Origin of the sequence: Pontibacter akesuensis, assembly GCF_001611675.1 — a bacterium.
Lineage (GTDB): Bacteria > Bacteroidota > Bacteroidia > Cytophagales > Hymenobacteraceae > Pontibacter > Pontibacter akesuensis.
On record NZ_CP014766.1, the window covers coordinates 115,343 to 173,013 of the forward strand.

Here is a 57,671-nt window from a genome sequence, read left to right on the forward strand (position 1 = left end):
TAAGCCTTTTTCCGAACAATTCGGCTATGGCAGTAACATGGGCTACTTTTCGAATGGATGGGACGACAAAAAAATTGCCACCGTTTTGAGTAATGCGGGCGTGAACACCGTACGGGCATCGTTGCCAGATTACTTTATTGAGCAATGGGGCACGCCGATCCGCCTGAAGGAATTCCAGTACTACACTAACGACTTGGGCATGAAGGGCATTACCGTGTTCATCGGCAATCCTTCTGATGCGCACCAGGATAAAACTGTTTACCCTGGCTGCACCCAGCCCTCCAAACTGTTCGCGAACCTTTACGAGCCCATCTGGAATTCAGATGGTTCTGTGAACAAGAACAACTATTACGCCGAGTACGTGAACAAGCTGGTGCAGACCTACGGCCCTTACGTGAAGGTATGGGAAGTTGTAAACGAGCCTGACCTGACACACGCCAATGCCACTGAATGGCTTACCCGCGCTCCCCTTCCTTCTGAACTTCCCAACACGCGGGCTCCATTCTACCACTACATCCGCATGCTGCGCATCTCTTATGAGGTGATCAAAAAGTATAACCCGGACAGCTACGTAACACCAGGCGGATTAGGATATCCTGAATACCTCGATGCCCTACTGCGCTACACTGATAACCCGAACGGCGGTGCCGTTACCAGCCAGTACCCGAATAAAGGAGGTGCTTATTTCGACCTGCTAAGCTACCACGTGTACCCTGCCTACTTCATGAGTGTCTGGAAAGACGGTGGCTTTGTGTATACCCGCAATTCAGACAATGCTGCAGCTCAGGCCATCGGCCACAAAAACAACTTTGAGAAGGTGCTGAACAAGTATGGCTACAACGGCTCTACTTATCCCAAAAAGGACCTCATCATCACCGAGACCAATGTTAGCCGCCGATCATCTGGCAACCACCATGGAAGCGACGAAATGCAGCGGAATTTTGGCATCAAAACATTGGTGTTGGCACAGAAAAACAACGTGAAGCAGGTGCATATCTATGCCGCTGCTGAAACCATCGATGCTCCCCCTGCAGACCAGACCGTAAGCCTTACGAACTCTTATGAACTGATGGGCTTGTATGAGAACCTGAAAAGAGATGCCCCAGGAAGTGAAAAAATAAACCAGGAGGGAATTGGCTACAAGACCACCTCACAGTTGCTGGAGGGCTATACCTACGATGCCGGGCGTACTTCGGCGTTAAACATGCCTGCAAGTATGGAAGGCGCCGCTTTCAAAAAAGACGGACAGTTTGTATACGTACTTTGGGCCAAGGCCTTGACTGATAAAAGCGAGACTGCCAGTGCTACGTACTCCTTCCCTTCCTCCTGGAACATAGGCACCGTGGAGCGCAAGGACTGGAACCACTCCTCCACCGGCTCTACCAAAACACAGGCTTCTACCGGCATTGTGCTTAATAGCGCACCAGCTTTCTTCACCGCGTCTGGCAGCTCCACAACAGAGCCAGCCCTAGCAAGCCAAACGATCACGTTTGCTCCGCTTGCTGCAAAGGTTTTGGGCGATGCGCCTTTCACTGTTAGCGCTACCGCTTCTTCAGGATTAGCGGTAAGCTTTAGAATTGTATCAGGACCAGCTACTATTTCAGGCAACACCATCACCCTTACTGCTACCGGAACGGTAACTGTGGAGGCAATGCAGGCCGGAAATGATGCTTATAGTGCCGCCAACCCGGTAAGACAGAGCTTTGCAGTGAACGCTGCGACTACCCCGGAGCCAACCCCAGAGCCTGAGCCTGCACCGGCGCCAGCGCCCGGGCAGACGGGCAGCATCACGCGCGACTTCTGGACCAGCGTGCGCGGCTCGAGCGTGGCCGACGTGCCAGTAGGCACCGCCCCGACAAAGACCACAGAGGAGACGCTCTTCGAGGCCCCCTCGGGACAGGGCTCCACCTACGGCCAGCGCATCCGCGGCTACGTGACGGCGCCGGTGACGGGCCAGTACACCTTCTGGATCGCCGCCGACGACAAGGCAGAGCTCTACCTGAGCTCCTCGGAGGACCCGGCCAGAAAGACGCGCATCGCCTACTCCGCCGGCTGGACCAGCGCCCGCCAGTGGGACAAGTACGACACGCAGCAGTCGGTGAAGGTGACCCTGGAGGCCGGAAAGCGCTACTACATCGAGGCCCTGCACCTGCAGAGCTGGGGAGGCGACAACCTGGCCGTGGGCTGGCAGCTGCCCAACGGGCAACTGCAGCGCCCCATCGCAGGGCAGCACCTCTCCCCATTCGGCTCAACTGCTGCAGCACCGGAGCCTACACCAGAACCAACCCCGGAGCCAACCCCAGAGCCCGAGCCTGCACCAGTGCCGGCACCGGCGCCCGGGCAGACGGGCAGCATCACGCGCGAGTTCTGGGCCAGCGTGCGCGGCTCGAGCGTGGCCGACGTGCCAGTAGGCACCGCCCCGACAAAGACCACAGAGGAGACGCTCTTCGAGGCCCCCTCGGGACAGGGCTCCACCTACGGCCAGCGCATCCGCGGCTACGTGACGGCGCCGGTGACGGGCCAGTACACCTTCTGGATCGCCGCCGACGACAAGGCAGAGCTCTACCTGAGCTCCTCGGAGGACCCGGCCAGAAAGACGCGCATCGCCTACTCCGCCGGCTGGACCAGCGCCCGCCAGTGGGACAAGTACGACACGCAGCAGTCGGTGAAGGTGACCCTGGAGGCCGGAAAGCGCTACTACATCGAGGCCCTGCACCTGCAGAGCTGGGGAGGCGACAACCTGGCCGTGGGCTGGCAGCTGCCCAACGGGCAACTGCAGCGCCCCATCGCAGGGCAGCACCTCTCCCCGTACGTGACTTTGAGTAGCAGCAGCACAAGTGCTTTGCTAGGCAATGGAGCAGATGCAAGTATGGGCGAGACACCAGCAGATTTAACGGCTTATCCGAACCCGTTCACGACAGATGCCACGGTTGCGTTTTCGCTGGCAGCTGCCACGGAAGTGTCACTGGAAGTGTATGACCTGCAAGGCAGGTTGGTTCGCCAACTTTACAAGGGCAGCGTGAACGCGGGAGAGTTGAATCGCTTTACCTTAAAGGCACAGGGCCTTGACCGTGGGGTATACATCATCCGGCTGGTAACAGGCTCAAAAGTGTTCACACAGAAAATTGTTCTTGAACTATAAAGCCATAGCGCTCCTGCATTAAATCTACCTTACACAAGCAGGCTTTGCACAAAGCATATTTGAAGACCTCCAGAGCTGTTGCTCTGGAGGTCTTTTATTTTATTATCTCCTTTTTATAAGCTAACATCTTATCGCTTCCGAATGAAGACTCTTGGTGCTGCAGTGTCGCTGTAGCCATGCATTCTCAACTCTACTGTTCCATGTGTAAGTCAATATTTCCTCCAGTACACTTTACCGTACGAAAGGCACACCTGGCTCCTTAACCAGCACACCTATCTTCACGCCTTTCTGAGCCCTACAAAAACAGAGCTGCGTTAAAATTCTGTTAATTTTAAATTTTGTTTATACTTATTCCCCACTCCTCCCCTGACCGACACACGGTTAATCAGTATACAACAAACCTCCTCAAATCCTCTTTCTGACGAACTAAAGCACCTTTAACAGTCAAGCTGAGCCAGCTCCCCGCATCTCGTGGCGTCTCATCATTCTTCAGGTTAAAGTTCAAGATTGTTTTGCCGTAACTATTGCAAATATATCCAAGTATACAAGTAAAAAATTCAATTTATGAGCTACAGTTTAGATTTACCGAAGTTTCATAGCCTAGAACTGATTTGGCTTCGTATTAACTGTTTCAGAGATTTTTAGCTAAGAAATTTCTCCTATACCTATTACATATATTGTCGGAAATACGGCAAGCAGTAAATCCTTATACTATGCGTGAGTCAACAATGGGGCAGTTGAAAGAGTGGTGGAAAGACAGGGTAAGCCCTGCCCGTGATGCGGCTCCTTTTTCTACCAATCCCTGCACAACTTCATCAAAGATCAACTTCACCCCAGCCACGAAGCCTGAAAAAGACTTTCCGCAGCCTACAGGTTACCAGGCCGGCACCAGTACGGGCAATGTGTTTGATGACAGCTTCTTATCTTTGTTAAAGAAGGTGGGCAAAGAAACATTTTACTTTGTTGTCCCTTCCAAAGCCCCGGCTCAAAAGGCATGGGTATCAGATTACACGGCACCGGCACAAGAAAAAAGTGCCGCCGCCGGGTCTGTCGCTGCCAACGGCTATGCCAATGACCTGTGGCTGGAAACTGAGAAACTGCTCAAAGCCGGTAGTTGGAAGTATGATGTAGAAGCCCAGTCTTTTATCTGCACGCCCAATACCTACACATTACTGCAGATACCCGCTCCGTCAGAGGCCCTGGACTTTAATGCGCTGCTTCCATACTTCACCGAAGCTGACCAAGGCAAGCTCGCTGACTGCTGGAACTGTGCCCTTCACCTGCGGCAGGAGTCGGAGTATACTTCAAAATTACACCGTGGTCCGGAAGAAGTTTGGTTGAAGCTGAAGTTTAAACCTCTCTGTGCGGGCGATAAATTGATAAGTGTTGTTGGCAGCATAGAGGATGTTTCAGAAAAAGTTGCCGAGGAAGGCAAGCTTATACTTGAAAAGAAAAAAGCGGAAGCAGTGACACAGGCTAAAAATGCGTTGATGTCGCTCTACAGCCATGAAATTAGAACGCCGCTTAACTCCATAATGGGCCTCACCTACTTAGCGTTGCAGGACCAGCACCTGGCACCCGATCACCGGCGGTATTTAAACTCTATCCATTTCTCGGCTAAGCACCTGCTTTCCCTGAGTGAGAACTCGCTCGACCATTCCAAAATTGAAGCGGGCAAACTGGAGCTAGAGGTGGAAGATTTCCGAATTAAGGATTTGCTGCACAACCTGCACCAATCTTTCTATGCAACGGCGCTGGAAAAGCAGGTAGATTTCAAACTTCACCTGGACAAGTCGGTTCCGGAGGAAGTGTCCGGTGACCCGATTCGGCTAACGCAAATACTGCACAACCTTATTGGCAATGCTCTTAAGTTCACGAAAGAAGGTTACGTCCGGCTCCTGGTTGATGTGGTGTACCAGTCGGATAGTGACTGTGTGCTCGAGTTTGCGGTGGAGGACACAGGCATCGGCATCCCTGAGGATTGCCAGCAGCTCATTTTCGAAAGCTATAAGCAGGCCAGGCCTTCTACCTACCGTCAGTTTGGCGGTACGGGACTTGGCCTGTCCATTACAAAAGAAATTATTGAGCTGCATAAAGGCGAAATAGAGCTGACCAGTGCTGAAGGTGTAGGATCAGTTTTTAAGGTAAGGCTGAAGTATGGCCGAGCCGCGGCACCGGCTGCTCCCCCGGTAGCGGAGCAGTACCAAAGCAACTGCAGCCTGGAGGGGCTACGTGTGCTTGTGATCGATGATGACGCCATGAATACCCTGGTGACAAGCGAACTCCTGCGTAAGTGGGGAGCACTTACCGACACCGCCGAGAATGGCTTACTGGCCCTCGAAAAGCTTAAACAAAACTCTTACGATCTGGTGCTGATGGACCTGTACATGCCCGACATGAATGGGTTTGAGACGATCACTCAGGTGCGGAACAGTGGATTGCAAGTGCCATTTGTGGCTTTAACAGGCACTGCAAACAAAGAGGAGATTTGCAGATTACTAACGTTGGGGGTAAACGATTACCTCGTAAAGCCGTTCCATCCACAACAGTTGTACAACAAGCTTGTACAGGTACACGCGTTAGCCAGTCAAACCCCAGATCAGCTATAGGGGATAACTCAATAAGTATAGCAACCATTTTGCCTGATCCCCTAGCAGGTACTGCTGCTCCTGCTTCGCCATAACAGGATAAAACAAATAAATGATTTAGTTTGACCTAACTAAGAAAGTCGCTGCCGCGTACAGTCTTTATCCTGTCACACACGGATAACAGACCCTGAAGGGTACTCTACGATTCTTTTACTTACACCCGGCGCACGATGGAACTAACAAAGCAGGTATTAGAGGCCAACCCCAACCCTATTTATATCAAAAACCGGCAGGGCAAAATTGTTATAGCCAATGCTGCATTCGCCAAAATGCACAAAGTGCCCCTTCCAACCCTGCTTGCAGAAGGAAAGCTACCTAATGACTATGCCTTTGAACGTGACCTGGAAGTGATGGAGAGCAATAGCCCGGCTAGCTTTGAGGAATCGTACAGAACGGACAGCGAATCTAAAACCTGGTACCATACTATCAAGAATGCGATTGTGCTGGAGAATGGGGAGCGATACCTGATTTCCGTTTCTTTTGATATCTCCAGCTGTAAAAACGCCCTGCAGGCTGCGGCCAGTCAACCCGAAGCGCAGGAAACTTATCTTAACGAGGTACGGCAGGAGCTTAGCGCCTCTGCACAGGCTATTTTAAGCATGGCCAACCACCTCCGCAAGCAAGGCCTCTCAAAAGACCAGGAAGCCCACCTCAACGCACTTCTTTCCATAGCCGGTAAGTTACCTGATATACCCCAGAACGCATTGCTGAAGGCGAAAGCACCCGATGAGCAACGAGTGCAACAGCAGCCTCTCCCGGAAGAACAGAATGGCCATGGCAACTTAAAAGGAGTACGCGTGCTTTTAGCCGAAGACGAACCTACAGACCTGCTCCTGGCGTCCAGATTGCTTCGCTCCTGGGGTGTGCTGCTGGATGTAGCTTCCAGCAGCGAACTAATTTTAAAGCAGGCGCGCGAAAAACCGTATGACCTCATTCTGATGGACGTTGGGCTGAAAGACGAGGAGGGCTATACTTCCTCTTACCATATAAAGCACCTGCCCTATCCAAACCAAAGTACTCCCATCGTAGCCTTCACTGCCCAAAATGTGCACATCGACAGCAAACGCTACAGGCAAGCAGGGTTTCAGGACTTGCTGTTCAAACCGTACGGTGAAAAAGACTTGTACCAGGTTATCTGCAGAAACACGGGCAGAAGCGGTAGTTCAGAAAATGGCGCAGCGCGTCCGGCACAGCAAGCTTTGTATGACTTCTCTGGCTTGGGAAGTTTAATGGACGACCCTATGTTTGTTCGAAAGATGCAGCTTCTGTTCGTGAACTCGGTACCTCAGCAGCTTACCAGCCTGGCCGACGCCATTTACTCCGAAAACTGGGGCAGTGTAGGCCATATTACACACCGTCTACGATCCATCTTCTCAAATATAAGAGTCCATAAAGCCACGGACGTGTTGAAGGAAATTGAGCAGAACGCTGCCTCAGCCTTGAACATTGCTGCCAACCATACATTGCTTTCCACCCTCTACAGCATCACAAATGCTATTGTGGCAGATTTTGAAGAGCAGCTTCAGGCAAACCCCTGTGCTACTACTTAGCAGGATGTAACTGGATTTACCCGCTATGCCATCACCTTCTCCTTCTAACATAATCTACAGGCATTTTCAGTTCTCTTTTTCCTGCTTTGGGAATAAGAGAGTGACATTTATAGACCGCTCTGAAGTATAAATGCATTTATTCAGGTGCAAATTTTCATAAAAAAACTGCCCGTGCAAGCGCGGAATCAGATATAACAAAATAAACATATTACATAAACAAACCTATCTAAATATCCTGCGTTAATAGGTTCTTAAAGATTTACTTTAACAATAGCGATATAAAATTGACTTATTAGATATTAAATGTACCCTTAGGCAAACATGAACAGCATTAACAGTGAAAATGACATTGATGGGTAAGCAGTAAAGCAAAAGAGACCTATTTTTTATACTTCAAAGCCAGGTTTCTGAGCTTAATGAATGACACCAGGAGCATTATGAAAAAGCGACTTCTAATCGTTGACGACGAACCATCTATCGGATTAATACTTGAGCATTTTTTCTCAAAAGAATATGAGGTAGTGGTCAAAACGAATGGCCAGGAAGCCATGCTTTGGTTACAGGAAGGGCATTTTATCGACTGCATTGTAGCTGATTTCGATATGCCCTTTATGAATGGCCTTGAATTTATAATCCAACTTCAGGCCAGCACCCTGCACAAAGACATCCCCTTGTTGATGCTATCTGGCAAGGATGAGACCCGTACCAAGATTCAGTGCCTAAAACATGGGGCCGACGACTACATAGTAAAGCCTTTCAATCCGGAAGAACTTGATATCCGGATTAAGAACATGCTCAAGAGAATCAAGTTGTAAACCCTTCCTCCAGATGAAAAGAAGAGTAGCCTATTTTTGTCCTGACTTTCAGGAAGCGAGCAACTTTGGGAATGCCCTTGCGAAAGAACTGGATGTGAAGCATTTCAGCAATGTAAAACAGTTGCTGAAATGGCTTTCGCAGGGCAACTACTACGATGCCATCCTTATCTCTGCGGACCTGACTTCCTCACTGGGCTTAAACCTGGCCCGGAAGTTAACCAAGGAGCTTAATGTTAAAGCACCTGTGTTTTGGCTGGCAAATAAATCCTACTCACACAAACTGCAGCAGGTGTTTCAGAAAGCAGGCATCAAAGATATCTTCCACCCCTCAAGAGACAAAGAAAAGCTGGTGGCGCGCCTGCGTTTTCTGTCGCGGCAGCAAACGAGCGAGCGGGTACAGCATAACACGAATTTATCAGTCAGGCGAAACCTGTCCGGCAAACGCGCCTTCGATATTATTGTGGCTACGCTGGCTCTGATCTGCTTCTCTCCCCTGTTCCTGCTGGTTGCCATCCTGATAAAGCTAGAGTCGAAAGGTCCCGTGTTCTATTACTCCTACCGGGTGGGTACCGGCTATAAAATCTTTAAGTTCTGGAAGTTCCGCTCAATGCGGCAGGACGCCGAGCACTTACTGGAGTCTGTTAAAGGGCAAAACCAGTACACCTCCGGGCATAGCTTTGATGCTGCACTGGATGGGGGCCTCTGCGCGGCATGCGCCAGCGCAGGCACCGAGTGCCTGAATAAACTGATTGACATGCAAGGCAAATCCATCTGTGAGAAAGAGTATCAGCTAGCAAAAAAAGCCACCTCCGGATCGGCGTTCATTAAGATAGCCAATGACCCGCGCATCACAAGGTTGGGCACGTTCCTGCGCAACACAAGTATAGATGAGCTTCCGCAACTGTACAATGTGCTGCGGGGCGACATGTCGATTGTGGGAAACCGGCCGCTCCCACTCTACGAGGCAGAGAAGATCACCACCGACCAGTTTGCCGCCCGCTTTATTGCCCCCGCAGGAATAACGGGCCTGTGGCAGGTGAGCCGGCGTGGCGGGCACTACATGTCGGAGGATGAGCGAAAAGCCCTGGACATTGAATATGCAGAGGAATACTCCATGAAAAAAGACATCCTTATAATCCTTAAAACTTTACCCGCATTGTTTCAAAAACAAAACGTTTGATGAAAAAACTCTCTCTAACTGTGCTATTTGCTATGTACGTGCTGCTAGCCTTTAGCCAAACCAAGCCAGACACCACAGGCTCCCGAATCGATTTGTTCTTCAACTCACCGGACATTGCGCTTCCGCTCCTGTACAACGCTGCCATAGCGCGCGCCGCAGAAATGGAAAGGCTCGATGCCGAGGAGCAACTGGCGGAAGAGCAAATAAAGCTGAGCAAGCGGCAGATCCTTTCGGGTATATCCATTGGCGGTGGCTACAACTGGGGCTCCCGGTTCCGGTACTCAGATGCCGAACAGATATCCAACCCCTGGAACCCTTTTGTGCTGCCGGTGCAGGCATTTTACAATGTAGGCGTAAACGTGGGCTTCCCCCTGCTTAGCATTGTGAACCGCAAAAGCCAGATCAAAGCAAGCATGTTGGCTTTGAAACAGGTTAAAACCGACCAAAAGCTGACAGAGCGCGAAATCAGAGAGCAGATCATTACGCTGTACCAGGAACTGGTGCTATCCCGAAAAGTCATGGAAAACGCGCAGGATGCGTTTCAATCCGCCAAAGTCAGCAAGCAAATCGCGGAGAAACGATTCAGACAAGGCGAACTGCAGGTAGACGAGCAGATGCAGGTATTAGACTTTTACAGCAAAGCAGGCCTGGCATTAGAGCAAGCCAAAAGCGTTTACCTGACCAATTACCTCTTGCTGGAAGAGCGCTTAGGGATGACTATTTATAACTTAATGAACGACGCCAAATGACACTTCGAGACTTTAATAGACTGATGCGCCGGAATTGGTTGCTTCTATTGGCTATCCCTTTGATAACCGCTATATCCATCTTTTTCTTTGCCCGCGACCAGGACAAACTCTATAGTTCAGACACTGTGCTTTATACAGGTATTGCCACTGGTTCACGTATTGCAAATGGTGAAAAAGAGGCGCCCAAAGCTGCCGATAATGCCTATGGCAACATGCTCTCGCTCATGAACTCGCGCGAGATAAAAGAGGAGGTGATTACACGGCTGATAGCCTCTCATTTAATGCTGCCCGGCCCGGACCCGAGTGTGGTGAGTGAAAAAACATACGAGCGCCTGCACGAAGTTATTCCTGCCTCCCTCAAAAAGAAACTGGTGGGCAAGACGATGGAAGAAACAACCCGGAACATCAGGAAGTATTACACGGCAGACACCAGTAACCCTATTTATAACCTCATCAACTCCGGCGACCCAGTATATTCGACGGATGCGTTCGAGGAAATGATGACCGAACGGATGGGCGCAAGTGATTTAATAAAAGTTTCTTATACCTCTAATGACCCTGCCACCACGTTCCACACGTTGGAGAACCTGATAAATGTATTTACCCGCAAGCACGAGGAACTGTTTATGGGGCAAAACAAATCGGTCATGGGCTACTTCGACTCATCTACGGAGGAGGCGTATGAAAAACTCAAATCAGCACAGGAGAAACTGCTGGCCTTCCAAAGGGCAAACAACATTGTAGACTACGATCAGCAAATCGCTTCTTCCTCTGCAGTGAAAACACAGGCAGAAGAGCAGTACAAAGAGGTGGAGATGCTGTATATCGGTGCTCTTACTGCCCTGAAGGCGGCAGAAAACAAGTTAAGCGGACGTGGTGCCTCTAACCTTAAAAGCCAGGAGATAATACGGCTTCGGAATGAGCTTTCAGAACTGAATACCCAGATCATGGAGCTGGAGCTACAGCGTTCTCCCCAGCCAGACAACAACGAGCGCCTCACAAGACTGAAGCAGGAAGCGCAGACAGTATCAGATAAGATTGCCGATAACGTTGCCGCCTACGAAGGGAATAATACCGCAGAAGGTGTCCCAATAACAGGCGTTCTGAACACGTACGTGCAGAATACTATACTCGTGGAAGAGTTGAAGAGTAAGTTGGATGTGCTCCGCAGACAGCGCGATGCCTCCTCCGGAGAGTATGAGGAGTTGGCGCCGCTGGGCTCACAGTTCAACAACCTGAAGCGTGATGTGGAAGTGGCAGAGCAAGAGTATACCGCTCAGTTAGAAGGCCTGAAGCAAAGCAAGCTGAACCAGCAAAATATTGCCATGGCTTCCAACCTAAAGGTGATCGACCCGCCATACTTCCCTATAAAGTCGACAGGGGCCAGTTTGATTATGCTTGTGCTGTTTGGCTTCTTCGGTGCATTTTTGTTGACAAGTGCGGGAGTTTTTGCCGCCGATAAACTGGACAACTCCCTCAGGAAGCCAGAGCTGGCTTTAAAGACCATCAACTTTCCGATTCTGGGCGTTCTGCCTGAAACAACGGGCAAGCCCAGCGCCAAGCAGCTGGATGAGGTGAAAAGAGCAGAGGATCAGCTGGCCCGCCAGGTGTTGCTTAAACTGCAGCAGCAGCGCAACCCTAACAGTCCGCGCGTAATTGGTGTGTTAAGCAGCTACTCCGGCGAAGGCAAAACCACAGTGGCCAATGCACTGGCCAATAGCCTGCACAACATGGGCATAGAGGTTGTGAGTTTCATACCGGATGGGCATGCCTTCCCGGATGCACTTTTCGATACCACCACCTACTACTCCCCGGTGAATGGCGTACGTTCAGACTCGGCTTTATCTGAGATGTCGGGCAGAAGCCTGAACAGCACAGATGTAGTGATTATTGAGTTCCCGCCACTGTTAGAATCAGTTTACCCGGTGCTGCTGTTAGAGCGCCTCGACATGATTCTGGTTACCGTTCAAACAAACCGTACCTGGGAGCAGGCGGACAAAACAGTATTTGAAAACATCGAGAAGATCACAAATGCGCCGATAGAGGTTGTGCTGAACGGCGTGCTGCAGCAGTATGTGCAGGATTACGTGGGCGCGCCTGCTAAATCGTTGCCAGCGCCAACGCGCCCGGCACCAACAGAAGACGCGCACCAGAAACTGGGGAAATGGGAGAAAGAAACCCCCATACTTAACCCGTAGCCTGTACGTCACCTTAAAACGCTAGTCCCTTAGTAGCTAAAGATTCGATATGAGGCAGTTTGCTTTTATTGCAGAGCGTAAAACGGTCGGCATTCTCCTGCCAGTGGCAACGCTTATTGCCGTTGGCATCGGATGGCTTACCGCAAACATCGGCATACTTGTCCCAGGCATGCTGGTGCTGCTGGCGGTGGCTATACCGTTTGTTCTTGCTGTATTCTACAACCCCAGACTGGGGCTGAAGGCCACCATTATCTACTGCTTCTTTCTTTTTGGGATAGCGCGCGAAGTAGGAGGTTTCCCTTACGGCCTGTTGGTGGACGGTTTACTGGTCTTCACCTGGATAGCTGTTTTTTTCAGCAATTCAAAAGCACTTGATTGGGACAACATAAAGAATGACCTCTGCCTGATCACACTGCTTTGGTTTCTGATAACGGTACTGGAACTGGCCAACCCGGCAGATGCCAGCCCGATGGGATGGTTACAGGAGATGCGAGGCACTGCGCTGTACTGGCTGCTGGCAGTGCCGCTCTCCCTGATGCTTTTCAACACCAACAAAGACCTGAATTCTTTCTTGACCATCATCATTGTACTGTCGGTGGTGGCCGCCCTGGTTGGCATTAAGCAGTTGCATATCGGTTTATCTACCGGTGAGCAGGCTTTCCTGGATGCCGGTGCAAACAAAACGCACATCCTTTTCGGAAAGCTCCGGGTTTTCTCCCTTTACAGCGATGCCGGGCAGTTTGGCGCATCACAGGCACACCTTTGCCTTGTGGCCCTGGTATTGGCACTGGGGCCATTTAAAATTTGGATACGGGTGCTCCTGTTAGCTGCGGCAGGCATACTTTTTTACGGCATGTTAATCTCAGGAACGCGTGGGGCACTTTTCGCCCTGGTAGTGGGTGTTGCCGTGGCACTGTTCCTGAGCAAGAATTTCAAGATACTGCTGCTTGGCTCCTTCCTGGCCCTTTCCGGCCTTTTCATCCTGAAGTATACGTATATCGGCAACAGCAGCTACCACATATACCGTCTGCGCACTGCCTTAAACCCGGAAGATGCTTCACTAGGCGTACGACTATACAACCAGGAGCGCCTCGCTGAGTATCTGGATACCCGCCCTTTTGGCGGTGGTGTTGGCGTGATCGGCTACTGGGGCGAGCGGTATAACTCCGACAAATACCTTTCCACCATCCCACCCGATAGTTACTGGGTAAAAGTCTGGGCTAGTTACGGCATCGTCGGCTTTATCATCTGGTTTGGAATGATGATGTACATACTTGGCAAATGCTGCGGCATTGTCTGGCGCATTCAGGACAAAGCGCTCCGCATAAAGTTAATGGCTCTGACGGCAGGTGCGGCTGGCATTCTCTTCTGCAGCTACGGCAATGAGGTGATCAATGCCATGCCGTCAGCAATTATAGTGTATGTCTCCTGGGCCTTCGTCTTTCTGGGGCCAAAGATGGATAAAAAAATTCTAAACGATTCCGTTGCTCAAGCTAATGCTTAAACCTTTAGTTTCAGTTATATCTGTTAATTACAACCAGGCGGCGCTTACGTGTGCCATGGTGGCTTCCCTTCGTGAGGTAACGTACCCTAACGTAGAGATCATTGTGGTGGATAACGCCTCTCCCACAGATGACCCTACTGTGATAGTGGAGACGTACCCGGAAGTTAAGCTCATAAGATCTGAAGCGAATTTAGGTTTTGCCGGGGGAAACAACCTGGGCATACAGCAGGCACAGGGAGCGTATTTGCTCTTCCTGAACAACGACACTGAGGTGGCACCCGACTTTCTGGAGCCATTGGTGGAACTCTTCGAGAATAACAGCCAGGCAGGCATCGCCTCCCCAAAAATCATCTTTTATGGGACCGACAACGTCATCCAGTACGCAGGTTCCACAGGCATTAACCCCTGGACAGGCCGAAGCAAAGGAATTGGAAGCCAGGAAACAGACATGGGGCAGTACAACACCTCTATGCAAACCGCGCTGGCCGACGGGGCAGCCATGATGGTGCCCCGGCGCGTGATAGACCAGGTGGGCCTGATGCCGGAAATGTATTTTCTCTACTACGAGGAGCTGGACTGGTGCGAAATGATTAAACGTGCCGGTTTTACGTGCCACTACATCGCCAACTCCACCATCTACCACAAAGAGTCAATGTCGGTTGGGAAGGTATCGGTTTTAAAGACTTACTACATGAACCGTAACCGGCTACTATTTATCCGCAGAAACATAAAGGGGTGGCCATTCTGGAGCAGCACCTTTATATTTTTTATGGCTGCAATTCCCAAAAAAACAGTGCAGTTTGCTTTACGGCTCCAGGGGAAACACCTGGTGGCGATCGGCCGTGGCCTGTGGTGGAACTTTACCAATATAAACCGATCGAAAGCAGGCTAAACCGGTATATTTTGACACCAATATTTTTCATGATTCAATGAGCATTACCTGCCATAAAGTCTACTGTTAATTGACAGGTAAAGCAGGCAGCAGCAACTTATAATAGGCTTAAAATTAGAGTATGACACTGATTTATTTATTTATACAAACGATACTATATGGCGCTGCTGCTTACCTGCTGTTCAATTGTGCATACCTCCTTTTCTTTGCTGTAGCCGGGCATACCAAACTTAAAAGGGGCGAGCTTCCTCCTGCACATACCTTTCGGAATGTGTGTGTGCTGATCCCGGCTTACCGCGAGGACGTGGTTATACTTGAGAGTGCCCAGACCGCGCTCCAGCATTCTTACGGTGGCGAATTAGATGTTATTGTGATTGCTGACGGACTGAAGGCCGCAACCATTGCAGCACTCCGGCAGAAGGGTGCCAAGGTTGTTGAAGTCAGTTTTGAGAGAAGCACGAAAGGGAAAGCGCTTTTAGAAGCCATGCGAATATTGCCCCCTGACCTGTATGAGGTGGCAGTGGTGCTGGATGTAGACAACATTATGGGTAACGATGTACTGGAAGAGGTGAATAACGCTTTTGAGGCTGGTTATAAGGTAGTGCAATGTCACCGGCGGGCAAAAAACATTGACTCAGCCTTTGCCTTGCTCGATGCCTGTAACGAAGAAATAAGCAATCACATTTTCAGAAAAGGGCATTTTGCCCTGGGTATGTCCCCCTCCCTGATCGGTTCCGGTATGGCTTTCGAATTCTCCTACTTAAAGCGGCTACTGGCCGATATAGGCGAGACAGTGGGCGAGGACAAAGAACTAGATTATCGCATTCTCAAAGACCGGGAGAAAGTATGCTACCTCAACAAAATCTATGTGTACGATGAGAAAATCGAGAACGCGAAGGTGTTTACACAGCAACGAACCCGTTGGATGTCGACGCAGCTGGAATACGTGAAAAAGTACACGCTGCAAGGAACTGCCCATTTGTTCCGGTTTGGGAATGTGGGCTACTTCGATAAGGTGCTGCAGACACTGCTGCTGCCAAAGGTACTTTTGATTGGGTGTGTGGGGGTCTTTTTGCTTCTCTCAAGCTTAATTTCCTTTGGCCCTCCTGCATGGTTTTGGGGAGCTCTGCTGTTGGCGTTGAACATAGCTTTGCTGATTGCGCTGCCAAGGTACCTCTACAACCGGAGGCTCCTGTTAGCTATACTTCATTTACCCTGGGCGCTCGTGTGCATGTGTGCCGCACTCTTCAGGTTAAACAGAACCAAATCATCTTTTTTACCGACACCGCATACTTCGAAAGCAGTTACGTCAGATTTAAACGATTAAAAACAAGCCTTATGCCATTCGAAATAATCATATTCCCAGCCATCCTCTTTCTTGTGATCGGCTTTATAAGTGGCTTGAAAACCGGTAAAAAATAGCCTAAAAGCAGCCGGCAACAATTGCACAACAGGTAAACCCAGGTTTTCCTGTGCTATGTTTTATACCCTAAGAGACCAAAAAACGATGGAGCTTTTTCTCAAAGTATGTTTCTGGACTGCCATTTCGGTTGTATTCTATACTTACATCGGGTATGGAATAGTAGCTTGGGTTTGGGCCAAAAGCCTTTCGAAACTGCGAAAAGGAGAAGCGCTTGCCCCCTTTGAGCCTGAGGTAACTTTAATCGTACCCGCCTACAACGAAGCCTGCATATTGGAAAGCAAAATCAAGGACTGCCTTGCCCTAAGCTACCCAGCAGCTAAACTCCGAATTATGTTTATCACAGATGGCTCGACGGACAAACCAGAAGCCATACTTGCCAAATATCCCCGGATACAACACCTGCACATTGCCACGCGTGGCGGAAAATCATTGGCCGAAAACAGGGCAATGGAGCATGTGCGTACGCCATTTGTAATCTTCACCGACTGCAACACCTATCTGAACAGGGAAGCTGTGCGGGAGATGGTAAAGCATTACCAGGATCCGGCCGTAGGGGCTGTGTCCGGAGAGAAAAAAGTAATGACATTAGACTCTTTATCCGGATCGGGGGAAGGTCTTTACTGGAAGTATGAGTCATTCCTGAAACGCTGCGATTCCGACATCCATAGTTTGATGGGAGCCGCCGGGGAGCTAGTGTCTTTCAGGACCAGCCTATACCAGCCACTCGAAGCCGATACCATTCTGGATGACTTTGTGCAGTCGTTACGTATTGTGGAGAAAGGGTATAAAGTGGTGTATGAGCCACAGGCGTTTGCCATGGAAGACCCCTCTAACTCGATGGCCGATGAAATGAAGCGCAAGATCCGGATCTGCGCCGGCGGCTGGCAGTCGATGGTCCGCCTGAAGTCCTTGCTTCTCCCCTTCCGGCAACCGGTGGTAACGTTTCTTTACATTTCGCACCGGGTGCTGCGCTGGAGCCTGACACCTGCTTTGCTTGCGCTGTTGCTGCCCCTGAACCTGGGCCTTGCTTACCTGCAGGGCGGCCTCTATACTTGGTTTTTTGTGGCGCAGCTGCTCTTCTACGCCGCTGCGTGGGTGGCCTGGCTGGCAGATGCCAAGGGGCATAAGCTAAAACCGCTTCTGGTTCCGCTATACTTTACCATGATGAACGTGGCTGTGTTTGCCGGATTTCTGAGGTACATCCGCAAGGCTCAGCCTGCGGCTTGGGAAAAGGCCGAACGAAACATCCATACTCCTGCGGCAGCTGCCTTTGCGCAGGATATGAGGAAAGCCTCCTGATCCGCCACTTCTTGTTTAACCTGACGCTTATTTTATTATAATATTGGGAATCATACAACATATAAAGTCAAACGAACGGCTAAAGGCACTGGCGCTCTATCTGCTGATGCCCGCTAACCAGGCACGCCCCCGATGGTGGGTACGCAACTTCATGAATCCCTTTTACCACCGGAAGGGAAACGGGGCTGTTTGTAAGTCTAAGGCGCGGCTCGATGTGCTGCCTTTTAACCCCTTCAGCATCGGGGAAAACGCTGTGATTGAAGACTATGCCGTCATTAATAACGGTATGGGCCACGTGCACATCGGCCGCAATACTTTTATCGGGCTGTTTAATGTGATAATAGGGCCGGTAACCCTCGGAGAAAACATTATTTTCGCACAAAACGTGGTGCTCTCTGGCCTGAACCATGGCTACAAAGACATCAGCGTTCCCATTAAAAAACAGCCTTGCACCACAGCAGAAATCAGGATTGAAGATGATTGCTGGATCGGGGCGAATGTTGTTGTCACAGCGGGAGTATCCATCGGGAAACACAGCATTGTGGCGGCAGGCAGTGTTGTCACTAAAAACGTTCCACCTTACACCATCGTCGGGGGTAATCCGGCCCGGATTCTGAAGCAGTACAACCCTGAAACAGAAGCGTGGGAAAAAATCATCAAGAAACCTATCGCTGTATAATTTTTGGTTGAAGTAGTAAAAAAGTTAGTGACTTATATTTATAATTCACGTAAAGCTATAAATACTACAGAAAACCACCATTTTAATCGCATCATTACCAGCCTGATTAAAAGACGAGTTTTCTGTACTTGATACAGAAGCCCCGGTATTGGGGCGCCTGAAAAGCACTAGTATTTGAACTACACCACACTGGAATGAACTTTGTTTTTGTCAGCTTACAACGGATTAACACGGACAGGGACTCAACCTCTACGAGCCTGGCTAAGGAACTGGCCAAGTCGCATAGGGTTTTGTACGTTAACTCCCCCATTGCCCGGGGTACTGCCGTAAAAGCATCCGGCGCAGACAAGTATACAAAGGCCCACATCAGTGCCATCAAAAGCAAAAAAGATCCGCTCTCTCAGCTTAGTGAAAATCTTTGGGTACTGAATCCACCGAGCATCATTGAGTCCCTTAACTGGATTCCGTTTACCGGCATTTTTTCGCTGGCGAACCGCCTGAACAACAAGCGCCTGGCCGATGACATTAGGTCGGCTCTCGAAAGGCTTGGCATAACCCAGTTTATACTTATCAATGACAAGGATATTTTCCGCAGCTTTTACCTGAAGGAACTGCTGAAACCGGAAAAGTATATTTATCTGGACCGGGACTACACCATTGGTGTGGATTACTGGAAGAAGCACGGAACAAAGCTGGAGCCTGAACTGATGAGGAAATCGGATGCCGTGGTATGCAACTCCTATGATTTTGTAACGCGGGCGAAACTGTATAACCCAAACAGCTTTTACATTGGCAACGGCTTTAATGTGGAGCAGTACAGCAGTGCCACCGAAAGGGTGGAACCTGAAGACTTGAAAGCAATTCCTGGCCCCCGGATTGGCTATGTCGGTGCATTGCTTAGCATCCGGTTAGACATTGCGTTGATGGTGGAGATGGCCAAAGCCAGGCCTGCCTGGAGCTTCGTGCTGATCGGGCCGGAAGACCAGGATTTTAAGGACAGCGAACTGCATGTGTTGCCGAATGTTTACTTTCTAGGGAAAAAGCACACAAGTGAAGTTCCTGCCTATACCGCGCACTTTCATGTCTGTGTAAACCCGCAAATCCTAAACGACATCACAAAGGGCAACTTCCCGCTTAAAGTGGTGGAGTACCTGGCTATGGGCAGACCTGTGGTAGCCACTGAGACCAATACCATGAACGAGGTTTTTAGCTCATATGCTTACCTGGCTGACAGCCCCACCTCTTTCATCGCACAAATAGAGAAAGCCCTGCTGCAGGATAACGGGCAAGTGCAGCAGGAAAGAAAGCGGTTTGCCCAAAATTTCAGTTGGCAGAAAGTGGCTGAACTGCTACTGGCAAGTATAGCCGGCAATCATACCAGGGAGAAGGAGGCTGTGCTAAAAAAGCTTGAGGGCCCGGTAGAGGCCTATTTGCCTGCTCTCAGCCTCGGCTTTTCAGGTGAAGCCCGGAAATCGATGGGGCTCAAATAAGTGCTGCGTTATTTTAACATGAGCCACTGCTATAAACATAAGACCAAGTATAAACCATAGCTGTACTTTACCGCGCTAATTATGTCGAAGAGATTTATGGTACCGTCCTGGCTTTCGCAGCATTCCTTTCACTACGATGATTACAAAACCGTGTCGCGTGAGCGGTTAGAGGCTATAAAAAAGGGACTTAAGAGGTTGAGTCACCCAGACCCGGTAGTATCTATTGTGCTGCCGGCCTGGAACGAAGAGCAAGGCATGCTGCATACGTTATCTTCCTTGTCGATGCTACAGACGCGCTACCCCACTGAACTGATCGTGGTGAACAACAACTCCACAGACCGGACACAGGAGATATTGGACTTGCTGGAGGTGCGTTCGGTAATAGAGAAGGAACAGGGGGTTGCCTATGCCCGCAATACCGGCCTTCAGATTTCGAAAGGGAAATACCACCTTTGTGGCGACAGCGACACGCTCTACCCTCCTACCTGGGTGGATGCCATTATTCCACCACTCGAAAAGGAAGGGGTTGTCTGTGTGTACGGCCTGTACTCGCTGGTGCCCCCTATCGATCACTCTGCCTACTCCTTCGGGATCTACAGCATACTTTCTGACATCGATGTGGAATTGCGCCGCGGGGAGCGGGAGTTCATTAACGTGCGGGGCGTAAACTTTGGTTTCAAAGCTGAATTGGGCAGGAAGGTGAAGGGCTTTGAGTTAGATAAAAATAAAATCCGGAAAATGGATGCCAAGCCCGGCACGGCAAACCACGTGGAGGACGGGGAAGACGGCACGATGGCGTTGCGCCTGCTGCAGGAAGGAAAACTCCAGATTGTGCGCAGCAGCGGTGCCCGCGTTTGGACCAGCCCCGACAGAGCACTGGCAGACGGTGGCCTGGGCAGGGCAGCTTATATCCGGATCAGAAAGCGCCTGTTGGGCATGCTGAAAAGTAAACTCTCTGCCCGAAAAAAGCCTGCCTTATCCTAACCGACCCACTACAGTAAGAGCCAAACATATATTTCTCCGGTTCAGAGAAGCGTGGAGTACCCTTATAAAGCCACTACACTTGCATGCAAGCAGAAATTATAGAAGATAGCGCCAAACAAGAAAAGTGGTTCAGTACCAAGCACCTCAACGGAAACCTCAAATCACACTCGGTTAAAGGTGGGTTCAGTACCATTGGTGGCCAGTTGGTTTCGTTTCTGCTGAACATCTCCTCTACCGTATTTATGGCGCGCCTCCTGTCGCCGGAAGATTACGGACTGGTGGCCATGGTTACGGCCATCACCGGCTTTGTGGTTATTTTCAAGGATATGGGCTTATCAGCGGCTGTCATTCAACGGGAGCACATCGATCAGAAACAGGTTAGCGCTGTGTTCTGGATAAATGCCGGCATCAGCCTGGGGATAGGATTGATTATTGCCGCGCTGGCCCCTTTTCTGGTTGACTTTTACAAGGAACCGCGCCTGCTGGACATTACGCTGGTGTTTGCGGCCAGTATTTTTGTTACAGGCTTATCGCTGCAGCACAACGCGCTCATGAAAAGGCAGATGAAGTTTCAGGCGCTCTCCATGATACAGATAGGGTGCACCGCCGTGAGTGTGCTGCTCGGTATCCTGCTGGCTTGGCTGGGGTTTGGCTATTGGGCAATCGTGGCTTATATGGTGCTTAACCCTGTCATTTCGGTTGCGGTGCTCTGGCTAACCTGCGACTGGCGCCCGAGCTTTTCGGTGAAGGCCCTGGAGGTGGGCGCCCTGTTAAGGTTTGGTGCTGGCATCACCGGCTTCGACATGGTCAACTACTTCTCCCGAAACATGGATTATGTGCTGATAGGCCGGTACGTCGGGTCGGGGGCGCTTGGTGTCTATACCAAGGCATACCAATTACTGCTTCTTCCGATCACACAGCTGCGCGACCCGCTCAATAGCGTGGCACTGCCGGCTTTAAGTTCTTTGCAGAACGACAAGTATAAATACCAAGCGTTTTACAGGCGGTTCCTTTTCACGCTTTCCTTTTTCTCAATGCCGCTGGTGGTGTTCATGGCTGTTTATGCCGAAGAGCTTATCCTGACGGTGCTTGGAAACCAATGGGTTGCCGCCGGGCCCATTTTCCGACTCCTCGCTTTTGCAGCCTTCATACAGCCCTCGCTTAGCACTATTGGGTTGGTGCTGATAACAAGCGGCATGGTAAAGCGCTATTTCTGGTGGGGCGTTATCAATGCGGTAGTCGTAGTGACTGCGTTTTTTATCGGGGTGCAGTGGGGTGTGCAGGGAGTAGCTATTGCGTATGCCGTCGTTACGTATCTCCTGCTCTTTCCGGCTCTCCTCTTTTGCTTCCGCCAGGTACCTGTTACCACCGCCATGTTTCTGAAGGAGATTTCCCTTCCGGCACTTTTTTCCTTAGCGAGCGGCGCAGCCATGTTCCTCTTTAAGCTCAACTTTGGCCAACTGCCTGATATAGCCCTTTGTGCGGCAGGATTTGCCGTTGGTGCAGCCTGTTACCTCCTGGCGTGGTGCATTTCCAAACAAAGCAGGGCCAAGGCGAACCAGATTTTTGATATTGCCTCCACGCTGATGAACAGGTTTAAGGTATAACTGCTTTTACATAAATATTTATTATTTTTTATTACATTAGTACTAACAATGTAAATATTGTTTCGTAACTATATAGGAATAGAGCTTAAAACAGAAAAACTACCGCTCCAACACCTTTTTCGGAACATCCTACCCGCTATGCAACGGCTACTCCTAAGCTTCCTTTACTTTTTTACCACCCTTCGGTACCCTTCCATTGATAGGAGCATCCGGTATTACCTAAGAGACAACTTATATTGCCGCCTGTTCCAGGCAAAGTATGTGGTGAAGGATTTCTTCATCAAGAAGAAGTATAAGACAATCCACTACCATGGGGAGTTTCAGCAGGAACTAGCCTTTATACTTCCCTTTGCTTATTGGCACCACTTGAACGGCACCCTCTTCAAGACCATCTCCTGCAAAGACACGAAAGAACTCTATTTCTTCAGCAGCAACCACGAGGAAAGGTATGAGGTACGGGATTGGACCTCGAACTATGATAATTTTGAGGTGCCGAACATGACGCACAGCGCGAGCTACAGCTACTCCAAATGGAAGCGGGTACCGCTCAAGCAGCATTACCAGAACGATGTGTTTGTGTTCGGCAAGCCACTGCTGGTTATCGCTAACAAGTATAACATTGAATGGAACGAGCAGCCTGTCAACTTCTTCGATATTCCGACCCTTAACACCATACTGGAGAAGTATAAGCACAGGTACCAGATTGTATACAACCGACCGCTCTCCAGCCAGATTGTATCAGACAACAGTGAAATTCTTGATTTGCACGAGTATGCCTGGATGCGCGACAAGCACCCAGAGGTTATACTTATGAATGATTTGTACCTGCAGCACCGCGATAAAGTAAACAACTTTAATCATTTGCAGCTAATGGTGTATGCCAACTGCAGTCACTTTGTATCGGTGCACGGCGGTACAGCCACGTTGGCCAGCTACTTTGGGGGCATTAACATTCTGCTGTCAAAAAAGGGGATTGAACACCAGTTTAACGAGTACGAGACAATATTTCCTCTGCTTTCTGGCGCACGCATCGTGCACGCTAAAACAGAGCAGCAGGTGCTGGAGTACCTTCAGGAGCTGTTTTAACACCATGCAGGCACAGGCTTAGCACCTAGAATAAATAAATAGGAAAAGGACCCATAGCTTTGCCAGTTATAAGGGTTACGGGCAAAGCACAAAGGTTTAAAAGCAAGCTGTTTGCGACAAGTAAAAGCTGTTACAGCTTTTGCCAGGTTAATATAATTTATTTCTAATCTTTTATACAAAAAACAAGTATAAGCAGGATATAAAAAGGCGTCTCCCGCTCAAGTACTAACCACAGAAACTGAAGTATGGATTGATTAAACTGAAGCAGCAGAAAGTTCATTAGAACGTTTCTGTCAGTTTTACCCGCAGCAACAGAAAGCAAGCTTCTTAGCTTCCGCTGGTACAGCAGCAGTTAACAACATTCTAAAAAAACAGTAGCGTAAAAGCATAAAGATGAACTACAGATCTATCGACGATATGAATCACTGCATGGCCGCCAATCTGGCCAAGGTGCCTGCAGGAACAGATCTTATCGTGGGAGTACCACGCAGCGGCTTGCTGGCTGCTAATTTGCTGGCTCTTCACCTCAATCTTCCTTTCACCGATGTAGAGGGCTTTGTTGAAGGCCGCATCCTGCAGTCAGGCAGCCGGCTGAAAAATTATATGAAACCATTCGAAGCGTACAAGCAGGTACTGGTAATTGAAGACAGCGTATGGTCGGGACAGTCGATTGAGGAAGTAAAAGAGAAACTGGTGGGGTTGTATCCCGATAAGCAAATTGTGTATACTGCTGTGTTCATCGCGCCGGAGGCCGTGGACAAGGTGGACTTCTACTTTGATGTTTGCCCTGGCCCCCGTATTTTTGAATGGAACATGATGCACCACGAGCTGCTCGAAAACTGCTGCGTAGACATTGATGGTGTACTGTGTAAAGACCCGACTGAGGAGCAGAACGATGATGGGCCCCTTTACGAGGAGTTTCTAACTAATGTGGACTCGCATTTGGTGCCCAGCAAAACAATCGGGTGCCTGGTTACAAACCGCCTGGAGAAGTACAGGCCACAAACTGAAGCATGGCTGGCGCGCCACAATATTAAGTATAAGGAGCTGGTCATGCTGAACCTGCCCAGTAAAGCAGCCCGCCTGAAGGCCAACAACCATGGGGGCTTTAAGGCATCCGTCTACATCAAAAACGATTACTGGCTGTTTATTGAGAGCTCAGAGTGGCAGGCACGGCAAATTGCCAATTTAGCGGGCAAATCGGTTTACTGTGTTGACTCCCGAAAAATGATTTACCCGGACGCGGTGGGAAAAACCAGGGGCAATATCAGAAAGTTTCTCCGCAAGGCACTAAACCTATTTTAGCAATATGAATACCCTTTCGCTTGGGCAAGACCTTCATGGAACCGGCTTAAATGAATGGCCAACTCCTTATCACAAATTTAATCTTCACATCAAGCAGAGGCTTTATGTTAGTGACCACATGGCTCCTGTGGAGATTTGCTGATTTCCCGGAAGTTCATCAACTTCCGGAACCAGTAAGGATTACCCTGTAACAATGCCGCATCTGGCCCAGCCTCCGCCAGCGTAAAGGTTTTCTGCTCCCCCTGCTGGAGGTAGGTTACAAAGGCTGGCCGTTCCCGGGCAACATAGTCGTTAAACTTATAAGCGTTCATGATTAAGTCTCCCTCAGCCAAACGCTGCAGAAACTTATCCGAGGAGGCCACAATTTCGATCATATCATCCTGGTAGTTGAACAACTGCAAACTGGCTGGAACTAGCAAATGATTGCTTACCCCACCCTCCGTCCGGAGATTGGAGAACATGGCAAAAGAGCTTTCCGTTTTCAGGCCCAGGTACGGCGACAGGCCGTTTAGGAACACGAGCGCTGGAAGCAGAAAAAACGCCCAGTGCCGTACGGTGAAGGTACAAAAACTCTGGTAGAGCTTTTTCGGTTTTCCTTCCAGCATGGATCTGATAAACAGAACCACCACCACAAGACTGTAGCCCATCCAGAAAAAGTACAGCTCAAAGTTCAGCATTAGCTTTGTGAGCAAGTTCAGAACGAGCAACGCGCCAACCGCTACAAAAACTACAGCAAAAAGCCTTTTGTAACTGAATACATTGAAATTAATTTTGCTTAAGTATTTTTTGGCTTTGACCCTGGCCCACATCTTTGGAATGTTGCGAACTACCTGCGGCCCGGCAAAAAGGAAGTAAACTGCGAAAATCATGGAAGAAAAATCGTAGAAGCCATTAAGTGGGTTGAATCCCAGCATTCCGTGAAAGAGCAACCCTACCAACACCCCCCAGTTACGCGTAACTCTAAAGCATAGCAGCAAGGGAATCAGCGCTTCAAAAAATATGGTACCGTAGGCACCCAAAGAAAGCAAGACGGGCGGTATTACCACTGTAGAGTCTCCTACCTGGGCATACATGAAGTAAGATGCGCAACTCAGGTCCGTAGAAAAAAAGCCGCTGTTGAGTTTGTGAAAAACCACATAGAAGTAAAGAATCAGCACCTCTATCCGCACCACGGGCGCAAATGTTTCCAGCCACTCGCCCGCGTTAATCTTAAACGTTTTGTTTTTTAGGATAAGGTACACCAGTGCCTGCAGAATGGTAAGGTTTACGAAAGCCGTAAAAATCCAGTGGTTGCTGATAACTGGGAGCTTGTAGAAAACATCATGCAACTGAAGTAAGAGCAGTACCACAAAGCCAGCCACGGAAGCCGGCCGAAACAACACATGTATAGCCGCAAGCGTCAGGAGCGAATAGTGCAGCATCGTGTCGAAGGAACTTGACTGCGCCATGTGAAATAACGAAGCAAAAGCCCATAGGCAACTGAACACCTTAAAGTGCAGCTCTTGTTGCGACGTATTGATTCGTTGAATGGAACTTTTGACCGTGAGTAGTGCTTCCTGAACCTGATGCATCATTTTCCTCATTTTTCAACTTGAATCCTGATTAACTTAAATGCGGCGGAAAGTATAGGAAAGAGAAAGGATTGGCGCAGGGCGTTTTGTAGGGATCGTATAGCCCTACATACTGCACCGTCCTCTGCTCATCCATTTTATTTCTGAAGAAATCGGTTGCCAGCAAATAATCCTGCACCATTTCATTCACCACACCCGACTGCTCCGAACTGGCATGCATCAAGTATAAACTTCTTACTTTTAGCTGATAATTAGAGGATTTGTTTTTGCTGTAATCCGCTACAAAACGTTCTATTCCGGGTTCATCGAGTTTTAAGTAAGACAGTTCTCTTTGTATGGTTCTTTTTGCTGCCTCAGCATAAGAAACAGCCATCAAACCCATACCAGGTATTGCCACCAAAGCAGTACCTGCACCAGCTAAGAGCAAGAAAAATCGTCTGTTCATAGTCTCTCTGTTTAAAAGCTTTTGTCTGCCGCAAACAACGACAGCGCTGATAGGGTAAGCGTTGGGTTGGAGGGCGTAAACGTGGTAAAAACGCCACTCCCCAATACAAACAAGTTGCGGTACTGGTGATGGATCAGGTGCCGGTCTACCACGCCCCCGGCAGCGTTTGTACTCATCCTGGTGGTGCCGAGTATGTGCGCCTCGGTATTGTGCGGGGCTTCGTAGGTGATTTTCTCCACAGGCAGGCAGGCCAGGAGTTCCGGCAGCTTCTGCTTCATGGTCTCTATTCCCTTCAGGGCATACTCAGTTGGCCCGTTGTAATGCACCTTCGGCTTCATTCTATCATCCGACAGGGTAACATAACTCTCTTTCGAGGGTAGGTCCTCGAATATCATCCGAAATGTAACTATGTCGCGCCATTTGCCTTTCTCCACGCGCATGTATGGGTGGTTGCTCGACTCCATCAGGCAGGCTGCGTACTCCTTCCGGTGCGCGCCGTCGTATAGCATATAGCCGTTAGCGTTCACCCAGGTGCTGCCGCCCACGTGCTGCAAGTCCTTTAGAAATACCCTGGCATCCAGGCCGATCTGCTCTCCCAAGCCGCTACCGGTCATAGGGTTGCCGTCTCCGGCATTCAGAAGTATGTGTGCGTTAAAGATGCTGTTTGCCCCCAGGGCCACCACCTCCCCCGCTACCTTTGTTTCTTTCCCGTCCTTTACAAAATTCACGTAGCGCACCGAATCTGCGTCCAGCTCCAGGCTGTATACCTGTGCGCCGTAAAGCATTTCCACGCGCGGGTCTTCGAACACGGCCATACTTCCATTCTCGATGGTATACTTGGCGTTTACAGGGCAAATGCTGCACACTGAACTGGCACAGCACATGTTACGCCCGTTGCCTGCCACGCGTGACCGAGCTGTAGGCTGGTTAATGTACAGGCTACCGTATTGCTTCTTCATCAGCCTGTCGACATCGGTAAACAGGTGCGGTGGCTGCGGGTATGGTTTTGTTTTAGGGAAGGGGGTTTCTGCAGGACCCGAAATAGCCATATGCTCCTCTACTTCCGCGTAATAAGGCTCCAGTTCATCATACTGCACCGGCCAGTCTTCCCCCACGCCATACATGGTTTTCATTCGGAAGTCGTTGGGCATAAACCGGGGAGTGCAGCCAAACCAGCAGTTGGAACTACCCCCAAAGCCAAGCGTGTAAAGCCAGCGCTTTTCCGGCGTCATGTTCACGATCGTATCCTGGGTCTGGTGGTAGTCAGGATTGGGGTTGGCAAAGGCTGTGGCCTCCCCTCTTCTTTCCTTCACGCGCTCCATGTGCGGAAAGTGGTAGCCTCTCTCCAGCACCAGCACCTTCGCATTTGCCGGCGCTTTCTTCAGATAGTTTAGCAGGAAAAAGGTGGCAGCAAAGCTGGACCCCACAACTACCAGCGCGTATTTGTTTTCGTTTCTCAACTAAAGGTGATTTTAGGTGAAGCCTTACAGGCTAACTCAATGGGTGCGGGTACTAAATCAGGTTTACAGTTACAAAATCTTCAGAAACAGATTACTTCGTAACATTAAAATTTTTATTGGTTTATTACAGAATGATACGAAATTAAATTCGGATGGTTATATATTAGAGATGCAACATTGTTGGATTGGTGTTTTAACAAAAATAGGGCGACATAAAGTATGGTTTTGCTTTACGTGGTTCTTTCTGTTCCCGCAGCTTCCCAGATAATGTTGCTTAAAAATAGCAGATTTCAGCTAAAGATATGTGCCCATCAACCTCTAGGCTAGAAGTTGCTCCATTATAGTTTACCACAGCCGCATTTCTCTTCTTTATTTTGGCTTCTCTATTGTATCCACCACTTTCCCTCCAGATACTCGCAAATTAACACGCTACATTACAGCGTCAATAGTATTGCGTTATACACCTTTATTTCAGCTTTTTTTCCATTTTAAACAGGTGCACATTTACATCAGGCCGCAGAAAGGAATCAACCTCGTTTCCCATTGCATCAAACTTGTCATACAAGATTTTCCTGGTGTTGTCTTCTGTGTAATACCAGGTTGGCTGCTCATCAAAATCGCCGATATTAAAGCCCCTGCCGTTGCTGTAAACGAGCCACACACGTTTGTTTCCTTTAAGCGCGGCAATATCCGCATCAAGCAGCCTGTAATACTCCTGCAGGTTTTTTGCCTTCGTCCTGTAATCGTTGCCTTCTATGGCATCATACTTCAGCCCCTCCGTGTCCTTGTAAAATCGGTACCCCACCAGGTTGTTCCAGTAGATGTATACCACATCCCCTTCCTGGTACCGCTCGTTTATAAACGAAAGCGTCTCCCGCTGAAAGGATTTTTTATACTCGCCAAAGAGATGGGTGTTGATAAGCAGATTGGTGGAGTTAGCCAGTGGACCCAGCAGCAGCAAGGCAGGGAGCAGGTAGCGCCATTTGGCCGAAGCTGGGAAAAAGCGGGTGGCACGATCGCTCCCCTGCGCCACAAAAATAATGAGTAAGGGCGCAAGAAAAATGAGAAGGCGGTCCATAAAGGGATACATTCTTAGGCCGGAAGCCAACATGGTAAGCAGCAGCGGAAACAGCAGGATCATGAAAAGCCTTCGGTCCTTTTTAAAGTAGGACACCAGCCCTACCCCCAGTATGATGAGCGGAAACACTGAAACCCTGCTTAGGATGCGCACGATAGGATTATGGTAGGGCGGCAGGTCATACCATGACAAGCCAAGTGGATGGTGCAGAATAGAGAATGCTTTCAGGAAAAACCATTTCAAATCCGCCACGGAAGTGGGCGGAAGCGGCATAAAGCTGTTACGAACCTCAAACCAGTACATTAGCCATTCCGAATCAGCATACTGGTAGATAAACAGAAAGTAGTTCAACGCAAAGCTGAAGAGCCACATAGAAAAGGGTATCATAGCTCTAAAGAGCAGCTGCCAATCCCGCTTAAATATGTAGGAGAGGCACACGCCAAATGCCATACCCGCCAGCACAAAAATAGAGGCGAAGGAAAACCACAGTATCACGGCACCGCTTAGTCCCCATAGAAGCAGCGATTTTATGTCTTTTTTGTCATGGAAGCGGATGTACAAGTATAAAATGAGCACCGTGGCGAAAAACTCTGTGCTGTATTGCTTGGCCTCTACCGCATGGTACACAATTGGCGGAGCTGCCGCCAGCACTCCTACGGCCACCACTACTCCCAAGGGCCTCAGAAAATATCTGGCAACGGGCAGAAATACAAACAGGGAAGCAAGGCCGCAGAGCAGCGGGAAGAGCCGGAGTGCCATCTCACCCGTTCCAAAGAGCACCACCGCCAGCCGCGACATCCATAAATACCCCAGCGGTGCCTTTTGCTCGTACTCCAGCATTGGTTGTGCTAGCTCAGCAAAGCTCATTTTCACCAAACTGGCTCCCAGGAAAAGCTCATCGATGTACAACGACCGGTTATCAAAGAAATGGAACAGCCTTAGGAACACACCAAATGCTAACAATGCCCATAGGATAGGCTTCCAGTTATAGGCAGAGTGTTCGCCGCCCTGCGCAACAGCAACTTCGCTAACTTCGGGATGGGGTGATTTAAGAAAAACATGCATAGTTGCTCTCTGTCGTATGTTTAAGTATGAGTTCTGAAAAGCCGGCTCCTGTATATCTAAAAAGCATTCTGCCCCTGCTCCGGAAAAGAATGCTCTGCTAATTAGGTTTTCTGCTGCTAGTGCTCTTATGTTTCAGTTCACATGGCTTTGACTCACAGGCACGCCTAAGCGAACAGCGAGTTTTCCTGCTTCTGGATTAACTCCCTGGAATGAAGAACCTCAGCCCCGAAGTTTTTAAAGATTTTATAGTTTTCCATTCCATCTGCATTGGCTGTCAGGATGCCGTTTCGAATGTTCTCATCAGAACGGCTTCTGTTTGTACCTTCCAACTGATAGTAAGCTACCTGATCGTCTGTACAATTAATGGCTTTCTCTAAGGTGGTGTTGCTTAGGTAGCGCAGGAAGTTCTCCAGCTTTTCCTGCTTAAATACGAGGCCCATGGCACGCCCCCGGTTTAAAAGATCAATATCCTCGTGGCCAATTGGCAAGAAACTTTCATCGTATCCCCCCAATTTCATAAAGCTCTCCTTATAGAGACACAACCTTCCCACCGTTCCCCAGTACGGCGGTTTATGAAACTGGTAAATGTTGCCGGTTCCGTGCTGGTTAAACAGGTAGTTGATGTAATAGGCGAAGTCTTTGCCTGTGAAGTTATCTCCATCCACGTTGCACACGATCTGCCCCTTAGCCAGCGCATGCGAGAGGTTCTTTGCCTTGGAGGCATGAAACCGCTGCGGCTCATCTGTCCGGTAATAATTTAACAGACCTGCCTCCACATACTTTTTCAGATGCTTTTCCGCGTACGCATCCAATCCATCCTGAGAGTTATAGTTAATCAGCACGAACTCGACCTTCGGATAACTCATGTTATCCAGGATATTTTTCTCTATAGTGTGCTTTAGGTGAAACAGGCGGTTCATGCAGGTGGAGCAGAAGGAGATGGAGTAGTGATGCTCCTGCTCGTAAATCTCCTTTGGAAGCGCCGAATCGCGGTACCTCCTCAGGTTCATGTCCCTGAAATTGCGAAGCGCCCGCTGTAGCCCCTGGGGTAAAATTTTGCTTAACGCTAACGATAGCTTCGACATATTTTTGTACCTGAATAAACCAGTTCATTGCCAAGTGCCATGAGCAGGAGTTTGACTTTAGATGATAAAATTAAACGGATTGCCTGCGCCCAATCAACCTACCACAGAATGCCTGAGCAGCCAGTTGAGCCATGGAATATCGATAAGCATCAGCGCCACCAGTAAAAGACTGAAGAGCACCACATAGGTCATAAAGTACTTCCGGGTGTACAGCTTCTCTGATCCCTGAACGGGTGAGTCCTTCAACAACCCTATCTTGAGGTACCAGGCAAACAGCAGCGCGAAAAACGGAAAGCTGATCAGCAGTTCAATGCGGTTCTTAACCAGGAATATGCCCAGGAAAAACGCACATGTCAAGGCATAGAAGAACATGGAGATCAACAGGCTGTTTTCAGTGTAAAAACGGAAAGAGCGGCGATACAGACCGGCTCGCGCCGGGTCTCCGATAAGTCTGAATTCGGCAAAGCGCTTTGTTGCCATAAGAAACGCACCGCCCATCCAATAGGCCACGATGATACTGGTAGGCGGGAATATTAGCCAACCGGCATCCCAGGCCGAATCCGGTAACATAGAAACAGGCGTTACGGCAAACCAGCCCAAGGCAAAGCGAATCGGATTGTTCACAGATTCTGTCAGCACATCCAGGTAAACGCGGTCCTTGCTACGGAAGGGCTTCACGTTGTAGATACCGCCCATAAAAAGAAGAAAGGCAGAAATTATCAGGAACTGCACTGAGATGGTCCAGGCCAAGGACAGACCCACGAGTGCCAGCAGGGCCCACTCCGAATAAACCAGCACCGGGTTTACGACACGCACCACCGAGGTACGCTTGTTTTTTAGCGGGTGAAAGCGATCGAATTCCGCATCAAGGTACTCATTTATCACGTAATTGGCTGATGCGATCAGGCATGTGCTCCCGATGGCCACCAGTATCCGGGCCAAAAGCGTCATGTCTAACGGCGTCTGGTACAGCACGTAGGCGAACAGCATGCCAGGAAACATGAATACGTTCTTGACCCAGTTGTCCGGGCGTGCAATGGCAACATAGTCGGCCAGGGAGGCAGGCAGTGCCTTCGGGCTAGCCACAGAGGTAGATTGTACGGAATCCAGGTTCATTCGAAAGTCTTTATGCGTTTACAGATATGTTCATTTGTTTTAAAAGCGAGGGATAGAACGCATAAGCTTCCGGACCTTTCCCCAAAATCAGGTAAGGCATTCCAGCGCGTTCGGCACAGGCACCGTCCAGTTCCTGACGGTCGCCTATAAACAGGCACTCGGTTACATCTACTCCCAATCGTTCAGCCACCAGCCGCAGACCGCGCGGGTCTGGCTTCAGGTAATCTACCGCTGGGTCTGTGGAACTCACCACCACATCCGCCTGCAACCCCAGGGCATTTAGTTTATCTGTGGCTGGATAGTCAGAGTACACAGCAACCTGTATACCTGCGGAGCGAAGTGCGTGGAAGAAGTCAGCCGTGCCGGGGTATATACAACTGGCAAGGTAACGCAGCGGGAAGCGGTGCATCCAATGTTCTACCACACGGCGAACACTCGCTGCGGTATAGCCTCCGCGGCGAGCACACCAGGAATACTGGGCCTCCTCCAGCCCTGGTACCCCCTGCCCTGCCCGCCGTTCGCGCTCTGCACGGAAACGAGAGAGCAGCAGCACATCTCCTGCTTGCCAGGGGCGCGGCAGGTAGTGGCGCAGCAAAGCCAGAAGCATGCGTTTTCTTAGCTTTTTCTGATCGTACAGAGTGCCGTCCACGTCAAAGACAACTGCTTTTAATTGCGACCAGTCTATCGTCTCCTCATTCCGCATAAATGCTATATATCGTGTACTATATTAAGAAGCCAGTGCATAACAGCCTGACTTTTGGGCTGAACACTAACTACTATTTGAAATATTTGACTATCTAATTTCAGTATCCCTCTACGGAGACAAATTAATGAAGGTTGAATTTTTGATTTTATTTATAAGAAATTATACTTACAAGGATACAATTTTAAATTTTTCTATTAAAACAAGACAAATTATAATATTTAGCGTATGGTTTAAATCTATAAGTATAACGCCTGTCTATATAGGTGCGGGGGAAGTGAATCGCACACGTAATTTTTATATGTCAATCACAAGAAAGGTCCAAAAAAATCAGGTAGTCCGCTTTATAGCAGTAGGCGCAGGTTGCGCTGCTGTAGAGTTTATGCTCTTTACACTGCTGGTTGATTTTTATAATATCAATTACTTAGCGGCCAACTTAATTTCCCTGTTGGTGGCGGTTGTGTTGAACTACCTGATCTCCAGAAAAGCTGTGTTTGAAAGCGGTAAGCATACGGCCAATGTCGAGTTTATTATTTTCGTGCTGTTCACAGGTATCGGCGTGGGCATGAATCAGTTTCTGGTGTGGTATTTTGTTGACCAGGTGCTGCTGGATGTGCGATTGGGAAAAGTGTTCGCCATTGGCCTTGTGGCCATCTTCAATTATTTCACGAAGAAGCACATCGTTTTCAAAAATTAAAGAAGCGAAAAAAGCATACACATTGATGAAAGATAGCCCACCAATTCAGCAGCCTACGCTCCATCACCCTTCCAACGCTGCCCTCCTGACAGGCGAACGCACACAGGTTTCATGGAGCACGATTGCCTGGCTGTTTGTTGCATGCGGTATTTTCCTGAGGCTCTTCCATTATATTGACAACCGCTCGCTTTGGATTGATGAGATTTACCTGGCTACCAGCCTCATAAATCTTGATTTCGCCGCGTTAGCGTCCCCACCCCTGGCTTACGAGCAAAAGGCGCCCATCGGGTTTCTATGGGCTGTGCGGCTGGCGGTGCTGGCGTTTGGCGAAAGCGAGATGGCCTTGCGGCTTTTCTCCCTCCTCTGCGGTATTGCTTCCCTGTTTGTGTTTCTGCCCGTAGCCAGGCACTTTCTAAAGCCTTTCGGCGTAGCCATTGCCATAGGTATGTTGGCGCTGGCTCCTCCTTTGGTATATCACTCTGTTGAGGTAAAGCAGTATGGAACATCAGTGCTGGCTTCGGTGCTGTGTTTATACTTGTACATTCGCTTCAGTGCTAAATTCAATGTAAAAGACCTGCTCCTTTGGGGAGGCTGGGGTGCGCTTATACTTTGGTTTTCCTACGAAGCCATCTTTGTACTGGCAGGCATTGCGGTAAGTGTGTGCCTCACGTACCTGGTGCAGAAAAGGTGGAAGGCACTTTTCCTTTCTGTTATTCCATTCGCTTTGTGGCTATTCAGCTTTTCCATTAACTTCATACTGTTCACTTACAAGCATGCAGACTCTGCCTGGCTGGTAGAGTGGTTTAAGCTGCGTGGTGCCTTCATGCCCTTGCCACCCAGTTCGCTGACGGATGTAAAATGGTTTATTCAGGCGGGTTACCTGTTACTTGAATATCCCCTTGGCTTGTTGTGGAACTCAAATACAATAGACAACCAGGCGCTGCGGATTTTGCTAAAGATGTCGCTGCTGCCCCTTATTTTTATTACTATCGGTTTTGTGGTTGTGTTCAGGAAGAACAAAACCACTTTTATGCTGCTGCTTTTCCCGGCTTTGCTGGCTTTGCTGGCATCGGGGTTGGAGTTATACCCCTTTTATGAGCGGCTAACGGTTTTCCTGGCGCCTCTTTTCATACTATACCTGGCCTCGGGCACCCAATGGGTGGCTGCGGTATTGCCGGGAAAAGCGCGCTGGCGCTACCTGTTTGCCAGCCTGATCCTGCTGGGGCCTGTCTTCAGTTCTCTTCAGCAACTATACAACGTTAATTTGTTTGGGGGGAAGAAACATGCGCATCACCGCGAAGCCATACTATACATTCAGGAGCACATGCAGCCCGGTGACGTGGTGTATGTAAACTGGAATGCCCAACCAGAGTATGCCTATTACAGAGAGGTGTATGACCTGAACTTCAAAACCATTATGGGCAAAGATGTAAGGCAGCAGTCGGCAAGTACGGCTGCCTATTTCCAGCACCTTAGCCCAGACCTAAATGAGATGGCAAAACACCCACGCGCCTGGGTGCTTCTCAATAATATGATGGGTGCAAATATTGGTGAGGTAGAGTACCCCGGCGACCTGTTTTCCACCGCTCTCAAAGATGGAAGCCTGTTTGTGAAGGAACTGGAAAAACGGGGAGAATTGAAAGACGCTTTCAAGGGCCTGCACAACGATGTGTACTTATTTGACTTTACGCATAAAAACATACCTAAACCTGGCGATGCTTTTTAATTTTTTGCGAATGCGCAGCTTTTCATCCTTCTAAAAAAAACAGCTTTTAATGTCGAATCAAAAGAAAATAAAAGTACTGGAGACCATCCGGCAAGGGAAAATCGGAGGCGGTGAGACCCATGTGCTGGACCTGGTTCGCGAGCTGGACAAGGAGACATACGAACCGGTAGTGCTCTCTTTCACGGATGGCCCCATGGTAGACGCGTTGAAGGCGATGGGCATCAAGACGTACGTGATCCACACTGAAACGCCCTTTGACATCCGCATATGGAAAGAGGTACGACAGCTGTTGCAGAAAGAGGAGGTTGACGTGCTGCATGCGCACGGCACAAGAGCCAACTCCAACACATTTTGGAGTGCCCGCCAACTGGGTATTCCTGTTATCTACACGGTGCATGGCTGGTCGTTTCACCAGGACCAGCCGCTGTTGGTACGTAGGTTTAGAACAATGGGCGAAAAGCTGTTGGTTAACAACGCTGACATCACCGTATGTGTGTCAGAAAGCAACCACCGCGACGGGCTATCCTTGTTTGGGAAGAACCATACCACTGTTATCAGGAATGGCGTAAATATTCAAAAGTTTAACCCAGACGGTGCATATAAAGACATTCGGTCCGAGTTCGGAATTCCCCAAAATACGCTGCTGATCGGTTATATTGCCCGCATCACCAAACAAAAAGATCCCCTAACACTGGTCAGGGCAATCGCACAAATCCCTGAAAACCTGCACATGCACTTCCTGGTTGTGGGCGATGGTGATTTGAAGGCAGAAATGCTGCAGCTAGCAGAACAGCTACTGGTAAAGGATCGAATCACGTTTGTTCCATTCCGGCAGGACGTGCCGGACATACTTCAAGCCATAGACATCTACTGCCTGCCCTCCCTTTGGGAAGGCCTTCCAATAGGCCTGCTTGAGGCCATGGCCATGCGAAAAGCAGTGGTGGCCTCAGCTATAGACGGTACAGAAGAAGTTATCTCATCCGGTGAAAACGGTTTGCTAATTCCTCCGTCGTCGCCTAAAAAGTTAGCGGAAGCCATCATACTCCTGGCACACGACGAAGCACTCAGGCAAAAGCTAAGCGTGGCGGCACAGGCAACTGTAGCCACTACTTATAATGTGCAGGAAATGGCGCGTCAGGTAGAAAACCTCTACAAAGAGGTTTTGTCTGCCACCGGCAAATCTGAAGTGCAGGGCCAAGCAGAAGCCCTAACAGCTTAACTAAAACATGTTAGTATGGAGAGCAGCCTATCACGAACCCAAAAGCATAACCTAATGAGTTTACGTTTATCTTTTCTGTGCGCGCTGTTGCTGTCTCTGTTCCTGTTTGCTGGCTTCCTGTTGTATTCGCTTGATTTTTTTGATGATGAGGCAGCTGCAAAGCAGGCTATTCCCATCTCCTTTGCCTCCTCTGACCAAATCGGCATCATCAAATTGCAACCAGATATGTTTGTGAATGAAAGTATAGCCGGTGAAACTTCATTGCTGATAGATGAGCAGCAGTTGGTGGGAGACCCGGGCCAGACAAAGGCAAAGCCTAAGAACGCTTTCTTTACGCGGCACCACAGTAAGTGGCTATACCCGGTAAGCTTTACCGTTGATCTGAAAGCCATACACGCCATCTCAGAAATTTACCTTTACGCCGTGAACCTAAGCAGCGTGGTAAAGATAGAGGGCGGAAAACCGTTTTCGTGGAAGCCCTTAACGGAGGAGGCGCCTGCCATCGATAAAAGCTGGCGCAAGTATACTGTTTATGCCGACACGCGTTACCTCCGGTTTACCGTGGAGCAAAGTATAAACCCGGTTGAACTGGTGATTAAGGGTAAGCCGCTGGAGACTGTTAAAGTTGCGACCACCCCTGCCAACACAAAACGCCCGCGGCAGGTTACCATGGACCAACTCATAGGCGTAAATGCTTTTATTGATGACCCCCTGGACAAATTAAACGCTGTGGGTTTTGTGCGCGAATACCACAACTGGCGTTGGGACGAAAGCCAGACAAAGACATACCCGAACAACGAGAAAAAATGGAACCCCAGCTATGCAGGCGGTGGCTGGAACTTCGACGATTTCTACCGCCAGTTAAAGGATCAGGATATTCTGGTGGCGCCCGCCATGATGGGAACCGTGAAGTGGATCTCACCAGACGGAAATAAGCCGGTGCCAGAAGGGAAAAGCTCCGAGGATCCCGCCTCTTACATCGCCCACGCCGACCATATGTACCAGTTTGTGGCCCGCTACGGAAGCGGCGATGTCCGTAAGGCCCCACTGAAGCTTGCCCCGGATCAAGACAAAAAAGCAGCCCTGGGTTTGCTGCATTACTACGAGAACTGGAATGAGCAGAATATGGACTGGATGGGTCGTACCCATCATTTTACACCTTTTGAATACGCCGCCATGGCCAGCGCCGATTATGACGGGCACCAGGGGAAATTAGGTAAAACCGTTGGCGTGAAAAACGCTGACCCCAATGCCCGTATGGTGATGGGCGGTTTGGCCGGCATCAACCTGGACTATATCAAAGCGATTAAGCATTGGGCGGATTACAACAGAAACGGAAGTGTGCCATTTGATGTGATTAACGTGCACCACTACAGCAGGGCCGATAAAAAAGACGGGCGTGTGGGCATTAGCCCGGAAGAGGATAACTTAAAGGAACGGCTGCAGGAGCTGGTAGCCTACCGTGATGCGGCCATGCCCGGCAAGGAAGTATGGATTACTGAGTTTGGCTACGACACTCACCCCCGCTCCCCGCAGCGAGCGCCAGCTATCGCCTCGTTTAGCCAGGAAGAAGTGCAGGGACAGTGGCTTGTTCGCTCCTACCTGGCTATTGCCGCCGCAGGCGTAGACAGGGCCGCCATGTACATGCTACGCGACGTGAACCCGGATGCCGATGTTCAGTACTGCACCTCAGGACTCACATCGAGCAAGGAAACCGGCTGGAAATTGAAGCCTTCGTGGTATTACGTTTATACGTTGAAAAACCGGCTTAAAGGAATGCATTTTACGGGAGGTGCGGAAAAGGCAGGGGCGATGGTGTATACTTTCAGAAACAATGAAACAGGCCAGGGCGCCTATGTGGTTTGGAGTCCGACCAGCACAGGCGCTACGATCAAAGATTATGAGCTGACCATTCCGAAGAACAACACCTCCGTTAAAAAAGTGGCACTTGCCAACGGTCAGCAAAACGGCATTGAAACGCCCCTGAAACTCACAGGCCAGCAAGTGAAATTTGACGTAACTGAAAGCCCCGTGTTTGTGCTGCTGGACAAAATGTGAGCCCCTGCTATACTTCTACCACCAGTAAGGCCATGGTGGCACAAAGTAGCAGACAAACAGATTTTAGCGCATACCCAGCAACATTTTTAAGTATAACCGGGCGATTGCATAGTAGCTCGCCGAGCTTTTATGCAGTTGCAGCGTCTGCTTTACCTGTGCCCGAACGGCAGCCTTGTCATGGGTGGTATGCCAGATCTGGTTCGCTATTCGTAGGCCATAGCCTGCATAAAACTTTTTAGATTTCTGAAGTAGTCTTTCTCTCGCTTCAGTTGGCAGGTGCTGCTGAATAGTTTGCATCACCTGCTCCAGGTCGCGGAGGTGCTGCCCGGAAGTATACTTCTGCCCTGAAATGGAGGCCGTGTGTTTTCGGTAGGAGGCCAGTACCACTGGTGTATAGGCAATTGGGTAATCACGTGCTATACGCACCCACATCTCCCAGTCCTCCCCATAGTTCACCCCACTGAAGCTCCCAAGGCTTTCATACACCTCGCGGCGCACGGTGATAGCCGCGTATTGGATAATGTTTCGCTCCGCCAACTGCATCAGACCATTTTCCAGCACGCCGGGGGTTGTTCTGGCGGCAGCTTCCAGGTGAATGGGTTTGCTGTTCTGATCTATCCAGTTGTAGCGGCAAAAGGCTGCACCGGCAGATGGGAACTGCGCAAATATTTGCGCAATGGCCTTGTAATACCCCTCCTCTACTCTGTCATCGCCATGCAGCAAATGCACCAGTTGCCCCCTGGAGCGGGTAAGGCAGGTTTCGAAATTGCACAGGCTTCCCACGTTCTGCGGCTGCCTGAAGTACTGCACTCTCCCCTGCCCCACCCGCATCACCAGCGCGGCAACGTCTGCGTCTGTACTGGCATCGTCAACCACTTCTATCTGCATCTGCTCCGCCGGGATGTTCTGCACCAGCACACTCTCCAGCGTCTCTGTCAGGTAGTGGGCGCAGTTATGCACAGGTATCATCACCGACCACAGCGGACGAACCACTCCAGCGGGAACGGGCGCAATAACAGGAGGAGTAACAGGAGTATCCTTCATGAATTAAAAGCCATTGTTTGATTTTGATGTAGCTGTGGCCTTATTGCCTATACTTATACTTACCACGTTAACTTGCATGACCAGGTGCAGCTCAGAACCTTGGCAATTAGAAGATTATACTTGCTGCGCTGCTCTAACCCCTACTGTCTCCCTTCCTTTTAATCGTACGCTTCTGCCAAACTTCCTGGCCAGGTGCGAGCAGGCAATCTGCAGCAAGTATAGGAACGATTTGTCGCGGAGCAGCAGCGCTGCACCTTTGTGGCGCGGCAGGTTACGGGCATAGAAGGAAAGTATAAATCGCCTTTTATACTTGGCGGCCGCTTTTATGTCGGTTTTGTTCCGGTTGATGTTTTCTTTTTGAAGAATACAAGCCGTAATAAAATCAAGTTCGCGCAGACAGTCAAGGATTCGATCCACACGTTGCTTTTTGAGCAGTGGCGCGAAGTTATGTCGGAAACAAGCCAGAAAATCGTCAGGCAAGTTGTAATGCCCTCCCGCATAGTAGCGCAGGTTACGAAGCGTTTGCTCCCGACCAGCCTGCTCATTTTCCTGTTTCCTGGTAGCACTGGTCAGGCTCTGGGATGATAAACGATAGTCAAGTAACACCTCTGGCAGGTTCGCCAGCTTATACTTCTTCATCAATTGGCTCCAAAGCTCATAGTCTTCACCGTAGGAGGTAGGATACTTCCCGACATCCAGCACGGCCGCTTTCCGATACATCACCGATGAATGGTAAATCCAGCAGATAAACGTGAGGTTATAGTAAAAGTAGGAACTAGCAAAGTTATCGACACGCACCGTCTCCCCTTCTTCTGTTATTACCCGGGCCAGGGAGGAAACAAGGCTACAGTCGGGGTGTGCTAGCAGGTACTGGTATTGCTTCTCCAGCCGGTACGGGTAACTGATATCGTCGGCATCCATACGGGCAATCAATTCGCAGGAGGCCAGTTCTATTCCCGCATTCAACGTGGCCGTAACTCCCAGATTCTTTCTGTTTTGGTAGAAGCGGATACGCGGGTCTGAATAGGATTGAATGATCAGCGCGCTGTTGTCAGTGGAGGCATCATCGATGATCAGAAACTCAAAATCAGGGAACGTCTGGACCAAGATGCTGTACATAGCCTCCGCAAGAAACTTTTCGGCGTTGTACACCGGCATCAAAACGGTTACTTTGGCCATGGCACCGTTGTTTTGGTGGAAAATCTGTTTTTGAGGAAGCGCCTGATTTTTTGTGGCAACAGCTTCTTCGCGCTTTTCAAAGCCTCCTTTGGGGAAGTATGGCTTAGCAAGTATAACAAAGGGTGGCGGTATGGGAACAGCGCCTTCCTTAGCAGCCCTCGTATTGCCGGCTCATGAATTTGCTCGGCTTTCAAATAGGCCTCAAGCCACCCCAGAAAGCGCTTCCGCTCCTGCGCATACTTTCCGCTGGTATGCGAGGAGTGCACAAGCGAGCCGGGCCGTTGCCTGTACCAGTTGGTGCAGGTCGAGGAAACGTACACCCGCTCATGCAGGTACAGTTTCACCAGCAGGGCCTGATCATCGTACATCCCTTCAAAGCTATCGTCAAAGCCACCGTACTTTTCAACCGCTTCGCGCGTTACCAGCATTCCGCAGATGCAGGGAGCCGCACCACTCCCCAGCGGGTAAAGGCGCTCCATTAGTTGAGGTGGTTGGTATACTTTATCCTGCGCGGTGCCAACAGGTACAACAAAGTTTGCTTTACCGGTATTGTGCCACTCATACCAATATACAGTGGCTTCGCAAACAAGGCTTACCTCGTGCTGCTGCATTAGGGAGACTAACTGGCTTAAAGTACGAGGCTGCCATACATCATCAGCATCCAGAAATGCGATAAGTTGGCCGGTGCTTTTAGCAATGCCCAGGTTACGGCTCAGGCTGGCTCCTCTGTTTTGATGCCCCTCATGCTCCAGATACAGGATCTTGCCCGGGTACTGCGCCTCGTAGTTCAGGGCAATGGCTGTGCTTCCATCGGTAGCGCCATCGTCAATCAGCACGAGCTCCCAGTTTTCATACTCCTGCCGCAGCACACTCTGAATAGTCTCTTCTAAATAGGGAGCAACGTCTAGAAAACAGGTAATGATGGATATTTTGGGCGATTCAGCCATACTTTCTGGTTTTTAGAGGGTGCGCTGCCATTGTGTTATTCTTTTTTCAAAAGCAGCGCCATCCCAGTTGTTCACCTGAAAACGCCCGATCTGGAACAGGTCTGTGGCTTTACTGACTCCTTTATGATCTGTGGTGCAGGCTGCGGTAAAGCCCTGCTGCACCACGTTCAGGGTATCTTGGTTATACTTGCCTGAGGGGTAGGAAAACAGGTGTGCGCGCTGGCCGGTAAGCTCCTCCAGGTAAACTTTATTTTGCGAGATTTCCTGCGACTGCACCTCAGGTTGGTGTGCCGGTAACAAAGGATGATGCACGGTATGCCCGCCCAGTTCAAACAAGGCATGGCGTGCCAGCGACTGTAGCTGCTCCTCCGACATGCTGAAATTTTCTGGTCGCGGTGCCTGGCCTGTCCCGGCCCACGCACTGATCTCCTCCAGCAGCCTCCGCTGCTCCAGGTATGGCAGCGGACTTAGCAGTTGCCATACCTGCATGTACAGCAACGCGCGTAAGGTGGGCGCTTCATCTTCCGCATTCCAGGTGCTGTGTTTCCGCCTCATCTCTTGGGTCAGCACGGTTTCTGCCTCCAGGTCAAAAAAGAAGTTACGGCCGCCGAATTGCAGGGTCAGTTGCTGCGGCAAAACGGGCGTCTGAAGTATAATGCGTTCCAACTCATCCCACCAAAACTCCTGCTGAGCCCCAATGGCATGTTGTGTGATAAAAAAAGTAGCCGGAACACCATACTTCTCCAGCAAGGGCTTTGCCGCCAGAAAATTATCGGAATAGCCATCATCAAAGGTCAGGGAAATACACTTCCTAAGTGGCTTTCCGCTTTTTATCCGCTCCACCAGCTCCGTTAAAGGCACCACATTTCCCACCTGCTGCAGTACCTGCAACTGCTGCTCGAAATTAGCGGCACTCACAGCCAACTGCCATGGATCGGCCACAGGCGATGCCACCCTGTGGTACATCAATACCAATGCTGTGTCGGTATAGAAGCGTTTCAGGTGGTTCAGCAGGCGGACAAGCATAGGCTTAACGTGCTTTGGTAACTTTCGCTGTTACAATCACCTGATACTGCGCGTCCAAGAAATCAAGCTGCGCTTTTGTGAGTTCCTGCACGCCCATGCCATATAGGAAGGCGGTTGCCACATGCACATTCCCGAAATAGTTGATAGCAGCCGCGCAACCCGGAAAAGCCTCTGCCAGCAAGCGCTCCACGGCTTTATCTGTAAAGCTCCAGTACCATGTTTCCTTCCACTCGCCTTTATCAATGGGGGTGATGCCGGGAGTGGTAAGCAAAAAAGCACCTCCTGGCTTGAGGATGCGGAAACAGGTTTCCAGGGCAGCCTTAAAATCATAAATCAGGTGCAGCGTTTGCGTCAGCACAATGCAGTCGAAAGTATTACTGGGAATGTGCGGGGCATTGCTTAAGTCTCCTATAAACGATGCGGCCTTGTTGCTTTCGTCGATGTGCAGAATATCGCTTTGCTTCACGTTGATGCCCCCGTACAGCATAGTATATTCGTTGTCGCCAATCTCCAAAACCCGTCCTTTTATACTTGCTGCCTCCTTCTCCAGAAAGTTTTCGATGTAATACCGGTCTACCGGACCGCCACGGTCGTAGCCAAAAGCAGTGCTGAACGGGAGCACCTCCCCGAAGTCGCCGGTGGCCACTTTGCCTACCGCCGGTATATAGTTCTTGTGCAGTACCTTATGGTGCAGCCATCGTAAGCCAAACGCAGGTGCATGTTTCTTGATAAACGCCTTCATTTTAAGAGCAGCTGGGTTAGTAGAAATTTAAAATATAGGGTAGGCTTGTATTTCAGCAGCATTTGCCTCGCCTGCCGGTTGATGGGAGTTTTTTTGTGTCGCAGTTTATGGTATAGTTCCCTGCAGTAATAATTAATAAAAACGTTTCTTCCATCCCGGCTGCACCTTTCCTCCTCGGCAGCGCTTAGTTCTTTCCGGTGATTGTCCAGCACATGCAGCACCCCCTGTAACATGGCTGGGATGTTTCCCGACATGTTGGAGTTATGGTAGCGGTAGGCTGCGATCTTATGTGTCTGATGCCCTACCGGATGCTTTCGCGCAATCTTCAGAAACACATCGTAATCCTCGCAGTTCTTCAGGCCTTCGTCAAAGAGCACCTCCTCCAGCGCTTTTCTACGGAACAGGACTGTAGCTACCATGCCGATGTAGTTGCCCTGTAGCAGCCTGTGGTAATGATTTTCGTTTACCTCCTGCACCACTTCCTGTACCCGGTTCTCGTCCACAAAAACTTCATCAAAGCCTCCTGACACGAAAGCATGCAGGCGGTGCTGCTCCAGATAAGCCACCTGGTGTGCTATTCCTTGTGGGTACAGCCAATCGTCGGCATCCAGAAAAAGGATGTATGCTCCTGTACTGTTCCGGATACCAGTGTTTCGGGCAGCCGACAGACCCCGGTTGTGCTGGTAGAGGTACCTTACCCCTTTATAGCCTGTAGCCACGGCTTTTGTGCTATCTGTAGAGCCGTCGTCTATTACCAGAATTTCTATGTTTCGGTAGGTTTGCCTTTGCACGCTCTCAATGGCCTTACAAAGAAACGCACCATGGTTGTAGCACGGAATTACAACCGAAACCAGCGGCGCTGCTATGTTATCCTGCACTGTGGGCATAGGTCTTTGCTGTTGTCCTGTTAGCTTTGTTTCGGTGTCTGTAGTAAAAGGCAATCCCTGAAAACACTCCAAGAATCTGGTTCCAGAGCGTACGGTACTGGAAACGGTACGCAGGAAAGCCCTTGATGATGGCGCGGCTGTAATTGATTAAAAAAATATTGACCAGGTGCTTACGGTACCTAGCCTGCGGGTGTTGCTGCTGCTGCATCAGGGCAGCGGCGGCATGCCCGCGCATGTAACTGTAGATTTGCTTTTTCAGACCTGCCATGTCCCGGCGGTGTTCATGAAACACGATGGCCCTGGGAGTGTACAGAATTTTTCCGCCTTCAGCCAAAATTCTGTACCACATTTCAGAATCGCCGTTACAGCCTGCCGCACCGGCATCGAGCAGCTCGTTGAAAAGACCTGTACGCTCAAATATGCTTCTGCGGAAGGCCATGTTCGCCCCTGCGCCTATGCGCCACACCGGCGGCCCCTGCGCAAGCGTAGCGTTAAAAAAGTTAGCATCATACTGCTTATCCGTGTAGCCCCGGTTAAAGCTCCAATGCTTCTCAAAGATCAGTTGCGCTTCGGTCTCCAGAGCCGATGCAAGCACCAGGCCGGTTATGGCCGCTACTTCGGGATCTTCGAATGCCTGCCATACCTGGTAAACCCACAGGGGATGCACCACCACATCGTCATCTATGAACGCAACAAGAGGAAAACGGGCATGCAGCACACCCGTGTTTCTGGCGATGTCCAGCCCCGCCCTCGGTTCCGGCACATACCGCACATTTTCCAGTTGCCGCACCACCTCCTGCGTGCTATCATCGGCAGGGGCATTGTCTACCACCACAATTTCAGCGGGAATGCAGTCCGACTGCATTAAAAGCTGCAGGCAGCGGCTAAGTTGCACTGCCCGGTTGCGGGTGCAGATCACGACAGAAACAGGAACGGCTTCCGGAACAGTTTCCGTTTGCCACCGGGCAAAAGCTGTCTCCATCCATTCCTTCCATGCTTCAAACTGCATTCCCGCTATACCTGGCCGCTCCTGTTCTGAAGTTGAAGTATAAAAAGCAAGCGCGGGCGCTATGGCGGCAGTAACTTTTTTGTAGAATTCGGCTTCTATTTGTGCCTCCCCTGGTGCGATGAAAAGGTGCCCTAAGGCAAACTCCTTCCACCAGAAAACCAGGTACGCACCCTGCTGCTGCACGCCAGGCACAGGCATGCTTTTCACATCGTGCAAGTGTAGGTGGGTGATATGGTAGGGTAAAACAGGCGGCATAGAAGTATAAAGACAACCTAATGAAGTACCAGGTCTGATTTCTGAGTCAGGCGGAAAGGCAACTGCGGCCGAACGGCTCCCCACCATTTCCCAAACCATTTGATATCGCCCCGGTAATCTTCCAAATCAAAGGCCAGGCACTCCTCGAACTCAAATAGGGGAATGGAATTATCTCTGGAGGCAACCAGGGTGATAAAATAAGAGCCATCGTTCAGGAAGTTGCCGGGAATAGTAACCTCTCCCTCTATCAACCCCTTATCAAACAGTTTTGCGGCTGACGGGAGATCAAATATGCATTCGCCGGTATAGGAAAAAAGAACAAGGCTGGTGCTTAGCAGAACATCATCGCTCATGTTCCATAGTTGGAACTTCACCGTAAGTGGCACACGAATGTCCAGAATGTCTCCTGGGTTTTCGAGGTGCGGGACAAGCTCCACTGATTTGAAACGCACCTTCTCATTGCCTGGCGCCTGTGCCGGCGATTCCCAACTTTGCTTCAGCCTGTACTTCTGCACTCCGGCAATGTACTTGTTCACCACAGTGGCTACATCTCCGTTCTCCATGAGTTTGCCCCTCTGTAACCAAATGGCCCTGTCACAGAGGTTGTTAATGGCCTGCATGCTGTGGCTCACAAACAAAATGGTTCTACCATCAGCCTGCGACACCTCCCTCATTTTTCCCAGGCATTTCTTCTGGAAATCTGCGTCACCCACAGCTAGCACTTCATCCACAATCAGAATATCCGGCTCCAGGTGCGCCGCTACCGCGAAGGCCAGCCGCACGTACATACCCGATGAATAGCGCTTCACGGGCGTATCAATAAACTTTTCTATACCTGAAAAAGCGACAATTTCATCGAATTTGGCTTTAATTTCATCTCGCCGCATCCCTAAAATGTAGCCGCTGATGTAGATGTTCTCTCTGCCCGTGAGTTCCTGGTGAAAACCCGTTCCCACCTCCAGCAGGCTGCTCACTTTGCCGTTGCCGTGAACGGTGCCGCTGGTGGGTTTTACTATTCTGGATATAATCTTCAACAAGGTGGACTTGCCCGAGCCGTTGCTCCCGATAATGCCTAGGGCCTCGCCTTTGTTCACGCTGAAGTTAATGTCTTTGAGCGCCCACAAAAACTGCTTGTTAGCGGCAATAGCCTCCTCACTCTCCAGCTTAAAAAAAGGATTCTCCTTTTTCAATACAGACGTAGACCACCAGCGCTGCAAGTCCTGCCGCAGTGAGCCGGTGCCGATAGTGCCCAGGCGGTACAGTTTCGACAACTCCTCCACTCTTATAACTTCTTCTCCCATACTTATACTTATGGCTACACAACGTCTATTAATTTATCGCCCTGCTTGTTGAACACAAGCACGGCGCCGGCAAGCAAGATCACGATAAAGAGCATGCTGTACCCCAACTGCAATACGGTAACTGCCCCTTCGCCCAACAAGGCAAACCGGAACAACTCAAAGAGCGGTGTCAGCGGGTTAATCTGCACAATCCAGCGCACATCCTCCGGAACGGTCAGTACCGAATAAATAACGGGGGTTACGAACATGAACAGCCGAATTCCGAGTGTTACCAGGTTGATAACATCCCGGTACTTGGCCGTGAGCACAGAGGAGATAAGCCCCAGGGCCAGGCCCATCATTCCCACAAAGGCCACCACCACAGGCAGCACCAGCACCCACGAGGTGAAGGAAAATGTTAGTCCGAGGAACAGCCAGTAGTAGGCCACCAGCAAGAGCAGCAGCAGCAATTGTATGGCAAACCGGATAAAATGCGTGCTTACCACCGATAGCGGCATAACAATGCGCGGAAAGTATACTTTACTGAAGATATGCGCATTGTCTTTGAAGGTGAAAGCCGTTCCGCTAAAACTGTCGCTGAAGAAGTTCCAAAGCACTATGCCGGAGAAATAAAACAGAACCGGCGGAATAGTGCCCGTGGGAATACCAACCAGCTTTCCGAAAACAAGCACATACGTCACCAGTGTTAACACAGGCTGTAACAACACCCACACCGGACCAAGTATAGTTTGCTGGTAATTCAGCAGAAAGTCACGCCGGATCAGGCTGCCCACCAAATGACGGTAGCTCCAGAGATTTTTGAAGTTCCACCCCCAGTAGCTTGTTCCCGAATCTATTTTCCACTCCCAGGCTTTTTCAGCTGCAGACATATGCTGTTTTTGGATGTTTAGTTAATCAGAAAAGTAGCCTTTTGCACCGGCTCCTCTTGTTGAAGAAGCTTAATTGAGGCATACTTCATTTACTTGAAATAAAATTCACTACTTAAAGCCAAGTCTGTTATGCTTGGTTTATGGCAAACTATTCTACTCATACTCCTATACCAAGCAAGTATACATATACTCCTATACTAGTTAAAGGTTCTGCTCTTATTTCAATTGATACTAAAAAGTGTATAATTTTAGATTAGCTGTGTAATGGACTTTTACCTGTACTTGCTCATTATGGAAGTATAAAAGAGTAGTTGCTCGTTTGTAGAATATCAGCTTTGGGCAGGCTAATGTTGTTCATTTAAAAAACCTGATTTGGGTTCATGAGCCATCTGCAACTATTACCTGAATGCTGCATTAAAGTTAATCTAAGCAAACATCTTGTGTTCCAGTTCATCCGATTTAACTTAGAATGTAGGTCTCATTTTGAGAAACACATTTTATGACTTAAAGAATGGCCTCTACATTCATTCCTTCTCCCTACCTTTGCCCGCGAATAACGTAAAGTGTATACGCTTGCCACAGCCCCTACTTCCTGACACCTCGCTTTTCACTCCTTTTCTGGAAATACCCAAAGCACTCACCTTACCTGCTAAATTCAACTATCCCTTTCAGTACGTACCTCACCCGCTTAGCCTGCTGGCTGCAGAAAAGCTACAGGCTTACCTTAGGGAGCAGCAGGACTGGGAACATAATTTTGGATTACTTCAAGGGCAGGAAGGAAATATAATTGGAAAAATGTTTGGGGTGCTGGTAGTGCGAACGCAGAAGGGACAACTTGGCTACCTTTCAGCGTTCTCAGGTAAACTTGCAGGCGGGTACCATCATGCAGGCTTTGTACCGCCGGTTTTTGATGCACTGCAGGAAGGCAGCTTTCTGAATTCTGGAATGCAGGAACTAACCCGCATTAATCAGGAAATAAAGGCGCTTCAGGACCTGAAAGAAGAGGAAAACCTGAACAGAATCAAAAGACTGCAACAGCTACGCAAATCAAACTCCATTGCCTTGCAGGGAAAACTGTTTGATCAATATCATTTCATGAATCAGGCCGGCGAAACAAAGAGCCTGCGGCACATTTTCAGGAAAGAGACGCATAAGAATCCTCCAGCCGGTGCCGGTGAATGCGCCGCTCCAAAACTTTTACACTTCGCCTTTCAAAACAATTTGACGCCCATATCTATGGCAGAGTTCTGGTGGGGACTGTCACCTAAATCTGCACACTGGAAACACGGCCACTACTACCCCGCCTGCCGCGAGAAATGCGCCCCTATTCTGGCACACATGCTACAGGGTATGGCGCTAGAGGAACAGCAGCGGTAAATCCTGTGCTGCTTCTGCTGATAAGGGAAACAAAAAAGAAAACGCAGGTAACGCGCGTGGGGAGAACTGCAGACAGAAATCTTTCCTGAGTAGCCTCACTTTTGAAAGATAAAAAGGCCTTGTACCATATGTACAAGGCCTTTTTGCAGAGAGTGAGGGATTCGAACCCTCGATACCCTTTTGAGGTATACACACTTTCCAGGCGTGCTCCTTCAACCACTCGGACAACTCTCTTTGATGGTGCAAATATACGTTATTCTGGTTTACATCTGCAAGTATGGCACCTTATACTTCTATGGTTATTTCACCGCGCAGGTTCTGTTCCAGCAGCAAAACGCTTTCCTGATACGGCAGGCCCTGCCCCAGCACATACATCAGCTTCGTGATGGCAGCCTCTGTGGTGATGTCTGCCCCGCCAATCACGCCCAGTTCCAGCAGGTAGCGGCTGGTTTCGTAGTTCCCCTGGCGCACACGGCCCTCATCGCACTGCGACACATTCAGGATCAGCACATCGCGCCGGATAGCACCGCCCAATAATTCAAGAAGCCAGGGCGCTGTCGGAGCGTTTCCTGCACCAAAAGTTTCCAGCACCAGGCCTCTTATTTCCGGTGCCTCGACTATACTTCTCACCATGGAGGGTGTAATGCCGGGGAAAAGCTTCAGGATGGCCACCCTATCATCGAATTGGTAGTGGACGCGGAACGGGTAATCCGTATGCTTTCCGACGGCGCTCCAGAAGTAGTCTATATTCACTCCTGCCTTTGCCAGCGGCGGGTAATTTTCTGACTTAAAAGCGTTATACTGGCTGCTTTCTACTTTTTTGGCCCTGTTGCCACGCAGCAGCAGGTTATGGAAGTAGATGCACACTTCTGGCACCGCGCTTTTACCATTTATTTTCGTGGCCGCAATCTGCAGGGCCGAGATTAAATTTTCCCGTGCATCTGTCCGTACACGCCCAATAGGCACCTGCGCCCCCGTAAAGATGACAGGCTTTTGCAGGTTCTCCAGCATATAACTTAAAGCAGAGGCACTGTAGGCCATGGTGTCGGTGCCGTGCAGAATCACAAAGCCATCGTAGTAGCTGTAGTTTTCCTCTACAAGGCGCGCCAGCTGGTGCCAATCTGCAATCGTTACGTTAGAGGAGTCGATAGCGGGCTCCAGGCTCACCACCGTGAGCAGGAAGTTAAACTGCCTCAGCTCCGGCACCTTCTCAATAATCTGGCTGAAGTTAAAGGGCACCAGGTGCTTATTTTCCTCATCAAACACCATCCCAATGGTGCCACCTGTGTATATAATCAGGATGGACGCCTCTGGATTTTCGGGTGCGGCGGTGTCGATGTCTACTTTCACAAAATCCATACCTACAGCTTAAAGAGGTTCAGCGCGTTTACAGTAGTCTGCTCAGCTATTTCCTGCAGCGGCTTCTCCAGCAGGTCGGCCACGCGTTGCGCAATCAGGGGCAGGTACACGGGCTCGTTGCGTTTGCCACGGTGCGGGGCAGGTGCCAGGTAAGGGCAATCCGTTTCCAGCACCAGGTCCTCGGGTTGCAGGTGCGGAATCACTTTGTCCATGCCGCCATTCTTAAAGGTTGCCACGCCGCCAATGCCCATCAGGAAACCTAGCTTTTTTACTTTCTCGGCTTCCTCGAGCGTGCCGCTGAAGCAGTGGAAAATCCCTTTCAGCGTGCCATCCTGCGCGGCAGAGATAATCTCGTAGGTTTCTTCAAACGAATCGCGGGTGTGAAGCACGATGGGCAGTTTATACTTCTTAGCCAGTTCCACCTGCACCTTAAGAGCCTCCTGCTGCTGCGGTAGGAAGGATTTATCCCAGTAAAGGTCTATGCCACACTCGCCCACGGCCGCAAACGAATGTTTGCCTAGCCACTCCTCCACCAAGTATAGCTCCTTCTCAAATCCCTTTTCTACGGAAGTCGGGTGCAGGCCCATCATGGGGATACACTGGCCCGGGTACTTCACCTCGGCCTCCAACATGGCATCAATAGAAGTATGGTCGATGTTGGGCATGTATATTCTGCTTACCCCCTCCTGCTGTGCCCGCTCCACCGCCTCGGCACGGTCAGCGTTAAACTTTTCTGAATAAATATGTGCGTGCGAATCAATCAAGTTCATGTATACTTTTTTTTAGCATTGAATAGATCAATGCAGTGCCACCTCATTTTAGAGCCGCAAGTTAGGAATTTATCCGCTGCCAGCTGAAACGGTCAGGCAAGAGACATCTTTGTACTTTCTAACTCTCTCAGTCCCCAACCTTCAACTGCTAATACTTCCTCCCTTTCCAGTTCGTTTTTATTGGCAGGAAGAAGTACACGATAAGTATGATGGAGGAAACAACCAGGTACAATTCGAACAGCGGGTACATCCACCAGGCAGTGGTGCGGCCAACGCGTCGCAGGCAGATGCGCAGAAATAAACTCTGCAGCACCAGTTTGAATGTAAAAATAGCCAGCATCACCCCCACCGAAGTATAGGCAAAAAATGGAAGCAGCACGGGGTAATAAGCCGAGTGCAGAATGAAGATGATGGCCATGTAAAAGGGCAAGTGCATGGAGCCGCGCATCCAGCGCCTGCGCTGGTCCAGGTAAGATTTTAAATTTTCAGGGGGCGTGGAAAGCGCCAGCACCTCCTTACTGTATATGTTCCGGAAGCCCCAACCGCGCTTCAGTACCTGGTTAAAAATGGCGATATCCTCGGTAATGGAGAAGTCAATGCCTTCGTACCCCCCCACCTCCTCATAGGCCCGCCGGCGCAGCAGCATATTATTCCCCATGGTTGTCACGCGCAGGTTCAGGTCCGACACCACCTGTATCAGCCCCAGCGCATACAGCCAGTCCAGCGCCAGGAGTTTGGCGAAAAAGCCTTTTCCGGCCGTGGTGGTGATGCCCGTTACCACTCCTATTTTCTCGTTCTCCAACCCGGCCAGCATAGTTTCGATCCATTGCGGCGGCACAGCAATGTCGGCATCAGTGTAAAAGAAATAGTTGGTGGTGGCAAGTTTGGCCAGGTGCGCCAGCACATTGGCTTTGCCCTTTGCCTTGCCTAACGTATGGGTGATGGTGATACAGGTATGGTTCGGCTTGTCGCTGATAAACGCGTCGATCACCGCACGGGTGTTGTCGGTGGAGGCATCGTCGCCGATCAGCACCTCAATCTTGTCTTTAGGGTAATTTAGCTGCTCCAACGCCTGCAGGCAGCGTAAGACAGTATGCTCCTCGTTTCGGGCGGCTATAAGTATACTTACAGGCGGAAAGTCTGTCAGAGATGCGGCATATTGTTTCCTGTTGAAGAGAAGCAGGGCAAGCAAAACAAAAAAAAGGGTGAAGTAAAGTATAAAATAGGCTACCGATACAATCATAGAGTCTCAAAAGTATAGCCCAGCCTGTTGAAGTGCTCTAAAAAACGCGGCAGGGCATACATCATGTTTCGTTTAGCTTTCAGGCTGTCGTGAAATACGATAATGCTGCCGCTTTGGGTATACTTAATTGACTTGCGCAGGCAAGTTTCGGGTGAGAGGCTTTGGTCGTAATCGTTGGTGAGCACATCCCACATGATAATCTCGTAATTGGGTTGCAGTTGCCGGCCCTGTGCCCTTGTGATGCGCCCGTACGGTGGCCGGAACAACTTTCGGTTAGCCTGCTGCAGCTTTTCCACCTCCTGCTGGCATCGCTGGGTATTGTCCAGGTATGGCTGCATGGCAGTGTTCCAGCCCTTCAGGTGGTGGTACGTATGGTTTGCCAGCAAATGGCCCTCTGCAACTAATCCATTCGCAATCTCCGGGTGCTTGTACAGGTTGTCTCCCACGCAGAAGAACGTCGCCTTTGCCCCATACTTGCGCAATTGCTCAAGAACCCAGGGCGTCACCTCCGGAATTGGCCCGTCATCAAACGTAAGAAACAGTTGCTTGCCCTGCACCTCCCTATGCCACGTATACCGGGGCATCAGCTTTTTGAGCAACCAGGGCGTTTTGTAAAGGCGGAGCAATTTTTTTAATTGTTGATGGTTTAGTTGTTTGATTGCTGACCTAATTGAGTAATTTCATTACTTTAATTGCACTATTACTGATCAACAATTCAGCAATCCAGCAACTCAACAATAAAATTTATTTAAACCGGCAGGACAGCAGCGTAATGTCGTCGTTGAAGGAGGCCTCGTCGTTGTAAAGGTTGATCTCGCGGAGCAGTTGCAGGTGCAGCATTTTAGAGCTCAGGAAGCGGTTACGCTGCAGGAAATCAATGGTGCCCTCAATGCCGTACTCCGCCTCGTCCTCGTCAAAAACCTCGGTCAGGCCATCAGTATAGCACAGCACCACCGAACCCTCCGGCACATGCACGCGCCCCACATTCATAAACGGCAGCACGTCAAACACGCCCAGCATGGTGCAGCCGTCGTTCAGCAGGTAATGAGAGTTGTCTTCGTACAGCAGGATCGGGGCGTTATGGCCGGCATTCACATAGGTAAGCTCCCTGCTTTTGCGGTTGTAAATGGCCACAAAGGTGGTAATAAACTTCTCGGCGATCGCGTTCCGGTAAATCAGGTTGTTAAGTTCCGAAACCACCGTGTTCAAATCTGAGGTCTGTCGAAGTATGGTTCGAAGCCCCGCCTGGAAGTTCGACATCAGCAAAGAGGCTGGTACTCCCTTGCCCGACACGTCTGCCACGCAGAACAGGAACTGGTCGGCATCTATCTCGATGAAATCGTAGTAGTCGCCCCCGATGGAGGAGTGCGGAATGTAGCTGGCGTGAATGGTTACGTCCCTGTCGTTGGGCAGGCTCTTTGGAAACAGCATGCTCTGCACCTCGCGCGCAATCTCTATCTCGCGTCGAATGGATTCCTGCGCCAGTCGCTGTCGCGCCATCTTGTGGTTCTCGATGGCCACCAGCATAATGTTACTGATCGTCTGCACAAAGTTCAGCGCATCGAGGTTGTTATAGTAGTTCTGCAGCTTGCCAATCAGCACAAAGGCCAGCACCTTATTGTTGTGCAGCACCGGAATCACGATGTCAAAGCAGCGCCACTTCTTATCAACCTTCAGTTTCGAAATCTTCGTGATTTCCTTTACCTGCAGCATCTCTTTGGGCAGCGTCAGCTTGTTGAAATCGTGCTCGGTACCTGAGGAGTTAACCATGCAGGCCCAGTCCCCGTCGTGCACGTACAGCACCAGCTGCCGGATCTGCAACTGGGCAAGCAGCGTAAACCGGTAAATCTTGTACAGGGCGTTCTCTGGCAGGTTCGCGTTAATGGCCTGAGTTATCTCAAGCAAAGCAGTTAACTCCAGCTTCTTCAGGTTCAACTCCTGCTGCGGATTCGGTAAAGGTATATCAGGCATTTGATATCGGAATTTTAGGATCGTAAGCATCGCGCAGGCCATTGCCAAGCAGGTTGAAGGCCAGCACCAGCAAACTGATACAAATACTAGGTAAAACTACTAAAAAAAGGCCAGCTTTGGCACCTATCAACTGGAAGCCCTCATTCACCATCATGCCCCACGAAGGCGCAGGTGGCTGCACGCCCAGGCCCAGGAAACTTAGGCCCGCCTCGATAAGTATGGCCGAGGCAAAATTTGCTGTGGCAATAACTATCAAAGGTCCCGTCATGTTTGGCAGCAGGTGCCGAAAAATCATTTTATACTGCGGCACACCCAGCACCTGGGCTGCCTCCACATAGGTTTTCTCCTTCAAACTTAAGATCTGGCCCCGCACCACGCGCGCTACCTCCACCCACATGGTAAGCCCCACCGCCACGAAAGCCACCCACACGCCTTTGCTGTCGATGGCCAGGCTGATGGCGATTACGAGCATAATGCCCGGCACCGACCAAACCACCGTCATCAGGAAGAGCATGAGCTTGTCCACCCATCCCCCAAAATAGCCTCCCGTCGCTCCGATCAGTACGCCGATGACGAGGGAGATCAGCACCGCCACAAACCCAATTCCAAGAGAGATGCGTGTACCAAGTATAAGCCTGCTCAATACATCGCGGCCGGCTTTATCAGTTCCTAAAAGGAAAGTTCTTTCGGACAAATAGTCTTGCTCTATTCTTGCTTCAATTGTTTCTTTATCAGCCCCTTCAGCAGCATCACCGGAAAACAACTTTAAGTCGAACACCCGCTCCTGATCGGCCTGGGCGTTGTTGCTGCGCAGTGGCTGCACCACCAAACTATCGCCCCTAAACGAAAAGCTTTCGATCGGCACCTCCAGGTAACCGGCCGGCTGCCCGAATAGCATCAGTTCCAGCGGGCTCACCTCCTCTGCCTCACCCACGGCTGTAGGCACGCGCAGTACCTGTGTGGCAAAACCGGGTTGCTTTTTCTGTATCTGCACCAACCCGTTGTTCGCATTGGGCGTGTTATCAGGCATGATCAGGTAACCAAGTATAGCCACCAGCACAGCCACCACAATAACCACCAGACCAATCATAGCAGGCTTGTTCTGCAGCAGGCGCTGCCGAATGTAGTAGGAAGGCGGACGCGACACTGGCGCGGCTTTGGTGATTGTCGCCATTTAGATAGAATTATGCACCACTAACCCCGCTTTGGTGGCCAGGTAGAAATAAGCGTGGCAGTGTTGGCCGAAGCTCCCCTCCTCATACTCGTGCTCAGTATCCTGGTCGGGGTAAAGAATCTTGACATAGCCGCGCTTGATCAACGCCTGCAATGCCGCACACAGCTCCTCATCCGTCAGCGACAGGGTGCTTTTCAAATCCGGGTAGGAGGTGACGAAGTATAGCTCGTCTAGTACGTCAAATTCGTTTTCTGTCATGGGGTTCTGATGGTCCGGCCTTTCCAGCTGTAGCGGCCAAAAAGGCCTAGAACAGCTGTAAAAACCACGTACGGTATGTACACCAGCTGCAGCGGCAAAGCGTACCATAAGAACTGCTTTTTGCCCATGAAGCCAAGTATAGAATTTAAAAATAAGCAATCGATGGCAAACTTGGCAACATATCCGCATAAAAAGACTTTCAGGGACATGTCGCCCCATATAACCAGCGGAATGGCCAGGAACAGCAGGAAGTTCACCAGGAACACGCACACCGCTACCAGTTGCACCTGCAGGCTCTGATACGACTTCCACTTGCTCGCCCACCTTACCCGCTGCTGCACAAAGGAATTCAGCGACTTACGCGCTTCAGTATAAACAATAGCTTTACTTGATTTCAGAAACCTGACGCGACCCGGGAAGGCCTTGTGCACCTTGTGCAGCAGGAACTCATCATCGCCGGAGGCAATGCTTTCGTTGCCCGTAAAGCCTCCCACCTCCTTAAATATTTCTTTGGTGTAAGCCAGGTTGGCGCCATTGCACATGTTTGGCTTATGCAGGGCGATGGAGGCCCCACCCACCCCGACCAGGGAGGCAAACTCCACCAACTGCATCCGCTCGAAATGGGTGGGCGTAGGATGAAAGCAAACGGGGCCGCTGATGAAGTATGGCTGCTCCGTCTCATACAGGTGAGCGTACTCCCGCAGCCACTCCGGCCCTACCCGGCAGTCCCCATCCGTAAACACCAGTAGCTGCCCCTGCGCCTGTTCCACCCCCAATTGCACGGCGGCTTTCTTTCCTTCTTGTTTAACATAATCCTGCAACTGCAGAAGCTTCACGGATAAACCTGTTGCACGTATAAACTGCTGTACCTGTTCTTTGGTGTTGTCTGTGGAGTGATCATCCACCACGATTACCTCCAGCAGTTCCTGTGGAAAATGCTGCTGCTCCAGGTCACGCATTAAGTACATAATTTGCTCATACTCATTACGAACAGGTATGATGACTGAAATTTTAATTGAAGGTTGATAGAGAGCAGGCGTAGCCGTATCAGGCAGCTTGTACCAGGCCAGCCAGCGGCGAAGAATCACCCAGGCGTACCAAAAGATCGAGCCGGCCAGCAACCAGCTCACGCGGCCACTCCCTTTCGGATAAGGCGAAGGCGCAACACGAAGAACAGCCCCACTACACTGGGCACCGCAATATTGAGCAGCCAAAGGCTTAGGCTGGCACTTAGCACCTGCAGGCGCTCCTGCCCCAGCAAGCCAAACAAGTACATGGCTGACAGCTCCCGCACCCCCAAATCAGACAGCAAGCTCACCGACGGCACCACCGATTTAAGGAAGAAGGTGCCGGACACGCCGCTGAGGTACTGCACCGGGCTAAGGCGCACATCGAACAAAACCAAGAGAAGTATAAACTGTAGCAGGAACACGGCATAGCGCCCCAGCGAGAGCCACAGCAGCCGCGTCATTTCTACCGAAGTATA

47 protein-coding genes and 1 tRNA gene (2 of these 48 running past the window's edge) are annotated in these 57,671 nt (G+C 50.1%); 22 read left to right on the forward strand and 26 right to left on the reverse strand.

From position 1 onward, the window contains the following. The 17 genes from A0W33_RS00505 to A0W33_RS00585 all read left to right on the forward strand — a co-directional run. On the forward strand, nt 1-3,142 hold the 3' portion of the coding sequence (locus tag A0W33_RS00505) for a PA14 domain-containing protein (protein ID WP_068836345.1). The gene continues 107 nt to the left of window position 1, outside the view; the window shows 3,142 of its 3,249 coding nt (coding positions 108-3,249); its start codon lies beyond the left edge, outside the window; it ends in the stop codon at nt 3,140-3,142. A gap of 713 nt (nt 3,143-3,855) precedes the next feature. Continuing rightward, nucleotides 3,856-5,751, forward strand: coding sequence for an ATP-binding protein (locus tag A0W33_RS00510; protein WP_082815084.1), 1,896 nt, complete (start codon nt 3,856-3,858; stop codon nt 5,749-5,751). A 209-nt stretch (nt 5,752-5,960) separates the two neighbouring features. Further along, complete coding sequence (locus A0W33_RS00515; protein ID WP_068836347.1) at nt 5,961-7,340, forward strand: response regulator; 1,380 nt, start codon at nt 5,961-5,963, stop codon at nt 7,338-7,340. Between the two features lie 437 nt (nt 7,341-7,777). Next, nucleotides 7,778-8,155 carry a response regulator transcription factor gene (locus A0W33_RS00520; RefSeq protein WP_068839851.1) on the forward strand — a complete coding sequence of 126 codons (378 nt, stop codon included), beginning with the start codon at nt 7,778-7,780 and terminating at the stop codon, nt 8,153-8,155. 13 nt (nt 8,156-8,168) lie between these two features. Next, the gene (locus A0W33_RS00525; RefSeq protein ID WP_068836348.1) at nt 8,169-9,335 is read left to right on the forward strand and encodes a sugar transferase; all 1,167 of its coding nucleotides are present in this window, start codon (nt 8,169-8,171) and stop codon (nt 9,333-9,335) included. Then, nucleotides 9,335-10,084: a TolC family protein gene (locus tag A0W33_RS00530; protein WP_068836349.1), complete on the forward strand. Its 750-nt coding sequence runs from the start codon at nt 9,335-9,337 to the stop codon at nt 10,082-10,084. Before A0W33_RS00525 ends, A0W33_RS00530 begins: the two co-directional genes overlap by 1 nt. A 59-nt stretch (nt 10,085-10,143) precedes the next feature. Then, nucleotides 10,144-12,282, forward strand: a complete 2,139-nt coding sequence (locus A0W33_RS00535; protein WP_068836350.1) for a GumC family protein — start codon at nt 10,144-10,146, stop codon at nt 12,280-12,282. 49 nt (nt 12,283-12,331) lie between these two features. After that, nucleotides 12,332-13,786, forward strand: a complete 1,455-nt coding sequence (locus tag A0W33_RS00540) for an O-antigen ligase family protein (RefSeq protein ID WP_068836351.1) — start codon at nt 12,332-12,334, stop codon at nt 13,784-13,786. Further along, complete coding sequence (locus A0W33_RS00545; protein ID WP_068836352.1) at nt 13,779-14,678, forward strand: glycosyltransferase family 2 protein; 900 nt, start codon at nt 13,779-13,781, stop codon at nt 14,676-14,678. Before A0W33_RS00540 ends, A0W33_RS00545 begins: the two co-directional genes overlap by 8 nt. Nucleotides 14,679-14,799: 121 nt before the next feature. Further along, a complete protein-coding gene (locus A0W33_RS00550) occupies nt 14,800-16,005 on the forward strand; it encodes a glycosyltransferase (protein ID WP_068836353.1) in 1,206 nt (401 codons plus the stop codon). 180 nt (nt 16,006-16,185) lie between these two features. Next, nucleotides 16,186-17,400, forward strand: coding sequence for a glycosyltransferase family 2 protein (locus tag A0W33_RS00555; protein ID WP_068836354.1), 1,215 nt, complete (start codon nt 16,186-16,188; stop codon nt 17,398-17,400). Nucleotides 17,401-17,443: 43 nt separating this feature from the next. After that, complete coding sequence (locus tag A0W33_RS00560; RefSeq protein WP_068836355.1) at nt 17,444-18,079, forward strand: acyltransferase; 636 nt, start codon at nt 17,444-17,446, stop codon at nt 18,077-18,079. Nucleotides 18,080-18,273: 194 nt separating this feature from the next. Then, nucleotides 18,274-19,569: a glycosyltransferase gene (locus A0W33_RS00565; protein ID WP_068836356.1), complete on the forward strand. Its 1,296-nt coding sequence runs from the start codon at nt 18,274-18,276 to the stop codon at nt 19,567-19,569. Nucleotides 19,570-19,650: 81 nt separating this feature from the next. Further along, a complete protein-coding gene (locus tag A0W33_RS00570) occupies nt 19,651-20,553 on the forward strand; it encodes a glycosyltransferase family 2 protein (protein ID WP_068836357.1) in 903 nt (300 codons plus the stop codon). Nucleotides 20,554-20,636: 83 nt separating this feature from the next. Continuing rightward, nucleotides 20,637-22,160, forward strand: a complete 1,524-nt coding sequence (locus tag A0W33_RS00575; RefSeq protein WP_068836358.1) for a lipopolysaccharide biosynthesis protein — start codon at nt 20,637-20,639, stop codon at nt 22,158-22,160. Between the two features lie 138 nt (nt 22,161-22,298). After that, on the forward strand, nt 22,299-23,246 hold the full coding sequence (locus A0W33_RS00580; protein WP_068836359.1) for a hypothetical protein: 948 nt from the start codon (nt 22,299-22,301) through the stop codon (nt 23,244-23,246). Between the two features lie 393 nt (nt 23,247-23,639). Further along, on the forward strand, nt 23,640-24,551 hold the full coding sequence (locus A0W33_RS00585; protein ID WP_068836360.1) for a phosphoribosyltransferase family protein: 912 nt from the start codon (nt 23,640-23,642) through the stop codon (nt 24,549-24,551). Between the two features lie 107 nt (nt 24,552-24,658). Here the strand turns inward: A0W33_RS00585 and A0W33_RS00590 are convergent, their stop codons facing one another. The 7 genes from A0W33_RS00590 to A0W33_RS00620 form a co-directional block, all read right to left on the reverse strand. After that, nucleotides 24,659-25,999, reverse strand: coding sequence for a hypothetical protein (locus A0W33_RS00590; protein WP_068836361.1), 1,341 nt, complete (start codon nt 25,997-25,999; stop codon nt 24,659-24,661). A gap of 154 nt (nt 26,000-26,153) precedes the next feature. Then, entirely contained in the window at nt 26,154-26,567 is a 414-nt protein-coding gene (locus tag A0W33_RS00595) for a hypothetical protein (protein ID WP_139237100.1), read from the reverse strand. A gap of 11 nt (nt 26,568-26,578) precedes the next feature. Beyond that, the gene (locus tag A0W33_RS00600) at nt 26,579-28,027 is read right to left on the reverse strand and encodes a GMC oxidoreductase (RefSeq protein ID WP_068836363.1); all 1,449 of its coding nucleotides are present in this window, start codon (nt 28,025-28,027) and stop codon (nt 26,579-26,581) included. Between the two features lie 466 nt (nt 28,028-28,493). After that, a complete protein-coding gene (locus A0W33_RS00605) occupies nt 28,494-30,170 on the reverse strand; it encodes a glycosyltransferase family 39 protein (RefSeq protein WP_068836364.1) in 1,677 nt (558 codons plus the stop codon). 164 nt (nt 30,171-30,334) lie between these two features. Further along, complete coding sequence (locus A0W33_RS00610) at nt 30,335-31,255, reverse strand: glycosyltransferase (RefSeq protein WP_139237101.1); 921 nt, start codon at nt 31,253-31,255, stop codon at nt 30,335-30,337. 93 nt (nt 31,256-31,348) lie between these two features. Next, nucleotides 31,349-32,371: a UbiA family prenyltransferase gene (locus A0W33_RS00615; RefSeq protein ID WP_082815085.1), complete on the reverse strand. Its 1,023-nt coding sequence runs from the start codon at nt 32,369-32,371 to the stop codon at nt 31,349-31,351. 10 nt (nt 32,372-32,381) lie between these two features. After that, nucleotides 32,382-33,074: an HAD family hydrolase gene (locus tag A0W33_RS00620; protein WP_068836366.1), complete on the reverse strand. Its 693-nt coding sequence runs from the start codon at nt 33,072-33,074 to the stop codon at nt 32,382-32,384. Nucleotides 33,075-33,375: 301 nt separating this feature from the next. On the opposite strand from A0W33_RS00620, the gene A0W33_RS00625 reads away from it, so the two are divergent. The 4 genes from A0W33_RS00625 to A0W33_RS00640 are packed head-to-tail and all read left to right on the forward strand — an operon-like array spanning nt 33,376 to nt 38,774. Beyond that, nucleotides 33,376-33,771 carry a GtrA family protein gene (locus A0W33_RS00625; RefSeq protein ID WP_068836367.1) on the forward strand — a complete coding sequence of 132 codons (396 nt, stop codon included), beginning with the start codon at nt 33,376-33,378 and terminating at the stop codon, nt 33,769-33,771. Nucleotides 33,772-33,796: 25 nt separating this feature from the next. Continuing rightward, nucleotides 33,797-35,497: an ArnT family glycosyltransferase gene (locus tag A0W33_RS00630; RefSeq protein ID WP_068836368.1), complete on the forward strand. Its 1,701-nt coding sequence runs from the start codon at nt 33,797-33,799 to the stop codon at nt 35,495-35,497. A 49-nt stretch (nt 35,498-35,546) separates the two neighbouring features. Next, nucleotides 35,547-36,716, forward strand: a complete 1,170-nt coding sequence (locus tag A0W33_RS00635; protein ID WP_068836369.1) for a glycosyltransferase family 4 protein — start codon at nt 35,547-35,549, stop codon at nt 36,714-36,716. Between the two features lie 54 nt (nt 36,717-36,770). Next, on the forward strand, nt 36,771-38,774 hold the full coding sequence (locus A0W33_RS00640) for a glycoside hydrolase family protein (protein WP_139237102.1): 2,004 nt from the start codon (nt 36,771-36,773) through the stop codon (nt 38,772-38,774). Between the two features lie 63 nt (nt 38,775-38,837). Here A0W33_RS00640 and A0W33_RS00645 read toward each other — a convergent pair whose 3' ends face one another. The 9 genes from A0W33_RS00645 to A0W33_RS00685 all read right to left on the reverse strand — a co-directional run bounded on the left by A0W33_RS00645 (nt 38,838) and on the right by A0W33_RS00685 (nt 48,033). After that, entirely contained in the window at nt 38,838-39,818 is a 981-nt protein-coding gene (locus A0W33_RS00645; protein ID WP_068836371.1) for a glycosyltransferase family 2 protein, read from the reverse strand. Between the two features lie 114 nt (nt 39,819-39,932). Beyond that, a complete protein-coding gene (locus A0W33_RS00650; RefSeq protein WP_068836372.1) occupies nt 39,933-40,997 on the reverse strand; it encodes a glycosyltransferase family 2 protein in 1,065 nt (354 codons plus the stop codon). Further along, nucleotides 40,985-41,944, reverse strand: coding sequence for a glycosyltransferase family 2 protein (locus A0W33_RS00655; RefSeq protein ID WP_068836373.1), 960 nt, complete (start codon nt 41,942-41,944; stop codon nt 40,985-40,987). The genes A0W33_RS00650 and A0W33_RS00655 overlap by 13 nt, the downstream gene beginning before the upstream one ends. A gap of 12 nt (nt 41,945-41,956) precedes the next feature. Then, a complete protein-coding gene (locus A0W33_RS00660; RefSeq protein WP_082815088.1) occupies nt 41,957-42,970 on the reverse strand; it encodes a polysaccharide deacetylase family protein in 1,014 nt (337 codons plus the stop codon). A gap of 4 nt (nt 42,971-42,974) precedes the next feature. Then, entirely contained in the window at nt 42,975-43,712 is a 738-nt protein-coding gene (locus A0W33_RS00665) for a class I SAM-dependent methyltransferase (protein WP_068836374.1), read from the reverse strand. Next, nucleotides 43,709-44,599, reverse strand: a complete 891-nt coding sequence (locus tag A0W33_RS00670; RefSeq protein ID WP_068836375.1) for a glycosyltransferase family 2 protein — start codon at nt 44,597-44,599, stop codon at nt 43,709-43,711. The genes A0W33_RS00665 and A0W33_RS00670 overlap by 4 nt, the downstream gene beginning before the upstream one ends. Then, entirely contained in the window at nt 44,580-45,863 is a 1,284-nt protein-coding gene (locus A0W33_RS00675) for a glycosyltransferase (protein WP_068836376.1), read from the reverse strand. Before A0W33_RS00675 ends, A0W33_RS00670 begins: the two co-directional genes overlap by 20 nt. 17 nt (nt 45,864-45,880) lie before the next feature. Next, complete coding sequence (locus A0W33_RS00680) at nt 45,881-47,164, reverse strand: ABC transporter ATP-binding protein (protein ID WP_068836377.1); 1,284 nt, start codon at nt 47,162-47,164, stop codon at nt 45,881-45,883. Between the two features lie 14 nt (nt 47,165-47,178). Beyond that, nucleotides 47,179-48,033, reverse strand: a complete 855-nt coding sequence (locus A0W33_RS00685; RefSeq protein WP_068836378.1) for an ABC transporter permease — start codon at nt 48,031-48,033, stop codon at nt 47,179-47,181. 573 nt (nt 48,034-48,606) lie between these two features. Here A0W33_RS00685 and A0W33_RS00690 point away from each other — a divergent pair. Further along, complete coding sequence (locus A0W33_RS00690; RefSeq protein ID WP_068836379.1) at nt 48,607-49,410, forward strand: pseudouridylate synthase; 804 nt, start codon at nt 48,607-48,609, stop codon at nt 49,408-49,410. A gap of 146 nt (nt 49,411-49,556) precedes the next feature. Here the strand turns inward: A0W33_RS00690 and A0W33_RS00695 are convergent. The 10 genes from A0W33_RS00695 to A0W33_RS00740 form a co-directional block, all read right to left on the reverse strand. Continuing rightward, nucleotides 49,557-49,644: transfer RNA gene (locus A0W33_RS00695), tRNA-Ser, on the reverse strand. A 51-nt stretch (nt 49,645-49,695) separates the two neighbouring features. After that, nucleotides 49,696-50,769: an asparaginase gene (locus tag A0W33_RS00700; RefSeq protein WP_068836380.1), complete on the reverse strand. Its 1,074-nt coding sequence runs from the start codon at nt 50,767-50,769 to the stop codon at nt 49,696-49,698. Nucleotides 50,770-50,771: 2 nt separating this feature from the next. After that, nucleotides 50,772-51,539: a TatD family hydrolase gene (locus A0W33_RS00705; protein ID WP_068836381.1), complete on the reverse strand. Its 768-nt coding sequence runs from the start codon at nt 51,537-51,539 to the stop codon at nt 50,772-50,774. A gap of 148 nt (nt 51,540-51,687) precedes the next feature. Beyond that, a complete protein-coding gene (locus A0W33_RS00710; protein ID WP_068836382.1) occupies nt 51,688-52,782 on the reverse strand; it encodes a glycosyltransferase in 1,095 nt (364 codons plus the stop codon). Then, on the reverse strand, nt 52,779-53,408 hold the full coding sequence (locus A0W33_RS00715) for a polysaccharide deacetylase family protein (RefSeq protein ID WP_244888611.1): 630 nt from the start codon (nt 53,406-53,408) through the stop codon (nt 52,779-52,781). Before A0W33_RS00715 ends, A0W33_RS00710 begins: the two co-directional genes overlap by 4 nt. Before the next feature lie 118 nt (nt 53,409-53,526). Then, nucleotides 53,527-54,753: a PP2C family protein-serine/threonine phosphatase gene (locus A0W33_RS00720; RefSeq protein WP_068836383.1), complete on the reverse strand. Its 1,227-nt coding sequence runs from the start codon at nt 54,751-54,753 to the stop codon at nt 53,527-53,529. Beyond that, on the reverse strand, nt 54,746-55,927 hold the full coding sequence (locus tag A0W33_RS00725) for an ABC transporter permease (RefSeq protein ID WP_068836384.1): 1,182 nt from the start codon (nt 55,925-55,927) through the stop codon (nt 54,746-54,748). Before A0W33_RS00725 ends, A0W33_RS00720 begins: the two co-directional genes overlap by 8 nt. Further along, nucleotides 55,928-56,185 (reverse strand): hypothetical protein, encoded by a 258-nt coding sequence (locus tag A0W33_RS00730; protein WP_068836385.1) that lies wholly within the window; start codon nt 56,183-56,185, stop codon nt 55,928-55,930. Beyond that, nucleotides 56,182-57,153, reverse strand: a complete 972-nt coding sequence (locus A0W33_RS00735) for a glycosyltransferase (protein WP_229802019.1) — start codon at nt 57,151-57,153, stop codon at nt 56,182-56,184. Before A0W33_RS00735 ends, A0W33_RS00730 begins: the two co-directional genes overlap by 4 nt. Nucleotides 57,154-57,311: 158 nt before the next feature. Continuing rightward, nucleotides 57,312-57,671 carry the final stretch of a lysylphosphatidylglycerol synthase domain-containing protein gene (locus tag A0W33_RS00740; protein WP_068836387.1) on the reverse strand. The gene runs 630 nt beyond the window's last position, so only the last 360 of its 990 coding nucleotides appear in the window; its start codon lies off the right edge, out of view; its stop codon occupies nt 57,312-57,314.

What these genes read in the sequence shown, in the direction of transcription:
- A0W33_RS00510 (WP_082815084.1), top strand. Translation starts at nt 3,856, where the DNA reads ATGCGTGAGTCAACAATGGGGCAGTTGAAAGAGTGGTGGAAAGACAGG.
- A0W33_RS00515 (WP_068836347.1), top strand. Translation starts at nt 5,961, where the DNA reads ATGGAACTAACAAAGCAGGTATTAGAGGCCAACCCCAACCCTATTTAT.
- A0W33_RS00520 (WP_068839851.1), top strand. Translation starts at nt 7,778, where the DNA reads ATGAAAAAGCGACTTCTAATCGTTGACGACGAACCATCTATCGGATTA.
- A0W33_RS00525 (WP_068836348.1), top strand. Translation starts at nt 8,169, where the DNA reads ATGAAAAGAAGAGTAGCCTATTTTTGTCCTGACTTTCAGGAAGCGAGC.
- A0W33_RS00530 (WP_068836349.1), top strand. Translation starts at nt 9,335, where the DNA reads ATGAAAAAACTCTCTCTAACTGTGCTATTTGCTATGTACGTGCTGCTA.
- A0W33_RS00540 (WP_068836351.1), top strand. Translation starts at nt 12,332, where the DNA reads ATGAGGCAGTTTGCTTTTATTGCAGAGCGTAAAACGGTCGGCATTCTC.
- A0W33_RS00545 (WP_068836352.1), top strand. Translation starts at nt 13,779, where the DNA reads ATGCTTAAACCTTTAGTTTCAGTTATATCTGTTAATTACAACCAGGCG.
- A0W33_RS00550 (WP_068836353.1), top strand. Translation starts at nt 14,800, where the DNA reads ATGACACTGATTTATTTATTTATACAAACGATACTATATGGCGCTGCT.
- A0W33_RS00555 (WP_068836354.1), top strand. Translation starts at nt 16,186, where the DNA reads ATGGAGCTTTTTCTCAAAGTATGTTTCTGGACTGCCATTTCGGTTGTA.
- A0W33_RS00565 (WP_068836356.1), top strand. Translation starts at nt 18,274, where the DNA reads ATGAACTTTGTTTTTGTCAGCTTACAACGGATTAACACGGACAGGGAC.
- A0W33_RS00570 (WP_068836357.1), top strand. Translation starts at nt 19,651, where the DNA reads ATGTCGAAGAGATTTATGGTACCGTCCTGGCTTTCGCAGCATTCCTTT.
- A0W33_RS00575 (WP_068836358.1), top strand. Translation starts at nt 20,637, where the DNA reads ATGCAAGCAGAAATTATAGAAGATAGCGCCAAACAAGAAAAGTGGTTC.
- A0W33_RS00580 (WP_068836359.1), top strand. Translation starts at nt 22,299, where the DNA reads ATGCAACGGCTACTCCTAAGCTTCCTTTACTTTTTTACCACCCTTCGG.
- A0W33_RS00585 (WP_068836360.1), top strand. Translation starts at nt 23,640, where the DNA reads ATGAACTACAGATCTATCGACGATATGAATCACTGCATGGCCGCCAAT.
- A0W33_RS00590 (WP_068836361.1), bottom strand. Translation starts at nt 25,999, where the DNA reads ATGGCGCAGTCAAGTTCCTTCGACACGATGCTGCACTATTCGCTCCTG.
- A0W33_RS00595 (WP_139237100.1), bottom strand. Translation starts at nt 26,567, where the DNA reads ATGAACAGACGATTTTTCTTGCTCTTAGCTGGTGCAGGTACTGCTTTG.
- A0W33_RS00605 (WP_068836364.1), bottom strand. Translation starts at nt 30,170, where the DNA reads ATGCATGTTTTTCTTAAATCACCCCATCCCGAAGTTAGCGAAGTTGCT.
- A0W33_RS00610 (WP_139237101.1), bottom strand. Translation starts at nt 31,255, where the DNA reads ATGTCGAAGCTATCGTTAGCGTTAAGCAAAATTTTACCCCAGGGGCTA.
- A0W33_RS00615 (WP_082815085.1), bottom strand. Translation starts at nt 32,371, where the DNA reads ATGAACCTGGATTCCGTACAATCTACCTCTGTGGCTAGCCCGAAGGCA.
- A0W33_RS00620 (WP_068836366.1), bottom strand. Translation starts at nt 33,074, where the DNA reads ATGCGGAATGAGGAGACGATAGACTGGTCGCAATTAAAAGCAGTTGTC.
- A0W33_RS00625 (WP_068836367.1), top strand. Translation starts at nt 33,376, where the DNA reads ATGTCAATCACAAGAAAGGTCCAAAAAAATCAGGTAGTCCGCTTTATA.
- A0W33_RS00630 (WP_068836368.1), top strand. Translation starts at nt 33,797, where the DNA reads ATGAAAGATAGCCCACCAATTCAGCAGCCTACGCTCCATCACCCTTCC.
- A0W33_RS00635 (WP_068836369.1), top strand. Translation starts at nt 35,547, where the DNA reads ATGTCGAATCAAAAGAAAATAAAAGTACTGGAGACCATCCGGCAAGGG.
- A0W33_RS00640 (WP_139237102.1), top strand. Translation starts at nt 36,771, where the DNA reads ATGAGTTTACGTTTATCTTTTCTGTGCGCGCTGTTGCTGTCTCTGTTC.
- A0W33_RS00645 (WP_068836371.1), bottom strand. Translation starts at nt 39,818, where the DNA reads ATGAAGGATACTCCTGTTACTCCTCCTGTTATTGCGCCCGTTCCCGCT.
- A0W33_RS00650 (WP_068836372.1), bottom strand. Translation starts at nt 40,997, where the DNA reads ATGGCCAAAGTAACCGTTTTGATGCCGGTGTACAACGCCGAAAAGTTT.
- A0W33_RS00655 (WP_068836373.1), bottom strand. Translation starts at nt 41,944, where the DNA reads ATGGCTGAATCGCCCAAAATATCCATCATTACCTGTTTTCTAGACGTT.
- A0W33_RS00660 (WP_082815088.1), bottom strand. Translation starts at nt 42,970, where the DNA reads ATGCTTGTCCGCCTGCTGAACCACCTGAAACGCTTCTATACCGACACA.
- A0W33_RS00665 (WP_068836374.1), bottom strand. Translation starts at nt 43,712, where the DNA reads ATGAAGGCGTTTATCAAGAAACATGCACCTGCGTTTGGCTTACGATGG.
- A0W33_RS00670 (WP_068836375.1), bottom strand. Translation starts at nt 44,599, where the DNA reads ATGCCCACAGTGCAGGATAACATAGCAGCGCCGCTGGTTTCGGTTGTA.
- A0W33_RS00675 (WP_068836376.1), bottom strand. Translation starts at nt 45,863, where the DNA reads ATGCCGCCTGTTTTACCCTACCATATCACCCACCTACACTTGCACGAT.
- A0W33_RS00680 (WP_068836377.1), bottom strand. Translation starts at nt 47,164, where the DNA reads ATGGGAGAAGAAGTTATAAGAGTGGAGGAGTTGTCGAAACTGTACCGC.
- A0W33_RS00685 (WP_068836378.1), bottom strand. Translation starts at nt 48,033, where the DNA reads ATGTCTGCAGCTGAAAAAGCCTGGGAGTGGAAAATAGATTCGGGAACA.
- A0W33_RS00700 (WP_068836380.1), bottom strand. Translation starts at nt 50,769, where the DNA reads ATGGATTTTGTGAAAGTAGACATCGACACCGCCGCACCCGAAAATCCA.
- A0W33_RS00705 (WP_068836381.1), bottom strand. Translation starts at nt 51,539, where the DNA reads ATGAACTTGATTGATTCGCACGCACATATTTATTCAGAAAAGTTTAAC.
- A0W33_RS00710 (WP_068836382.1), bottom strand. Translation starts at nt 52,782, where the DNA reads ATGATTGTATCGGTAGCCTATTTTATACTTTACTTCACCCTTTTTTTT.
- A0W33_RS00720 (WP_068836383.1), bottom strand. Translation starts at nt 54,753, where the DNA reads ATGCCTGATATACCTTTACCGAATCCGCAGCAGGAGTTGAACCTGAAG.
- A0W33_RS00725 (WP_068836384.1), bottom strand. Translation starts at nt 55,927, where the DNA reads ATGGCGACAATCACCAAAGCCGCGCCAGTGTCGCGTCCGCCTTCCTAC.
- A0W33_RS00730 (WP_068836385.1), bottom strand. Translation starts at nt 56,185, where the DNA reads ATGACAGAAAACGAATTTGACGTACTAGACGAGCTATACTTCGTCACC.
- A0W33_RS00735 (WP_229802019.1), bottom strand. Translation starts at nt 57,153, where the DNA reads ATGTACTTAATGCGTGACCTGGAGCAGCAGCATTTTCCACAGGAACTG.